Source organism: Catenulispora sp. GP43 (assembly GCF_041260665.1).
Lineage (GTDB): Bacteria > Actinomycetota > Actinomycetes > Streptomycetales > Catenulisporaceae > Catenulispora.
Map to the genome: position 1 here is coordinate 1 of NZ_JBGCCT010000045.1, position 57,043 is coordinate 57,043.

Sequence of the window (57,043 nt, forward strand, 5' to 3'; positions counted from 1 at the left end):
CGGTCCCATTCCGAACCCGGAAGCTAAGCCCGCCAGCGCCGATGGTACTGCCAGGGGGACCTGGTGGGAGAGTAGGACGCGGCCGGACTAAATTTAAGACTCAGGCCCCGAACCCATGGTTCGGGGCCTGAGTCGTTTGTGCGTTCCTATCGTCCGCGTTCCTATCGGCGGAGCAACTCGCAGACTGCGTTCTCTTCGATGGCCCGCATCGTGGCGAACACCGTGGGGTCGGTGTTCGCGGTGATCTGTGCGTTGACCGAGAACGTCATCGCCCTCGAGCCGTCCGGGGAGGCCGCAGCGAACTGCGTGTACCCCGAGGTGTTGCCGGTGTGGCCGTAGACGGTGCCGCACCGGGTCACGTAGCGGAAGAGCGCGAGGCCGGCCGAGTTCTGTCCGGGGCCGGCGGGTTCCGAGGCGCCGTCGATGAACGCCAGCTGAGCCTGGCGCACCCTTCGCGGCAGCAGGCTCGGTCCGCCGTAGGCCTTGATGAAGGCGTTCAGGTCCTTCGGGGTCGAGACGATCCCGCCCGACGCCCAGGAGGCCGAAGCACTGAATTCGGTGCTCACGTCGGTGAGTCGGCCGTCACGGATCCCGTAGCCGTGGATGTACGGCCTCGGCATCTCGTAGCCCGTGGGAAGGCTTGTCCTGCGCAGCCCGATGGGCCGGAACACCAGGCTGCCCAGCAGCTGCTCGTAGCTGCGTCCGGTCGCGGCCTGGGCCATGAGCGCGACGGCGATGTTGTCGGAGTTGGAGTACTGATACTGCGTGCCCGGCACGAACTGCAGTGGCTCCGAGGCGACGAACGACAATAGATCGTCCGGTGCGAAGACGTGGTGGGGATCGGCTTCGAGCTCCGCGCGGAATGCCGGGGACCCTGAGTAGTCCGGGAGCCCGCTGGTGTGCTGCAACAGCTGCCGGAGCGTCACGCGGTACCAGGAGGCCGGCAAGGAGGGCAGCCAGTGCCCGATGGTGTCGTCGAGGCCGAGTGTTGCCCGGGCGACCAGTGAGAGCGCCACAGCACCGCTGAAGGCCTTGGCGACACTGGCGATCCGCATGGCGTCCCGCGGCTGCGGCGGCCGTCCGGTACCGAGGTTGGCGACCCCGGCGCGGTAGACGTTCGTGGCGCCCTGGCGGTCGAAGGTCACGATGACGCCGGGAGGCCCGCCCTGCACGTGCACGAGCGCTTCCAACTGCTGCTGGAGGCCGGGAGCGTGCGGCGCCGGTCGCGCGGCGCCGGTCGCCGTCGTCGCCGAGACAGCGAGTACGCCGGCGACGGCCGCGCATGCCGCCGCGGAACGGAGGTGACGGAGGTGTCCGAACATGGAGCGGATCTAGCCGGACGGCCGGCGTGACAAACGCACTGGTCCCGGCGTGCAGTCATTTGGAGTAGCGGCCCCGAAACGTATTGGGGCCTCCAGATTTCTCTGGAGGCCCTAATACGTTGAGTGTGGACCTGAGGAGATTTGAACTCCTGACCCCCTCGATGCGAACGAGGTGCGCTACCAGACTGCGCCACAGGCCCTCAACGAGTCAGAAATCTATCACATGGGCCGACCCGTTCTGAAACCCGTTTCCCGGCCCTACCCGTTGGCTGCGCGCCTGTACTCCTGTGCGGACTGTGCGGGGCGCCACACCGTGGACTCCGGCTCGCGCACGACGGCTTCGGCCGGGGCCGCGGACCCCGCCGGCGCGGCCGTGCGCTGCTCCGCCTGGCGCTGCCGCTCGCGGCGCCGTTCGGCGGCCACCGCGGCCTGGCGGCGGCGGTAGCGCTCGCGGGTGCGCTGCTTCTCGTCCCGGCGGATGTAGACGACGTAGCCGGAGAACAACGCCGCCGGGGCGAGCATGGCCCAGATGTAGTCCAGGCCGAGGAAGGTGCTCACGACGGCGCCCAGGGTCGCCAGCGTGAACAGTCCGGCGACCACGCGGCGCCGGCGCATCAGCAGCACGCCGCGGTGCCGGGCGGCGGTCGCGGCCGGGGACAGCCTGGCGACCGGCTGGTGGTGCGGCAGGCGGGCGGTGACGCGCCTGCGCGGCTGGGCGGCCGGGGACGCGGAGGGCTTCGCCTTGAGCGCGGGCTTCTGCTTGACGCTCTCGACCGAGGCCGGTGTCGGCAGGACCGCTGTCTTACGCGACGGGGCCTGCCGGGCTTTCTGGGCCTTCTGGGCCTTCTGGGCTTGATCCGAGATGCGCGGGTCGCCGGAGCGCGGGCCGGGGGCGCCGTCCGTTCCGGTGGCGGCCAGCGACTCCTCGGCGAGTACCTTCTTCTCGAAGCGCTCGCTGCGTCCCAGGGTGCGGATGGCGGCGGCGTATCGGGCCTTCTCACGGGCCTCGTTCAGCTGCTCTTCCCTGCGCAGCCACACAGGGACGAGGTACACCGCCCAGGCGCCGACGATTCCCGCATAGATGAGGCCGCTGCTGCTCACAACACAGCACAGTAGAGGGGACGTCGATCATCAAGGCGCATTCTGTCGGCGTGTCGTTGAGGTTGTGACGAGACTGTTGTGACAGATGGGGCCAGTGGATCAGCTTAGGGTGTCCGCTGTTCCCCCATCAAGCACGCTCCATACCATTTGTCACCCGGCAGGAGTAGTGCCGGTGCTCGAAAGAGTGACGTGCCAGCGGGACAGCAGCCCGTCGGGCACCTCCTCGGCGGTGAGCGCGAAGGCCTCGTGGTCGCGCCAGTCGCCGTCGATGTGCAGGTACGCGCGGCGCAGCCCCTCGGCCCGGAACCCGAGCTTGTGGACCACGCGCAGGCTCGCCGCGTTCTCGGGCCGGATGCAGACCTCGATCCGGTGCATCCCGCCGGCCCGGAAGCAGTGGTCGACGGCCAGCGCGACCGCGGTCGGGGTGATGCCTCGGCCGGCGACGGTCTCGTCGACCCAGTAGCCGATGTTGGCCGAGCGCAGCGAGCCCCAGGTGATGCTGGAGACGGTGAGCTGCCCGACGAGCCGGTGCGCGGCCGGCTTGGCGGCGGGACGGCGTCCGCGGCGCCCGGCCTGCTCGGCGTCGGCGGGCCCGTCGTCCAGGACGTCGGACGGATCCGCGGGCTCGGCGTAGTCGATCGCGAACGGCAGCATCCGCCCGGCCAGCGCCTCGGCGCGCAGCCGCCGCACCATCTGCCGGAAGGTGATCCGCCCGCTGGTGTCGCCGGGCGGCACGGTGGCCTCCCAGCGTGTCAGCCAGCTCCGGTTCCGCTCCTTCAGCTCCCGCCAGGCCGGCGCGTCGGCCAGCGCCAGCGGCCGCAGCCGCACGGGTCCGTCGCTCAGCACGGCCGGCCAGGCCGCGCCCCACCCGGCGGGCCGGTTCAGTGGTCGCCCCCGCGCAGCTGGTCGAGCGCGTGCCCGAGGATCCGGCCGAGCACGGCCATGCCGTCGCGCACGCCGCCGGCGGAGCCGGGCAGGTTGACGATGAGCGTGTGCCCCGCGACGCCCGCGATCGCCCGCGACAGGGCGGCGGTGGGCACCTTCGGCAGCCCTTCGGCCCGGATCGCCTCCGCGATCCCCGGCACCTCGTAGTCGAGCACCCGCCGCGTCATCTCCGGGGTCTGATCCGTCGGCGAGATCCCGGTCCCGCCGGTGGTGATGATGGCGTCGTAGCCGAGCGAGAGCATCCGCCGCAGCGCGGCCTCCACCGGAGCCCCGTCGGGCACCACTTCCGGCCCAGCGGCGGCGAACCCGAGCTCGGTCAGCCGCTCCACGATGATCGGCCCCGTGGTGTCGGCGTACACCCCCTTAGCCGCACGGTTGGACACCGTCACGACCATCGCACGCCGCATCGCGCTCCCCCTGTCCGGCTCAGTGTCGCCCGCCAACGGTACTCACTTTCCTCTCCGGGTGAGCCGGAAACGAAAGAACCCCGCCGGTCACCCGACGGGGTTCTGCGGTCCTGCTTCGAAGTGGCCAGGGGCGGGGTCGAACCGCCGACCTTCCGATTTTCAGTCGGACGCTCGTACCAACTGAGCTACCTGGCCCTACTGCGAAAGCGCCCGGTCTCCCGGACACCTCGAACAGCATACCGGATCCAGGGGGATGCCTCCCACCGGTTTGCGGATCGGGCCGATCGGCTGACGCCGTCAGCGGAATCCGTACCGGGCGTCCGCCTGGCGGTTGGTGACGATCTCCTTGCCCAGCGGGGCCAGAGAGACCGGGATCAGCTTGAAGTTCGCGATGCCCAGCGGGATGCCGATGACGGTCAGGCACAGCAGCACGCCGGTGACCGCGTGGCCGATGGCCAGCCACAGGCCCGCGACCACGAACCAGATGATGTTCCCGATGAACGACATGGCGCCGGCCGTGGGCTTGGCGACGATCGTCCGGCCGAACGGCCACAGGGCGTAGTTCGCTATCCGGAACGAGGCCAGGCCCCAGGGGATGGTGATGATCAGCACGCAGCAGATGAGGCCGGCCACCACGTAACCCACGGCCATCCAGAAGCCGCAGAGCACCAGCCAGATGATGTTCAGGATGAAGCGCATGTCTCCCCGTTTCCCCGAGCGCCGATGGTTCGAACAGTGAACGCCTGAGCCGATCACCGCGTTCCACCGACTGTCAGGCCGGCGGCGCGGCACCGGCAACGCAGAAGAGCCGCCTCGCGGCGGCTCTTCGTGTGCGGTCCCGACGGGATTTGAACCCGCGACCTCCACCTTGACAGGGTGGCGAGCACTCCTAGCTGCTCCACGGGACCTTGGTATGTACTTGTACTGCCTTGCTTCACCTGTTCGGCCGGTTCCCCGACCGCCCGGTAGAGCATATCGGATTACCGCCGCAGTTCATAACCGCGTTTCTGCCTCGCTGGTGTTGCGTACCCCCAACGGGATTCGAACCCGTGTTACCGCCTTGAAAGGGCGGCGTCCTAGGCCTCTAGACGATGGGGGCTGGTCTGCCCTCAACGTCCATCCGTCCGTCGGGGACGAGTTGAAGCATAGAGCACGATCAGCCCCGGGGCCAAAATGATTAGCGGCCCCGGGCGTACGCCCGTCCGGCGGGCCCGCCCGCGGGCGAAGCCGTAACCGGTTCTGCTAACGACGACCGACCCGCTACCCTGGTACGCGACACACGCCGGGGCGTGTGTGGGGCGCTAGCTCAATTGGCAGAGTAGCGGGCTTTTAACCCGTGGGTTGTGGGTTCGAGTCCCACGCGCCCTACGAACGTGTGTTCAGCACCCCCGTCTCGGGGGTGCTTTTCTGCTGGTCAGGGCGTCGCGATGCAGCTCACGGCCGAGTTTCTGGTGAGCACCCATGCAAGACAGAGTCCCACTCTGGACCGTTGTCGATCTTCGTTTGTCCATGATCGCGAGCGATGCCCGAGCTGATCTTGGTCGGGTAGGCCGTGTGGGGCTCGCGCCCCTGCGGGCTGCATCGGCGGGTGTCAGGTTCGCGGGACGTCCCGGGGAACGGCGTACGGGCGACGTCTACGGGTCGGACGGGCGCGGCTGCGGCCATCGCCTGACGGCGTTCTGCCGCCGCCTGTGCGGGCCGATGTGGCCGGGATGAACGTGACGACTGAACTGCGACAGGGCCCTTAGCTCGACTTTGCCCGAGCCGGGACTCCAAGGATGTTCAACAGAGCCAGAGCGTCAGCGCTCGGCGATCCTGCTGGCGCGCTGTAGAGCACGAGGTTCTGGTCGCGGTCCGGCAGCGCGAGCCCGTCGCAGTCGACACAGACTTGCCCAACGGCCGGGTGGTTGAACGTCTTTGTGAGCGTCGGCGCCGGCTGTACGTCGCGGCGCTCCCACAATCGGGCGAAATCGGGGCTGCCCTCGCGCAGCTCGTTGACGAGACCGGTCACCGCCGGGTCCGTCGGGTAGCGGGCGAGGGTTGATCGGAGTTGCATGACGGCGTGCAGCCGGAACTCGGCGGCGTCGGAGATTCCGTACAGCGGCGCATCGGTGCGTGCTGTGTGGAGGAATGCCTTACGCGCGAGGTTGCGCTCTTCTGGTGCCAGCTCGGCGAAGTCCTCCATCAGCGCAGCCGCGAGGTCGTTCCACGCGAGCACCTCCAGCGTGGCGGACGTCACGAACGCCGCGGTCTGCGGCAGACGCTCGATCAGCGCGAGGATGCTCGGGCGCACTTCGCGTTGGACGAGGCCGGTCTTGGCGGCTGCGGTGCCGGCCAGGGTGTGCAGGTGGCCGGATTCGGCGTCCGTGAGCCGCAGTGCGCCGGCGATCCCGGCGAGGACTTCGCTCGATGGCCGCGAGGCCGCTCTGCCTTGTTCAAGCCGCACGTAGTACTCCGTGGAGATGTGGGCGAGGACCGCGACTTCTTCGCGACGCAGGCCCGGCGTTCGGCGGCGAGGGCCTGACGGGAGCCCGACGTCCTGTGGTTGGAGCCGCTCGCGCCGACTGCGGAGGAACGCCCCAAGTTCCTGCTTGTCCATGCTTCCAGTGTGCCCCCACCCCGGCGGTGGATCGTGGTACAGCCTGTGCCTGTATCCGGGCAGGGCGCGGGCTGACGCTCGTGGCATGACGGAAACCACGCATGACAACGACGCCGCCCTCATCGCCGGCACCCCGATCGGCCTGCTCACCGACAAAGTCGTGTTCATCACCGGCGCCAGCCGCGGCATCGGCGAGGCCGCAGCGCGCCTCTTCGCCGCCGAGGGCGCCTCGGTCGTCCTTGCCTCCCGCAGCACGGCCGCCCTCGAGCGCATCGTCGCCGAGATCCGCGCCGACGGCCATCGCGCCGACGCCGTCACCCTCGACCTGGCCGACCGCGCGAGCGTCCGCGATGCCGTCGAGAAAGTCGGGGAACTGCACGGACGGCTCGACGGCGCCTTCAACAACGCCGCTGCCGTCCAGCGGCAACCGGGCCCGGTCGACACCACCAGCGACGAGGACATCGAGGAACAGTTCGCGGTGAACTTCCACTCGCACTGGACCGCCATGAACGCCGAGGCCGCCTTGATGCGACGCAACGGCGGCGGAGCGATCGTCAACACCTCCAGCATCGGCAGCCGCCGCGCGAACCCCACCCTGCCCGCCTACGCGGCCATGAAGCGCGCACTCAACAGCCTGACCGAATCCGCCGCGGTGAACTGGGCCGCCGACCGCATCCGCGTCAACGGCATCACCCCCGGCGGCACCGCCACGGAGATGATCGACGCCTGGGAAGCCGCGACACCCGGCATCATCGAAAGGATCAAGGCGTCCATCCCGCTCGGCCGCATGGCCGAACCCCGCCAGATCGCCGAGGCGGCCGCATGGCTCCTCAGCGACCGGGCCTCGTATGTGACCGGCGCGATCCTGCCGGTCGACGGCGGCGCCGGCGCCTGAGGACATCCGCCCGCACCGGTGTCGACAAGCCCGCCCGGACGACGAGACCGAACACAAACGGCTCTTGCGGCCGTGGATGCGATGCCTGCGTCGGCGGCCCGACGGAGGCCTACTGCTCGGGCCCGCACATCGCGGCGGCCGGTAGCCCGCACGGTCGAGCTTGGCAGGCACGCTCCGACCGATCAGGCCGGATACGTGAGAGCGAAAGGTCACACCCCATTTGGGCAAACATGCGGGCCGGTCTTGTGCCGCCACCACTCCTCTGGCGCACGCTGGCGGTTCTGCCACTGGGTACCACAGCGGGAGCACTGCCAGCGGCCCGGGCCTTGCCGTTCGCCTTTCCTGCGGCCTCGGCGATCACCGGCATACAGTGAAGGGCCGGGTCGCCCAGGGGTGAAATTCCCCTGGGCGACCCGACCGCGGAGGGGATGTTCCAGGCGAGGCTGTGGGTGCCCGCGAGCCGCGCGGCATAAGGGTTCTGACCAAAGAAGGACCTGTGCCGGGAGCACGCCAAAGACATCATGTCTCCGTCTAGGCACCCGCAGTGGCGACTCCTATGCTCAGCTGATGATCTCCCCTACGCCTCGGTCTCGACGGATCCGTTCGGCGGCGCTCACCGGGCTCGTCGTAGCTGCGGCCTCGTCCGGTCTCGCCGGCATGACGGTGACCGCGCAGGCTGACACCCCGAATGGACCCGGCCCCGTTTCGAACGGACCGATCGCCTTTATCACCGACCACGGCCTGAACACCGCCCAACTGTGGGAGAACGTAAACCCCGACGGCTCGGGACTCACTGTGGTCCCGACCGGGGTGCTGCCCCCGGGGATTTCGGCGAACCAATATCCTCAACCGATCGACCGCCTGAACTTCTCCCCGGACGGCACGATGGCGATCTACCACTCCTGGGGGCTCTGCACCTACCTGTCGAATGCGGATGGATCCGGCGCGCGGGTGCTGGCGGCGGACCCCGGCGACGACTGCCAGCACGCGATTCTCGGTGCCAGCCCACTGACTGTGGTCGGCTGGACGCCGGGCAACAAGCTGCTCGTCGAGGACTCGCACGGCGCAATCAGTACCGTGAATCCCGATGGCAGCGGGAAGACTGTTATCGGCCGATCCCCGGGCACCGGCTACACCCTCGACGGTGTCTCGGCCACCGGGGCCCTCCTGTTCGACGCCGCCGGCGGGCTCGCGGTCTTGGACCCCGGCTCGACGACACCTCGCACGCTCCCCGTCATCCAGCCGGAGTACCCCGGTGCCCAGCCGGGTTACCAAGCCCAATTCTCTCCGGACGGAACGCAGGTTGCCTTCCTGGACACTCCGCCCATCCCTCCCGGCACCGGTGAGGCCGACGCCCCCTTTCCCCAGCTCTTTGTGGTGCCGACAAACGGGAGCACCGCGCCGCGGGAGATCACGGCGCCCACCAAGACCACGGTGATCGATTTCGCCTGGTCCCCGGACGGAACACAGCTCGCCTACTCAACCATTCGCACCATCTCCACCGTCGGCGTCGGCGGCGGGACGCCGATCGTCGTCGACGACAACCTCGGGAACGGCGAGTATTTCCGAGTCACCAGCTGGCACAACGGTCCGATCCGGCCACCCCGCACCACCGACCGGGTCGACGGACCAGACCGCGACTCGACCGCCGTCGCCGCGTCACAGTTCTCCTATGCGAACCACGGAGCCGGCGGACGCCAGGCGACCTCGGCGGTCATCAGCCGGGACAACCAATTCGCCGACGCCCTCGGTGGCAGCGCGCTCGCTGCTGAGAAGGACGGCCCACTGCTCCTGACTTCGACCGCAACCCTGAACCCCGCGGTCGGCAACGAACTGAGGCGCATCCTGGCTCCCGGCTCAACGGTCTACGTCCTCGGCGGCGTCAACGCCCTCAGCCCGACCGTCGCACAGCAGATCACAGCGCTCGGATTCAGGGTCGATCGGCTCGCCGGACCCGACCGTTTCTCGACGTCGGTGTCCATCGCGAAAGCGATCAGCCCAGACCCGCACACCCTGATGGTCGCCACCGGCGACAACTTCCCCGACGCACTCACCGCCGGCGCCGCCGCCGCGCAGGATCCGGCGGGGGGCGTCGTGGTGCTGAGCGACGACGACGTACTTCCCAGTGGAACCAAGGCATACCTTTCCGTCGTCAACCCAGCCGTGACGCACGTCTACGGCATCGGGGGCCAAGGCGTCGCGGCGCTCCGCGGCACTTTCCCCAGGTGGGACGGCCGCGTCACACCGCTCGCCGGCGCTGACCGCTTCGCCACGGCGGCGGCGGTCGCTTCGAGTACCTTGTTCACGGTGCACGGCCCAGTGGGGTACGTGGGCCTGGCAACCGGGTTGAGCTGGCCGGACGCGCTATCCGGCGGTGCGCTCATCGCCACCCAGCACGGCCCACTTCTCCTGACCGACGGGTGGTCCCCGACACCGGCATCCGAGCAGGCCGTCCTGCAGAGACTGGCTCCCCACTTGTCCGGCCTTGTGGCATTCGGTGGCCTCGATGCCCTCGAACAAGGCCTGCAGGACAGCGCCTCGGACTCCGCCCTCGGCGTGAACCGCTACTTCTACTACGAGAACCGGCAAGATCCGATCCTGCCCCCAGCTCGCTGAAATACCGCACGGGCACACCTCAAGACCGACAAGACGCGTCACGGCCCCGTCAGTCGACGGGGCTGTTGGACGCGCAGTCACGCGCCGTTCCCCTCGTTGGCGTCATCGAGTATGGCTGGAGAAGCCTGATCCACCGCGAAGCGATCACGATCAGCGCGGGAAATCCACCCCACGAAAACTGCGATCCTGCAGCTCATGCACATTTCGTTGGTCGCCCAGCGACCCCATACCGCTACCGCAATGGCTGGGGTAGTCGCTCGACCTGCGGCCAGCCGGATACCTTCCGGGGCCGCGGTCCTGAGGCTCGGGCCCGGGTCGCTTGTCTGTTCAGATCTTGTTGATGGCGGCATGGATGCCGTAGCGCGAGGTCTTGCCTTGCGCCGGGACGTAATGCGGGCGCTCGTCGAGTTGACGACCTTGTATTCGGCTCGGGTGACCCGGCCCACTTAGAAGGGGGACTTGCCGCGGGCGTGGAACGCCGAGTTCATCGGCACCACGTTCGCCGTGATGTCGACCGAGCTCTCGGCGGCGAAGCCGAGGTGAGAGTGAAACGGTGCTCTGGGAGACGATCCTCTCCCCTCTGGCCACGGCGTTTGCGCCATGATGACCACGATCTGAGCGCGTCACCCCGAGTGCGGGACCCGCCGCTGAGGGCGATAGTGGCTTAGTGTCCTTCCGCTCCGGTCCCGGCCGGAGAGTTTCACACTGACCACGTTGACGCTGGTTATCGTCTCGGCCCCCATGGAACACCCACCCAAGGCGGACCCCATGAGAGTCTGGAGGAAGGTCTATGACCGCTTCCGCGGGTGCCAGTGGTCGCCACCGTGGTCAACATCGGCGGCGACCACAAGGTTCTGTTACTGCTCCGAGACGTCAGGCTCGGTCGCCAGGTTCGACGCGCCCGGCTCCTCCCACTTCAACGCTTCCTCGATGCGCTTTCGATCTTGGCCTTGCTGGCCGTCGACGCACTTGGCATAGGTGGACAGCAGCATCTCGACACTGTGTCCTGCCCACTCGGCCACCTGCGGGGCGCTGACCCCGGCGTTGAGCCAGGTGGAGACGGCGGCGTGCCGGAGGTCGTAAGGCCGCTTGCCCATAGGCGAGTCCACCTGGGCGGGGGACAGTACGTCCTTGCGAGCCCTCGCCCAGATCGACGCGAAACTGCTGTAGCGGATGTCCTCGCCGTTGGCACGGACGAACAACCGCCCGTCCGGCGCGGTGCCGAACTTCTCGATATGCGTCCGTAGGTGCGCTACGAGCTCCGGATGGACGGGAACCGTGCGGCTTTCATGCTTCGCTCGGTGTTTGAGGGCCTTGCGGGGACTGTCGTCTCCGTCGTCGCTCCACGCGGTGCCGACATACGGAGTGGACTCGGCGAAGCAAAGCGTTCCCCAGCCGGTCTTAGGCAGCGTGCAGTCTTGGACCCGCAAGGCCAGGACCTCGGCCGGGCGTAGCGCGGCGAAGTACATGGTGGCGAAGAACGCCACGTACCGCTCGCCGGTCCAACCTTGGTCGGCGACGGCGGCGATCAGCTTGCGTGCTTGATCCGGGTTCACCACGACACGGCGGTCGACGGTGCTGGACTTGCGCGGCCGCGCAGTGCTGATCCGATCCAGCGGGTTGCGGTCCAGCAAATCGAGCTCGATCGCGTACTTGATCGCCCCCGAGAGCCCTTTCATCTTGTTCTGGTACGTGTTCGGCGCGTACGGCTTGCCGGACGGGCTGATGGTGGTGGCCTCGTAGGCGATGCGCGCAGTGCGCGGATTCCGCAGCGCCGTTACCGGCATCGAGTGGGTGCGGACCCAGTCGATCGACGTCGCGTACTCGGCCGGCGGATCCCCGGCCTCGCGGGCGAGCAGGTTGAAGGACCAGTTCACCAGGGCGGTGAACACCTCGTCGTAGTCCGGCATGCCGTTCCGATCACGCACCAACGCGAGGGTGGTGGTGGCCAGCGACGCCGCAAGGGCTCGACGGCTGCCGGGCTCGAGGGTCGGCCATTTCATGTCCAGGAAAGCCACCACGTGGTCGTACCAGGACACGTCGGCTGCCTTCTGCCGGGCCTCGGATTCCGGCAGCCCCGACTCGTCATCGAACGCCTCGCCTCGGCGCTGCGCGAGCAGCAGCTCCGCTCGGCGGCTGTCAGCAAGCGCTCTGGTGGCGAAGTTGGTGCAGAAGGTCCGTCCCCCGACGATCCAGCGGAGCTGGTAGGACGCCCCCTTGGTGAGTTGTCGGGTCTGAATGCTCCAGATCCGGACGTCGTAGCTGTTCACGTACGTACTCCTGGTGGTGCGGGGCGGCCCGGCGGGTGGCTGCCGGGCCGCAGTGGTGGTGCGGGTGGGTCAGCGCTTCGTCTCTTCGCAGTCGGCGAGGAACGCGTCGAGATCGGAGCGACGGATGCGGATGGAGCCGTTGGGCAGGCGCAGGCTCGCAGGGCCTTTGCGCCGGGACCGCCAGCGGTAGAAGGTCGCCCGGCTGACACCGAGCTCGGCGATGACTTGCGGGATACTTAGCAACTCGTCGTCTGCGGAGCCCCGCCGTCGGGGGATGGACTTGGGGAAGTGAGTGGGCGGCATGCGGTCTCCCCGGTGGTGGCGGTGCGGCGTGGCGGCGGATTCAGCTCATCGGCAGCGCCGGAATTCCTCCCTTCGGCGGTATACACGGACATCGACGCCAGGCAGCACGTGGACGGTAGCTCGACTTCGTCAGAAATGGTCGGGAATGGAAGAGAGTCCTGCGACGGTCGGCAGGGCTTGTCGTCCCAGGTCACGGACTCCGGGAAGTCCAGGTCTCGCCATGTTTCGACGAGGTCTAGGACATCCGGCTCCAACCGGCCGCAGATCTCGGATCCACACTCGCCGCCGCTCATGCCGCAGACTCCGCGGCCTCGTCCGACACGTATGCGTCGTCCGCAAGGCGGGTAAGAACGTGAACCTCTTCATGGCACACCAGATGGACCGGGATCCCCGCGGCGTTCTGCGCACGAGTGTGGGCGAGCTGGAAGAACGACGGGCGCGGTACGAGCTTGTCCTCGCGGACACCGGCCAACAGCGCCACGCATCGCTCGAGGGGCTCGAAACCGGCATCGATCGCGGCCCGCCAGGCCCGCCCCGGAACGTCGCAGAATTCGCCGCTGCGCCGGAACGGCCGGGTCGTCATCACCAGGTGCCCGCCGGGCTTGAGGAGCTGGTAGCAGCCTTCGAGGATCTCCCGGAACCCGGTGAACAAGTCGTCCAGACTGTGGTGGGCGAGGTTGCCGCGGTCGCGGCTGTAGCGAAAGTCGCTCTTGGCGATCCCGCTGTGGCCGGAATCGCGCGTGGAACGGACGTGTCCGTGCAGCGAGCTTCCGTAGGGCGGCGAGGTGAGTACGAGTGCCGCCTTGCCGATCGTGTCCGATCCGACAAGGCGAACGATGTCACGGGCATCGCCCTGGACCACCGCTGCGTAGCCAGGCGCGCCCCGGTCGGTGGCGTGCTCGACGTTACGCCGGGCCAGGTCGGCCCAGTGCGGTTCGTACTCCACACCGAGCGCCATCCGGTCGGCGTGGACCGCCTCGACCAGCGTCGTCCCGATGCCGGCCATCGGGTCGATGACGAGGTCGCCGGGCTGGGTGTAGTGGGTGATGGCATGCTCGGCGATCGCCGGCAGCATCTTGCCGGGGTGCGCCATGGATTCCGGCAGGTACCGGCCCTTGCGCTGGGTCTTGGAGTCGGCCTGAGCGCACGGCCAGACGGAGCCCAGCGGGATCTCGCGACGGGACTCGGGGTCGAGCTCTGGGAATGGAAGCGGGGTGGCCAATGCCTGCTCCTTCGTCAGCAGCAGCACCCTCGGTTGGGTGCCTGTCTGTAGACAAAGGCAGCCGGCTCACGCGGGGCCGGGGTCTAGTGATGATCTTTGACCCCGCCGGGCTCGTAGCAGGGTTTGCGTCTAATCCAGAGGGCTGATGAGACGCATGGTTCCTTCAGTCGTCCGATTCACCAGGCGCAGATGCTCGGGGTCTTGTGGCAGTCGTACTGCGTCGGCGGCGATGTCGACGACTGTCCCGAAGAACAGCCGACGCACCGCATCGCTCCCAGTCGGTTCGCTTGCCGCCGGGCCCGTGACGATGCCGCGCAGGCACCATCCCGGCTCCTCATGTCCGATGAACCGTAGCCGATGGAACCCGCCGGAGACTGGGATGTAGGACTGCAGTTGGACACCGAAGATGCCGAGACGCTCCCTGACTTCGCGGCCTGCTTCTTCGAACTCATGCTTGTTGACTTGGCGGAGAAGATTCCAGTCCTCGCCCTCCTCGAGCTCGAACAACTCGAGGGCCAGCGTGTCACCGCCCACTGAAACCTCGATCCGGTCCAACGCGGGCCCGGCCTGGTCCAAGGTATTGAGCGTCATGCCCGGTACCAGGGGAACAAGCAGGCGCCCCAGATCGACGCGCCCGGTCCGGGCGTCGGGCACCACATCGATCGATCGCGGTGTTACCGCGCTGGACCGGGCGACGGAACTCGCAGGGACCTGAGCCAGATCTAGCCCTTCGTCCTCCACGACCTTTGCCAGCTCGGTAAGGCGGTCAGTCAGCGCCGTATCAGAAACGGAGTCGCGTGTCAGAAATGCTGTGATCGGTGCGAGGAGCATGTCCAGCGTGAAGAGCCTGTCGTTCGGGTCGCGCTGCGTCACGATCTTTGCCAGCCGCTCCGGCTCACCTTCCAACAGCGGAGGCTGCGATGCCGGTCGGTTTTCCAGCAGGGCAGCCATGGCTGGCCCCAGTTCCCGAGTCGGCAGTTCGTCCCACGCGTTGTCGAGGACGAAATCGCCAGAGAGGTACGTAAGAAGTACCTCAGCTTCCAATAGCTCGTCATCCGTCATAGAACGCTTGACGCCTGCGCGCAACCAGCCGTCCCGGCGGGCGGCTGTGATCAGGGTAAGTGCGTTCCCCACCGATGGCCTCACTGCCGCCTCCTCTTCCTCAGACCGCCGAGAGTCAATCCCACTATCAATCCAGTGGAAGTGACCGGATCAGCTGCAGTTGCGTCGGGTATGTGGAGGTCAGATGCTACCGTGGCGGCCGCCTCAGGAGCCCCTTCCCGAGTCTCGTTCCTCTCCTTGATCTCGTTGGCCAGTTCCTCATCTGCCGACGCGGTCTCGATTCCGCTCTCGGTGCCTATTGAGGGAGGTGCAGGGAAGGCGCCAGGATCGGGTAGCCCTTCAACCTTGATCCTTTGGCCGCCCGACTCCCATCGGTGGGTGGCGGCCATGCTCCCCGGTGGTGGACCCTCTTCACCTTCCTCGCCGCCCTTGCCCTTGCCGCCCATGCGTGACGCGCCCAGGTACGCCGCATCGTGGGCGAGATCGTCCCAGTGCCCCTGAAGCCCGTCACCGGTTGCTTTGATGGCGAGGCCGGCTGTGGTCACCTCAGGGGCAGTCGCAGCGATGAGATCGTCGGCGCCGGCGAGGCCGGCGGTGACGACGTCCAGGCCGGGGACCTCGACGGTGAGGACGGCGATGCCGTTGAGGATGGGGGCGAGGACGGCGGCGATCTGGCCGATCTCGCCGGACCATTGGGCGATCTTGCCGCCGGCCTCGGACAGGACCTCGCCGACGTGCTGCCACCAGTGCTTGTTGTGGATGCCGTCGGATTGAGCGTGATGCAGAGCCTTGGCACATTCCTTGCCGGCGGCTTCGAGGTCGTCGTGGGCTTGCCGGGCCTGTGCGGCGAGGGCGGCCAGACGGCCCTTGGCGTCGGACAGCGCCTTCTGGGCATTGTCGTGGGCTGTTTGGGCGTCTGAAGCGGCCTTCGGGTCGGTGCCGGCCTGGGCTGATTTCAGATCATCGGCTGCGTTGTTGGCGTTGTCGTTGGCGCGGGTGACCTCGATGTCGGCGTCTTGGCCCTGGCGTAGGGCGGCATCCGCTTTGTCCTGTGCGGCTTGCAGCTTGGGCCAATACGCGGCTAATGCGTCGGAGGCCTCACCATAAGAGACGTACAGCTTCTCCAGCCGGCCGGGTAGGGGGCCGAAGGTGGCCTTGAAGGCGTCCGCGGTTTGCCCGACCCACGCCAGCGCGTTGGTGTCGCTGCCGAATGACTTCAAGGCAGACAACGAGTCTTCGGCATCGTGGGAGAAGTCGCCGAACTCCTTCGCGAGATCCTGGATCGATTCCACGACGCCAGGAGTTGGATCCCCGTCCAGACCCAACACGTCCCACCCGTTTGGGCGCACCACTGGAAAGCCCCCGATTCCCACGCTTCGCCACCGCCATCCCTAGCAGTGTTCTGCTTTACCTCGACGCGTGACGGTGCACGAGTGTACAAAGACCTGCATGGCTTCCATAACCCCCGAGCGCGATCCGATTACCTACCGTCTTGCCTTGGGGGAGGATTGGTACCGGATTCGGCTGGATGAGCACGCTGAAGCGGACGTAAAGGCTTTCCTGGACGTCATGTTCGACGGGATCCCCACTGAGGCGGCCGAACAAGCCAGAACCCTGATCGCTGTCCAGTTCGCGACGTACATTGCCGCGGCTCGCGCGAAGCGCGGGATCGAACTGCTGGTGCCCGTGCCCAAACCGGGCGGGATGGCGCTGCCAGGCGCTGCCGTGCTGATTGCAGAGGTCGTGATCCCTACGGCGGTCGTGCCGGATCCGGCAGAGGTCGTGGCACGTGTGGCGCGGGACGCTGTTGCCGCCAACACCGGCTTGATTGCAGGTTCCGCAGCGGTTCGGATCGATCACAGCGTCGCTGATTCGGAGGTTCAAGCCGACACCGCGCCGCCGGCTCAACAACGCATCGAATACGTGATCGCGGTGCCGAACGATCCACGATGGCTGTCGATCGACTTGAGCGTGCAGGCCGTCGACGGGTTTGACGTGGAGCAGACGATCGTCGACTTCGACCAGGCGGTAGCGGGCCTCACATGGTCTGCAACGCACGCTTGATGTTGCGAGGGGCTTCTGCCGACCGCCCGACCGGGACCTTGGACCACCTTGGGGGGTTGACGACCTGGCTGCGGTGTCGGCCTGCTCGTCGGTCGCATACAGCAGTTCGTGGACCCGGTTGCTGCATCCCTGCTTCACTCCGTCGGCGTAGCCTGAACATGACCGCACGTGCGTAGCCGACAGGAAGCCGTGAAGACCGTGATCACCTGGGCAGAGCTGAGCACCGGGGAGCGCCTGAAGTTCCTTCGGGGTGAGGTGACACAGACAGAGCTGGCGGAGATGACCGGCCTGAGTATCTGGACGATCCGCAACATCGAGCAGGACCGGCCAGGGCGGTCAGCGACCATCGCCACCCTCATGAGCCTGGCACGGGCACTCGGCACGGACGTCGCCGTGCTTACCGGGCAACGCGCCCCGAACACCCGCGAGCGTGTCGACGATCGGCGGGCGTTGAGCGCAATTGACGACTGTCTGACCTCGCCCGACAACTTCCCGGATATCCCGGGCTTCGGCCAGTTGCTGCCCTCCGGCGAACCGCCGGCCGTAGCCGACTTGCGGGCAAAGGTGGTGTTGGCCTGGACGGATTACTGGGACGGCAACTACACCGAGCTAGGAGCGGTCCTTCCTGCTCTCATCGCCGAGGCGAAGATTGCGACGAACAGCTACGACGGTGAGCGGCAGGAACAAGCATTCGCGGTACTTACCGAGCTCTACCAGATCGCTGCTGACGCCGCGGTGCAGCTCGGAAGCCAGCGCATCGCGTTCGCCGCTCTCAACCGGGCGTTTCCCGCAGCCAAGCTGTCCGGCGATACCCTGCTCCTCTCCTCTCTGGCCGGCACCCTCTCTTGGGTCTACCTGCGCAAAGGAAGGGTAGACACTGCAGAGGAAGTGGCCCAGGCAGCGGCTGAAACCATTGAGCCGAGCTTCGGACGTTCCAAGCGCCCGCAGCTGGCGGTCTGGGGCAACTTGGTGATCAGCGCGGCCGTCGCGGCGTCACGGTCCGGGAAGGCGGCCAAGGCTGAGACGGCTCGTGAGTACCTGTCGATGGCTCACGCAGCAGCCCACCGGATTGGGCAGGACACGAACTTCTACCAGACGACGTTCGGCCCGACGCAGACTCAGATTCAAGCGGTGGGTGTGGCTGTGGCGACGCGGGATATCGGACGAGCCCTCGAGATCGCCAAACGCCTCGAACTACCAGCATCCCTCCCGAAGGCAGCTCGCGCTCGCTACCTGCTCGACGTCGCTCATGCCCACCTGCTTGCCCGACAGGAGAAAGCGGCTACAAGCACCTTGGTGGCCATCGACAGCTTCGCGCCGGACTGGATGCGACACCAATCGCTGGCCGTGCACATCGTCGAAGACCTGTACGTTCGCGAACGGCGATCCAGCACTGTGCGCCAGCTGGCTTCCAAGGTTGGAATTCAACCCCAGTAGGACGCCGGGTCATACTCGACATGCCAGGATGCTGTTACCGCTAGTACCACATGTCCCTTCCTGACCTGCGCGTTTCTTCTTACGGTCGTCGATGGAATCACTACCGACCGTTAGAGGATGCGTACTCATGAGTGATAATCCGCAGTCGCGGCGCCGTACGCTGCTATCGCTCTCCTTCATGCCCGACGAGGTCCCGAAGACCGCGGACAGCTTGGAGAGTCGGCGGGCTCAAGCCGGCCAGACGCTTCTCCCGACTGATGCGGCCAAGCCGCTCATGACCGGGAGCCCGAAAGCGCGCATCTTCGCCCTGGCCGAGATGGCCGATTTCAGCGAAAGCTTCGGGGCCTTGCTCCACATGACGGCGCTCCTGGTCTCCGACCCCAAGACGCTGGTCCCCACGATCGATGAAGAGCGCATTGCGTGGGACGGGCACCTAGACGGACTGCATGCTGCGCTGTTGTGTCTCGCCCGGTGTGAGCAGCAGTGCGCTCCCGAGGTGGCCGCCGACGCTGTGGGCTCGCTTCTGAACCAGGCCCGCGTCATCTTGCAGGAGCCGACGCCAGGCAGCGCAGGCCCGAGATCATGAGCTACTGGGCTATGACGTTCGACGGCTTGCCGGAGCGGCTATCGGATGTGCGGCGTTGCGTTCTCAAGATCTTCGGCGACGTCCCAGGGATGGACGACGTCGTGTTGGTCGTTTCAGAACTCGCGGCCAACGCCATTCGGCACAGCATGAGCGGAGGCCCAGGCGGGTGCTTCACCCTGCACCTGGTGGAGTTCACGGATGCCTGGCACCTCCGAATCGAGGATATGGGCGGGCCGAACAGCCCGAAGACTGGGAACCCAGACGACGACGAGGAAGCCGGTCGGGGACTGCCCGTGGTGGCGGCGCTGGCTCGGGCCTGGGGCGTGGTCGGTGACCGGAACGGTCGAGCTGTGTGGGCCGAGGTGGCATTCCCGACGCCGCGCCGAGCAGCCAGCTGCCTGTCGCTCTGGGGTCGTCGATGACGCTGCGAGTCGATCATGCGGCGGAACAGGCCTTCGCGCGGATCGTCGGTGCTTTGCGATCGGCGCGCGTGGATGCTGGCCTCTCCCAGGTGGCGCTTTCGTCCGGCCTGCCTGTCAGAGGTAGAGCGATCTCCGACTGGGAGAGCGGGATCACGGAGCCCACCTTGGAACATCTATTGCAGTGGTCTCGTGACCCTGGCTGCCGCCTGGTGATCGTTGCTCCTGGTGGTGACCCACGGCAAGGATTTTCATGCCCGCGGATCGGTGAGACCTGGGAGTTGTTCGAGCGGCGCCGGCTGGCTGCGCCGTTACGAAACCGTCGTGTTGCTTCGGGTCTGACTCAGGAGAAACTCGGCGGGCTCGTCGGCGTCAGTCGGGATTCGATCCAGCGATGGGAGCTCGCTCGCGTGCCTCCTCGGCCGATCGCGCTCGTCGTTTGGGCGCAGAAACTGGGGTACTCCGTCGACCTGCGGTCAGCCGGATACCTTCCGATGAAACGACTGTAGGGGAGCAGTTTGCTGCTCGGTTCAGGCCTTGTTGACGGCGGTGTGGATGCCGTAGCGCCAAGCTTCCTTGTAACGGAACATCATGCGGGCACTCATCGCGTTGACGACCTTGTACTCGAGCCGAGTGATCCGTCCGACCCAGAACGGGAACTTTCCGATCACGTAGAACGCCGATGCCATTGGCATCATGTTCGCAGTGATGTCGACCGAGCTTTCGACGGCGAAGCCGGCGTCGGCGAGCATCTCGTCCAGTACGCCGTGGTAGAGCTCCAGCCACGCTGGCATCGCTGCCTCGTCGCAGACCCGGCGCATCGCGGCGTTCGCCTCGGCAGAAGCCTGTTCGTCGGGGGTTCGAGAATATTCGAACATCACCAGCTTGCCGCCGGGCTTGAGCACCCGCGCGAACTCTGCCAGGGCAACCGTGGGGTTTGCGGAGTGAACGAAGGTTTCCATCGTGTAGAGGCCGTCGAATGAGTCGTCCTCAAAAGGTAGGCGATGGTAGTCGCCGATCTGGAAGTGAGTAGTCCGAGTGAGCCCGGAAGTGGCTGATCTGCGCTTCGCTTCGGTGATGTTGAAGTCGAGGATGTCGACGCCGGTGACATCCAAGCCGTGGCGGACGGCAAGGGCGCGGGCGACGTTGCCCATGCCGCAGCCGGCATCGAGTACCTTCGCGCCGCGGGGCAGGGCGAGTTCGGCTGCCAGGCGGTCTTCCATCTGCCTCATCGAGGCGCGAAGCGCCCACCGGGTCTGTCCGGGTTCGTAGTATCCGAAGTGCTTGGTGCCGCCGAGGATGAGGCGGTAACCGATCCGGGATTCGCCCCGGTCGTAGTAGCGCCAGATCTTCTTGAGGTTGGTGTCTTCGAGAACCTGAGACAACTGCCTACTCCATTCGGGGTCGATTTCACTGTAACAAGAACCCGACGACGGACCCTACGATCGCGGCCACATACTGCACGACCAGCGCGGTTCCGTACGGGAGGCCCTCGGAGGAGGCAACTGAAGCATAGATCGACAGCGTCGAAGACAATTGATCATTGTTCTCGATCAGAGACAGCAGAGTGGCGGACTGGTTCTCCGCCAGCAGGAGGTCGCCGGTGGAAGCCAGGGAGTCCAACATGCGAATCCGATAGCGACGCACGATCGCGTAGAGCGATAGCTGAGTGGCGATCCCGACCCAGAGGCTCAAGGCCAGCAACCACATGTAGAGGTAGGGCAGAAATGACCCGAACAGCGGATGGTCTAGCGCCCCAGGCACTGTGACGGCAAACGCTGCGAGGGCGAGGAACACCGCCGGGAACGCGTAGCCCTCAGACAAGGTCCGAATTCCAGAGGTGTGCGCCGGATCGTTCCAGCGCAGACGCAGCTCCCGTGAGCTGCGCAGCCTGATTATCAGCACGGGCGGGATTGCAAGCCAGTAGGACACGTTCACCAGCAGCATCAGTGCCCAGGTGCAATTCAGGAGCACCACGAATCCTGTGAAGGTGGCCAGCCACTTGGAATCGGAGGCGGCGTATCCAATCCAGAGGATGGTGGCGGCGAGGATCGACGGCGGTGCCTGCCAACGGTGTCGGACGGCCGTTGAGACTACCGAGACCAGGCTGTCCCGATTGGAACACGGCTCCAGTAGCTCATCGAGTGTGTCGGCCTTGAGCAGCGCGAACTTCCAGGACAGCACCGCCGCAGCGAACATCCCGCCATTGATCGTTCCGATCAGAAGTAGCAGCCAGGCGTGGTCGGCATGGAACGAGTCAGTGCCGCTGGCGCCGAGCATAAGAATCGAGACGACCGCCGGACCGTAGGACGGGCCCAGCCAGCGCACCCAGGTCTGCCAGTGACGAATCGCGACCTCGGTGACCGGGTGCCGGCCGCGTGGCAGCCAGACCGTGTAGACCTCCTGGAATCCCCGCTCCCAAGCGGCGGTGAAGCCGCGCCAGGATGGTCCAGGCGGCGGTGACGGTGGTGTGCGTGTTCCTGGGATCTGGCTGGTCACGGCTTCCCCCGAGGCAGGCTGATACCAGACGCCGAACGGCTCGGCCTGCGGCCACGACGCTCGGTGTCGATCGCAATCACGCCGAGTAGAACGTATTGAAGTTATGGTAAGTAAGTCAATGCTCTGCGTTACTTCGCGCCGGCGTGGAAATTCCCGTACCCAACGGTTTTCCTCGAGGGTGCTGGTAGCACCCTGTCCCCAGCATCGGGCCTGGTGCCGAGACCCGGTGAGACGGTGAGTAGTCGCCTCATCCTCCCCGGGTTACCGATCACGCGGACGGTTTTGTAAGCTCGCTGCCTGTCGCAAGGCGGTGGCGACCGGGGCAGCCTCTCGGTCCCTTCCGACCGCATGCATGAGCGACCAGAGTTCAGACACGGGGGAGGGCTGACCAATGGTGCGTCCGTCTGGTTGGGACATCTTGGGACTGGATGGGGATCCGACGCCGGGTGTGGTGGAGTCGGTTCAGGCTTTGGCCAAGCAGTTCGGAGACTTTGCGCACGATGTGGAGTCGGCGTACCGAAGCTTGAACTCCTTTGGCGGGGACGCAGCTGCACTGCAGTGGATCGGTCAGACAGCTGATGCGTTCAAGTCGAACTTCGGTCCCTTGCCGGGGCGGTTGCAGAAGCTGTACACGTCTTATTCCGAAGCCTCCGACGCGTTGTCGGCGTACGCACCGAAATTGCAGGCCGCGCAGGCGAAGGCCGATTCGGCGTTGCGTCAAGCACAGGACGCGCAGGTTGATCTGCAACGCGCCACCACCAACGCCAACACGGCTGAGGGCGACCTGAAGAGTGCGCAGCAGAACCATGCCGCCGCCCCCAACCCGCAGGCCGTCACCGACGCCCAAGCCGCACATGACAGCGCGCAAAAGAACCTCGACGACGCCAAGAACCGTATGGCCGGGCTGACCGCGCAGGCACACCAGGCCCACGACGACCGCATCACTGCGGCAAAGGAATGCGCCAAGGCGCTCCACCACGCCCAGTCTGACGGCATTCACAACAAGCACTGGTGGCAACACATCGGTGCGGACCTGGCCAAGTGGGGCGGGAAGGTCGCCGAGGTCGCCAATGAGATAGCACCGGCCCTGGACGTCCTGGCTCTGGCCACCTCATGGATTCCCGGTGTCGACGTCGTCACCGCCGGCCTGGCCGAGGCCGACAACCTGGTCGCGCTGGCCGGCACCGGACTGCAGATCAGCGGCGATGCCATGCAGGGCCACTTCGGCGACGCGCTGATGGGCGCCGGAATGCTCGGCGCTACCTTCCTCGGCGGCAAAGCCTTGGGTGCGCTGGGCGGAAAGGTCTTGGGCAAGCTCGGCGGTGAAGCCGAAGGTGAAGAACGCAGCCTGGTCGGCGACGAGGAGAACGCCGTTGGGGAAGAGGCCCGCACCGCGGACGGCAATCAGGAAGCGCAAACCGAGCTCGACCCGGTGGACGTGGTGTCTGGATGGATGCTCACGGATGCCACTGACGTGGAGTTGCCCGGGGTGCTGCCCTTGGTACTGCGCCGGGCGTACGCCTCTGGCTACACCACAGGCCGTCTGTTCGGCCCCGGCTGGTCCTCGACGCTGGACCAACGGCTGTCGGTCAACGAAGCCGGGATCCACTTCGCGGGGGACGACGCGCAGCGTCTGGATTACCCGGTGCCCGTCGATGAATTCGAGGTGCTGCCGAAGCGCGGCCGTCGTTGGCCGCTGGTGTGGGACCGGCAGACCGATGAGATTCGGATCAGCGACTCCTGGTCGGGCAAGACCTACCATTTCTCGGCGGTGCACTACCAGGACTCGGCCGGGCAGATCCGGGACCTGACCGCGATATCGGACCGCAACGGCAACCAGATCCGCATCGTGCGCGATGCCCACGGCACTCCGCAGATGGTCGAGCACCCTGGCTACCAGATCGTAGTGGACAGCGGCCTAACGGCGACCGGGCCACGTATCACGGCCTTGCGGTTGGTGGATGGTCCGGCCAGGTCTGGTTCCCAGTCTGAGGTGACGTTGCGACGGTTCGACTACGACGAGCGCGGCCGGTTGGTAGGCGTGGTGGACTCCTCCGGTCTGCCTTTGCGGTACGAGTGGGACGAGCAGAGTCGGATCGCCGGGTGGGAGGACCGCTCCGGCTACCGCTACGCCTACCACTACGACCACCTTGGACGGGTGGTTCGCGGCGAGGGTGAATTCTTGCCCGGGACGTTCTCCTACGACCCGAGTAACCAGACCACCTTGGTCACCGACTCTCTTGGGCACCAGACCAGGTATCGGTATGACGAGAACGGCCACGTCTGCGCCGAGACCGACCCGCTCGGCAACACCCAGCTCAGCGAGACCGATCGCGATGGCAGGATCCTGTCCCGCACCGATCCCCTGGGAAACAAGACCACTTTCGAATACGACGAAGCCGGTGACGTGCACCGCGTCATCGAGGCCGACGGTGCGGTCACGAGCTTCGCGTACAACGCACTGCACCAACCGGTCGAAGCAACCGGGCCCGACGGCGCGACCTGGCGACGAAAGTACGATGAACGCGGCAACCCGATAGCTGTCATCGACCCGGCCGGGGCGGTGACCAGGTTCGAGTACACGCCAACGGGTTCGTTGCTGACCAGCATGGACGCTCTCGGCGCGACAACGTGGTTCACCACCGATACAGCTGGCTTGGTCGTGGCGCAGACCGACCCGCTCGGCAACACGACACATGCCGTCCGCGACCACGCCGGCCGCGTGATCCAAGTGACTGACCCGCTCGGGGCGATCACACGATTCGAATGGAGTCCCGAAGGCCTGCCCGTCTCCCGAACGGATCCGAGCGGAGCCACCGTGCGGTGGCGACACGACGCCAACGGACGGCTGCTCGAAGCCGTGGACCCGATCGGCGCGATCACCAGCTTCGAGCCGGGACCAATGGGCACGTTGACGGCGCGAACCGGCCCGGACGGCGTTCGGCACACATTCCGGTACGACGGCGAACTCAACCTGCTGGCCGTCACGAAACCCGACAGCGGCACCTGGACCTATTCCTACGACGCAACCGGCCGCTTGGCGGAAGAGACCGACTTTGTCGGGCGCCGCCTCGGCTACTCCTATGACGCGGCCGGCCGCATGGTCCAACGCACCACCGGTGCCGGGCAGGTGGTCGCTCTCGTCCGAGATGACGTCGGCCGCGTGGTGGCACGGCACACTCCCGAAGGCGAGTACCGCTACACCTACGATGCCGCTGGACGCATGGCCGAGGCGACCGGTCCCGGTGACAGTGTCTTGGCATACGAGCACGATCCGCTGGGACGAGTCGTGGCCGAGACTGTGAACGGACACACGACACGCCACGCCTACGACGCTGTCGGCCGCCGGATCCGCAGAGTCGCCGCCTCGGGAGCCGAGTCGGAATGGGCTTACGATGCCGCCGGGCGCGCCATCGGACTGACTGCCGGTACCGGCCACCTGGACCTCATAATCGATGCCGCGGGACGGCAGACCCATCGTGGGTTCGGTGCCGACAGTTGGCTGATCCGACAGTATGACGGCGCCGGGAGGCCTGTCGGTGAACGCCTCCAGCGTGGCGGTCCGCAGGCGAATGACGGGCTAGGCGGTGCCAGCCTCACCGAGCCAGAAGTGATTCTCAGCCGGTCCTGGGCGTGGCGGCCCGACGGTGTTCCGATCGAGATCCAAGACAGCATTCGGGGCACTCGTCTCATCACCTCCGACACATCCGGGCGTGTCACTGCAATCAGCGCGCAGGACTGGAGTGAGACATACGCGTACGACGCCTATGGAAACCTGACGACCACCGGGAGAAGCGACGACGCGAGCAGCATGGGTGAACAGCCCAGCGCGAATCACCGCACACTGGTCCGCCAGCTCGGCCGCTCGCATCATGAGTACGACGAAACAGGGCGCCTGATACGCACCGTCCGCCGAACGTTGGACGGCCGACGCAAGACCTGGGACTACACCTGGGACTCCCAGGACCAACTGGTCGAAGCGGCCACTCCCGACCACGGCACCTGGCGCTACAGCTACGACCCGCTCGGGCGTCGTACCAGCAAACACCGGCTGGGAGCCGACGGCGCCGTCGCCGAGCAGATCCACTTCACGTGGGACGGCGCACGCCTGGCCGAACAAGCCACACGCGCCGACGACGGAACTCCCGTGGTCCTGACCTGGGACTACGATCCAGGAACCTTCCGGCCTGCGGTGCAGCGGCGACGGAGTTGGGTCGACGACGCAGACCAGAGCCGCATCGACGAGACCTTCCACGCGATCGTCACCGACCTGATCGGCACACCCACCGAACTCGTCACACCAGACGGCCGGATCGCCTGGCGCACCATGACGACCCTGTGGGGTCGCACCATCTCCACCAGCGCTGACGCCGGCCTGGACTGTCCACTTCGGTTTCCAGGGCAGTACTACGACGACGAGACCGGTCTGCACTACAACCTGCACCGCTACTACAACCCTGACTCCGGTGCCTACCTCACCGCAGACCCGCTTGGCCTCGGCCCGTCACCGAACGACCATTCCTATGTCCTCAATCCGCTCGCGTTCTTCGACCCGCTCGGATTGTGTGAGACCGCGGAGCACGGCGGCGCAGAAGCACCTGTGCCAGGCCTTGCAACGCTGCACTACTATCCGGAAATAGGTGCGAAGGGGCACTTCAGCATTGAGGTGACTGATGGTGCCAGAACTACTCATATGGATCTGTGGACGTTTCCAAGCCCTGGTGTCGTTCGACTCAATCCTCAGCTGCGTACAGCCCCGGGCACCTCGATTCCATTCGAAATCCCGGATACTAAGGCGGCTTTCAAATACATGGACGACACCCTTGGGCCAACAGAGTACGACGAATACAGCAACAACTGCCTGACGTTCTGCACGAAGACGATGTCAGCCGGAGGGCTGGACGTCCCTACCGACAAAGCCGCGATGGTCTGGGCTAAGAAACTGCTGATCGGAGGAAAGCCATGACCGCCAAGCCAGAAATCCGGGGATCGCAGATGCTCGGCACGTTGGACCAGATTCTGCACTATGACAACACCTCGTTGCGCGCCGTCGAGCTTGTGGGGCGTGGCATCAGTGCGAAGGCGCGATGCACGTTCGTCTCGGCAGAGGACAAGACCAGAGATTCGTCCGGCCTATCGCATGCAGAGCGGATGGCCGCCGTCGACAAGCTGATCGAATTGGGTGACCTCGAGGACGAGCTGGAAGATCTCTGGCAGCAGAGGCGCGCAGACGAGCTGACCGCCGCCGACTTCGATGCAGCACTGCAAGACATCGTCCAACGGCTCGAAGCGTGGCCGGCGCACTTGGTGAAACCTTAGAGCGACCTTGAAACGCAGGTCGCGACACCTGTGAGAGCAAGACGGCAGGCGACTTCAAGCCATCGATACCGTGTCGTTCCGCCGCCGGACAGGTTGCATGAAAGCCCCGGCTAAGGCGCAGTCCAGGTCCGGCTAAGGACCAGCTCGGCCGGAGGCGAGGAAACGCTAAGAACCCTCGACGACCCCCGAAGCAACACATCCACGTTGCTTCCGGGAGTTCGCTATGAGCACCACCGCCCACACGACCTACACCGCGACCCGTTCTTCTTCCCCGGCCTCCTCGCCCTTCTACGCGGTCGAGTGCGCGTTCGAGCGTTTGGCGAGCGGGCCCAACTCGCTGATCCTCGACGGCGCGCAGCTTGGCGAGCCGTTCCCCGCCGAACCCCTCACGCTGGACGCCGTCCGCAAGATCGTGCTGAAGCGGAGCAACCAGATCGGTCCGCGCGATCGCGTGTGGGTAGAGCTCGTCCGCAACGCGCGTGCCCACGGCGGAGACTGGACGATCGCGGCGGTCGGGATGGCGCTGCCGGCGCTGAAGTGGCTGGGCGGTGCGTACGCCAATAAGTACGACGGCCACCCCGCTGACCTGGACGGCGAGATTCTGACCGGGTTCCTGGAGCACCTGGCCGAAATCGACATCGACCGTCCCGGCATCATGACCCGGCTCCGTTACGCCGCTCTGCGCGCGGCACGGCGCGCGGTCGACCAGGAGATCGGATACATGCGGTCGGCCGCGGTGGCCGAGGCGATGGAGCCGCACCTGCCGTGGGGCCACGAAGACCTGGTCCTCGCCAAGGCACAGTGCGAGGGAATCATCAGCGCCGCCGACGTGGACCTGATCGGCATGACTCGGCTGGAAGACATCGATCTGGCCGAGGCCGCCGAGATGCTCGGCGTCACCCGGAACGCGGTCAAGATCCGCCGCCAGCGGGCCGAAGCGCGGCTGGTCGCATGGCTGCAGGGCCGGCGGGTGCCGTCGATGACGGACATGGCGCAATCGCGCGCTCGCGCTTGAGCGGGGTCAAAAGATCTCGTCCGAGGTTCTGTAGACCCTGCTCCAGCACGGCCTGCGGCCTTTGTGAGTGAGAAGAAGTCCTCACCGCCCTCAGGAGGCCGCCTTGCACTCCGACACCACCCATCGCCGCCAGGCCGTGCTGTTGCTCGCCGCTTCGGCCGCCGCGTCGCTGTTCGTCTGCGCCAAAGCACACGCGGCGACGGTCCCGGTCCACTCGCAGGTCCTGGCCGTGGCCACGATCGAGCAGGTCATCAGCAATTTGCGGACCTGGCTCGTCGGGCTGCTGGCCAGCCTGGCGACCGTGTTCCTGACCATCGGCGGGGCCCGCTACCTGATGGCCGGCGGCGACCCAGCCGAGGTTGAGAAGGGGAAGACCGCCCTGAAGTCGGCGGCCTTCGGCTACGCCTTGGCCGTCCTGGCCCCGGTCGTTGTCACCGTCCTGCAGCACCTCGTCGGCGCAGGCAGCTGACCTGCGCCGTTCGCTCTCGTTCCATCCAGTCCACGGAGACCACACTGATGAACCGTCCGACCCGCCGTGCCCTGACTGCGATCGCCGCGATCAGCAGCCTCGCCTTCACCGGGCTCAGCACATCCGCCTGCGCGGCCAAGCACACCGTGCCCAAGGCACACGTCATCACGATCCCCGCTCCAGACCAGGTCTCCGACGTCTTCCGCGCCGGCAATTGCCCGTGGCTGCAGATGCTCCAGAACTCCGAAGCCCAGGTCTACAACATGCTGATCTCATCGCCTCTTTGTGCCGACAAGCACTCGATGGCCGGCAACTGACATGAACCAGATCGCGTGTTGCACCGGCCGGGCGGTCAGAGCGCTGACGGTCGCCACGGGCGGTGCGGCCGCAATCGTGGTGATCGTCGCGTGCACGGCGAGGGCCGATCCAGGCCCGGCCCCGACGCCACCGGTGGTCGTCACGACGCCGGGCGCGACGCCGAGCCCGCTGACACCCGGCATCTACGGCCCGCTCGTCGGCGGCGGGACCATGGCCCCGCCGCCGCAGCCGATGGGCACCGATACGCCGCAGAGCTCCGATCCCGGCTTCTTCGACATCCCCGGCCAGATCGAGAAGGCGATCAACAGCTGGTTCGGGAATCTGGTGAAGTCTGCGCTTGGACCGGTGCTGAAGCTCGTGAGCTCGGTGCTGCTGTCCTCGCCGGATGTGAGCGACGGCCGGATCGCCGAGGTGTGGACAGGAACGCTGGTCACCGCCAACACGCTCTACGCCCTGTTCGTCCTGGTCGGCGGCGTCATCGTGATGAGTCACGAGACCGTGCAGTCGCGCTACAGCCTCAAACAGATCGCACCGCGCCTGGTGGTCGGCGTCATCGCCTCGAACGCCTCGCTGTGGGCGATCGAGCAAAGTGTCTCGCTGGGGAACGCACTGTCGGCCGCGATCCTGGATCGGCCGGTGTCGGCTGAGGGGATCGGCGCTCAGCTGACGTCGATGATCGTGGACAAGATCTTCTTGTCTGGCGGCGTTGGGACGTTGTTCATGATCCTGCTCGGCGGCGCTGTGGCAGTCCTCGGGCTGGCACTGCTGATCACCTACCTGATTCGCGCGGCGATCCTTATCGTGCTGACGGCGGGTGCGCCACTGGCGTTCGCCTGCCACGCTCTGCCGCAGACCGAGGGCCTGGCGAAGCTGTGGTGGCGCGGTGTGTTCGCATGCCTGGCCACGCAGTTCGGGCAGGCACTCGTCCTGATCACCTGCCTGCAGATCTTCTTCGACCCCCACGCCGACCTCATCTTCGGTGTCCCGTCGGACGGCGGACTCATCGACTTGCTGCTCTGTCTGTGCCTGTTCTTCGTCCTCATCAAGATCCCGATCTGGGCGACGCGGATCGCGCTGGGACGGCAGCCGCTCGGAGGGACGATGGCCAGCGGGCTGCTGCGGAACTTCCTGTACTACAAGGCGTTCATGGCGATGCGGGGCCGGGTCGGGCGCCGCCCGTCGCCGCCTCGCCGACCGCCGGGCGCCGCGTGGGTGAACCGTTCCCGGCCGGGTCCTCCTGCTCCAGGAGGTGGTCTGGCTCTGTTCGTGGGCCCGCGTCCGGGAGGGGCAGGACCGGGCGGCTGGTCGCCAGAGTCGCCGACAGTGACCGTGACCCGGATCTGGCCGTCATCACCACCACCGCCACCTCAACCGACGCCGCCGGGCCGCGCGCCGATGAAGCCGCCTCCAACTCCACCTGCGCTCCCGCCTGGCAGAAGCGCCCGGTTGGATGCCCGGCACCGGGCGACCGTAGCTGCGCCACCGGTTCGCGGCCAGCAGCACGGGCTGTTCCCGCCAGTGGCCAGACCGGTAAGACAGCCTGCCGAATCGCCAGTGGCCGCCTCGGCGTCCCCGCGCTTGAGCTCTGGATTCCGGAACGACGCGTTGTTTCCGCCACCGAGATCGCAACGAGCGCAGGCACCGCGAGCAGCAGCTGCGCCCGTCCGTGCAGCGAGTAACTCCACCTCCACGTCCTCGCCGTTTGTCCCGATGTTCGTGTCCGCGGCGGACTACGTCGAGCCGATGAAGAAACGCGGACCGAAAGCGCCGAAGGCAGCACCGCCGCGGCAGCCGCGAACCGTCCGTGCCTCGGCGCGCTGGCCTGCGCCCTATCCGACAGTCCTGCCAGAACCCACTGAGCCCGGAAAGAAGGCAGATCCCTCATGACCGACGACGACCTGCACGGCTACCGGACGGTCCGCATCCCCGGAAACATCGAGAAGGAGGATCAGATCATCGGATCGCTGACGATGCGCCAAGTGGCCGTCATCGGCGGCACCGGTGCCGTCCTCTGGTGCTTGTGGATGGCAGTCCGGACCTGGGTTCCAGCTCTATTGTTCGTGGCCCCGTGGCCCCGTGGCTGCTGGTGCTGTTCGTGGTGGCGCTGTCGGTGAGCATGAATAGGGACGGCGTCAGCGTTGACCGGCTGTTGCTGGCGGCTCTGAAACAGGCCGCCTCCCCGCGTCGGCAGGTGCCTGCTCCTGAAGGTGTTCGGAAACCGCCGACCTTCATCACCGCGGCGATGCGCGGTCGCACGAAGCCACCCGTGTCTCTGAACCTCCCGGTCCGTACGGTGACCGAATCCGGGACCATCCGCCTCGGCCCAGACGGCGTGAGTTCGCTCGCCGAGTCCTCGACCGTGAACTTCGCTCTCCGCACGCATGCCGAGCAGGAGGTGCTGATCGGCGGGTTCGCGCGTTGGCTCAACACCCTGACCGGGTCGGTCCAGATCGTCTCCCGCACAACTCCGGCCGACCTGGGCGACCAAGTGGCGCTGCTGCGCGAGCGTGCCGGCGGCTTACCGCATCCGTTGCTGGAGCAGGCCGCCCTCGACCACGCGGACTTCCTGGATGATCTCGCATCCCGGCGCACGCTGATGGACCGCAAAGTCCTCATCGCCACGCACGAATCAGACCCTAAGGCCGAGCAACGACTGCTGCGCCGAACCCACGACAGCTCCGCCGTGCTCGCCGGATGCGAGTTGAACGTCACCGTCCTCGACGCGGTGGCCGCGACCGACGTTCTCGGCGCGGCTCTCGACCCCGACCGATCCGCCACGACCAGGACAGGAGCCCCCCGATGATCAGCCCGGCTCCGACTGCACTCGGCGTCCTGTCACCTCGCTCGCGCAGGTGCCGCACCCGCGAGAACAGCGTCGACATCGGCCTGAGCCCGGCCAGCCTGGAAGTCAGCGCGAAGCGGCTCCGGATCGGCGAGACCTACGCCGCCACGTTCGCCGTCACCGGCTATCCGGCCGAGGTCGCCGCCGGATGGCTGGAACCGCTGCTCGCGTTCCCCGCCAGGATCGACGTCTCCATCCACATCGATCCGGTGCCCGCTCCCGTCGCCGCTGACCGGCTCCGCAAGCAACGCGCACGCCTGGAATCCGGACGTCGGGCGTCGGCGGAGAAGGGGCGGCTCGACGACCCGGAGACCGAGGCCGCCGCCGACGACGCGCGTGAACTGGCTTACCGCGTGGCGTGCGGGGAGGGGAAGCTGTTCGCGGTCGGCGTATATCTGACGATCGCTGCCGACTCCGAACATGAACTCGCCGACACCTGCGCGGCGGTGAAGTCGGTCGCAGATGGGATGCTGCTGCGCTTGGTCCCCGCGACCTTCCGCACCGTTGCCGGCTGGTGTTCCACGCTGCCGCTAGGCCTGGACCTGTTGAGGCTGCGCCGTACCTTCGACACCGAAGCCTTGGCGACGGTGTTCCCTTTCACCTCGGCCGATCTGCCGCTGCCGTCTGGCGGTGCTTCCGGCCGTAACGCTCCGGGGCCGGTTCTCTATGGGGCGAATGGCACGGGCTCGGGGCTGGTCGTGTGGGACCGCTGGGCCTGCGACAACCACAACTCCGTCGTCCTGGCCCGCTCTGGCGCCGGCAAGTCGTACTTCACCAAGCTCGACATCCTGCGCTCGCTATATCAGGGCGTGCAGGTGCTGGTCGTCGACCCGGAGCAGGAGTACACCCGTCTGGCTGACGCCGTCGGCGGAACGATCGTGGAACTCGGAGCCCCCGGCGTCCGGGTCAACCCGCTGGACCTGCCCAAGAGAGCGTCCGGTAGCCCGGACATGGTGCGGCGTCGTGCGCTCTTCGTCCACTCCGTCGTCGCGGTTCTGCTCAGCGCCGAGCTGACTGGTGGCCAGCGCGCAGCGCTGGATGCGGCGATCCTGTCGGCCTACGCTCACGCCGGGATCATCGACGATCCTCGGACTCACGCACGCCCAGCGCCGACGTTGAAGGACGTCGTCGAGCTACTGGCGCGAGCCGACAGCGCGGAGGCCACATCGCTGGCTGAACGGCTGACCCCGCACACGACGGGATCGTTCTCCGGCCTGTTCGACGGTCCCACGACGACGGCTGCCGACGGCCACCTCGTCGTGTTCGCCCTACGACAGCTTCCGGACGAGCTGAAGGCGATCGGCACCCTGCTGACGTTGGACGCGATCTGGCGCACCGTGTCCGATCCGGAGCACAGGCAGCGGCGTCTCGTCGTGGTTGACGAGGCCTGGCTGCTGATGAAGGAGCCGGCCGGGGCGCGGTTCCTGTTCCGCATGGCTAAGGCGGCCCGCAAACAGTGGGCCGGGTTGGCGGTCGTCACCCAGGACGCCGCAGACCTGCTCGGAACGGATCTGGGTAAGGCGGTCGTGGCAAACGCCGCGACTCAGATCCTGCTGCGTCAGGCTCCGCAAGCGATCGACCACGTCGCCGCCGCCTTCCGGCTGTCCGCAGGTGAGAAGGCTTACTTGCTCTCTGCGACACGGGGAAGTGGCCTCATCGCCTCGGGGACGTCCAGGGCAGCCTTTACGGCCATCTCGTCCGATCAAGAACACATTCTGGCGACTTCGGATCCGGCAGAGATCGAAGCCATGGCTGCGCGGAACCCGAACGCCATCGATGAAGAGGAGTCGCCGTGGTAATCCACACTGCCGATCCTTCGGCAGTTCCGGCCTCGCCGACCGGAACCGACCTGCGCGCCACTCCGCTGACACGCTTCCTGGAGGACCCTGGCGGCTACTTTTCCTCGTGGCTCGACATCATTGGCGCCTTCCTCGTGCAGTGGTGGCCGCTGATCGGAACGACCTTGGTGTGGCTGGCATGCGTGGTCACCGGCCTTCGCGTCGTTCTGCGCTCACGGCACCGCCGACTGATGGCCGCCGGGGCGCGCAAGATCGAGATCCTGGTACCGCCGCACGTGGAGCCGGGATCCGGCGCAGCGTTCTGGGCACATCTGCATGCGATGCTGCGCCCCGCCTGGCGGCGTTTCATCGACGGACAGCCGCACCTTGTCTTCGAGTACACGTGGACCGCCGACGCGTTGACGCTCGGCGTCTGGGTTCCCGGTGTCGTGCCGCCTGGCATGGTCGAGCGGGCGGTCACCGCCGCGTGGCCCGGGGCACAGACCACCGTCGTCACCCCGGCTCATGTTCCGATTCCGCTCACCGCCACGGCGACCGGCGGACGGCTGCGGCTGGCCAAGCCGGAGGTCCTGCCGTTGCGGTCGGACTATGACGTCGACCCGTTACGTCCGCTGTTGGAGGCGGCCAGCGGCCTGACCGGACCAGAGTCGGCCGCGGTGCAGGTGCTGGCGAGGCCAGCGACCGGCCGACGGGTCCGGCGCTACCACCGGAAGCTGTTGAAGCTGAAGCACCAGGCGTCAGGTGCCTCGGTCCGGGTGCCAGTTCGCACTGTCGTCTTCGACGCCGTCTCACCGGGCAAGCCGATCGCGCGGGCGGTCTCGCGCCAGGACCCGGTCGCCTCGGCGGCGTTGCGCGCGGCGGTCGGGAAGTCGACGGGCTCGCTTTGGGAGACCGAGGTTCGGTATGCAGTGGCCACATCGACTCCCGAGCCTCGGACCCGCACGGAGCGCAAAGCGATCAACCGGCGGCTGCGTGGCCTCGCGCACTCGGTTGCCTCCGCGTTCGGGATCCATGCCGAACGGAACAGTGGCGCCGCAAGCCGCTGTTCAGACCCGCTCGCACCTTGGCTTTAAGGTTCTGCAACGGCGGGGATCTGCTGACGGTCGCCGAGTTGGCTGCGGTGGCACACCTACCGATGGATACCACCGCCATCGGAGTAGCGCGGGCCGGAGCACGGGTCGTGGCTCCGCCGGTGCGGATCGCCTCGTCTGGCGATGAGGACCAGCTCAAGGTTCTCGGCGACGCGGACGCCGGCCCCGCACGGCGCGTCGCGCTGAAGGTCGCGGACGGTCGCCAGCACACGCACATCATGGGCTCGACGGGCTCCGGTAAGTCGACGCTGATGGCTCGCATGATCCTGGACGACGTCACGGCCGGGCGCGGTGTCGTTGTCATCGATCCGAAGGGCGACCTCATCGGAGACCTGCTGGACCGCCTGCCGGAACAGACCGCCGAGAGGACTGTGCTGATCGACCCGACCGACGACGGCCCGAAGCCGTCGCTGAACATCCTGTCCTCGGGTGAACCCGGCCTGGTCGTCGACAACGTCGTCGGCATCTTCAGCCGGATCTTCGCCTCCAGTTGGGGACCGCGTACTGACGACGTCTTCCGCGCCGCGTGCCTGACGCTGTTGTCCGCCAAGACCGACAAGGTGCCGACGCTCGCCGACGTGCCCGCCCTGCTGACGGACCCGGTTGTGCGGGAGCGTTATGTGCGCGCCCTGCCGAGGGATACGAAGAACGGTCGAGTATTGAAGGTGTTCTGGAAGGGCTTCAACGACCCTCCGGTGACCGCGCAGGGCCTCGCTGCGGCGCCGCTTCTCAACAAGCTGCGCGCCTTCCTCCTCCGCGACTTCGTGTCGGACATCGTCGCCACACCGGAGTCGACGGTGGACCTGCGCAAAGTACTAAACGGCGGAGTCTGCCTCGCCCGGCTGCCGAAAGGCGTACTCGGCGAGGACGCCGCGCGGCTGCTCGGCTCGTTCATCGTCGCCGCGACGTGGCAGGCCGCGGCGACGCGAGCCCGGAGCGAGGAAGGCGGGCGTATTGACGCTGGCCTCTATATGGATGAAAGTCACAATTTTCTCAACTTGCCCTATCCGATGGAGGACATGCTCGCCGAGGCACGCGGTACCGGCTCTCCCTGGTGCTCGCGCACCAGAACCTCGGCCAGCTCACGGGCGAGTTGCGCGAGGGGATCTCGGCGAACACCCGCAACAAGGTGTTCTTCGCCTGCTCCCCGGAGGACGGCCGCGTACTGGAGAAACACGTCGCGCCTGTACTGACCGAGCACGACCTATCGCACCTCGGCGGCTATCAGGCAGCCGTCGGTCTCCTCGCCGACGGCGCACTTGCGCCCGCGTTCACCATGCGCACCAGAGCACTGACGCCTGCGATTCCAGGCAGAGCCGACGCGATCCGTCGCCGAGTCCATTCCGACCTCGCGGCCCGGACCCGAGAAAGCGAAGGGCTGCGTGATGTCGCATGAGTCGAGCGGCAAAGAACAGGGACACGGTGGCGAAGGTCGCGGTCGCCGATCGTCTGACATCGCGTGACGCCGAGATGCTGCGGCTACTGGCCGAGCACAGGATGCTGACCAGCAGGCAGATCGCCCGCATCCTGTTCCCCAGGGAACGCACCGCGCGCGAGCGCATCGCTGCCATGCGCTCGTTCGGCCTCATCGAGACGTTCCGGCCGCCGTGCAGTTCGGGGACTTCGCCGCTGCACTGCACGCTGACGGCGAAGGCGTTCCGGCTGGTGGTCGGCGACGACGAGGCAGCCCCGAGCCGGCATCGGTTGGCGCGAGTCGGGACACTCGGAGCGGTCGCGATGGCGCTGCGCGCCGACTTGGCTCACCTTCGTGGAACCAACGAGGTCTTCTCCCAGCTGATCGCGCACGCCCGCAAGAACCCGGGATGCGAGCTGGAGGTCTGGCGTTCGGAGTGGTCCTGCGCACGGATCTTCGGAGGTCAGGTGCGGCCGGATGGCTTCGGCCGCTGGCGCGATGGCGAGGCGTGGTGCGACTTCTTCCTGGAGTACGACACAGGCACCGAGACTCAGGAACGGCTGCTGGCCAAGCTCGTCGGTTACGCGGATCTCGCGTTCGCGGCGGACGTCACCTGCCCGGTGCTGTTCTGGCTCCCGAGCGCTACGAGAGACGAGAACCTACACCGCCGCCTCGCTGAGCAACGAAGCGAAGTGCCGGTGGCCACCGCTTACGGCGATCCGACGAGATCCGAGCCGGCTGGCGCCATCTGGCGCCTTGCCGGGGCCGACATGGCGCGGCTGCCGCTCGCGGTGCTTGGGGCGGCGTCGCTCCGTGAGAAGGGCGGGCGCCAACGCGCTCATGCCGTCTGACACACCGACCGCTCGACGTGGAGGGAACGTCCGTGAGCCTGCCGAGTCGAATCGCCGCAGCATGTGCGGCGTTCTTTCTCCTCCTCGTCGTACTGGTGACGGCTGCGGCCTCCGCAGTCACCGCCGTCGCCACCCGGCCTTTTGACGCGCTGTGGCATGCAGTGGTCGGTGACTCGCGGCACCTTGAGCACGAGTTCAGCGCGCATCAGTACGTTGCGCTGGTCGCTTCGGCTGAGGCCCACGCGCCGACGCGAGCGGCTGCGCAGGTCGTGGCGTTCGCCGCCCGACGGATCGGGATGCCATATATCTGGGGCGGTACGGGACCTGCGGGATACGACTGTTCGGGGTTGACCCAGGCAGCGTACGCTGCAGCGGGAATTGACATTCCAAGAACTGCGACGGAACAATTGAGGAGCAGCCCCACAAAATCGCTTTCACGACTCCGTCCAGGAGATTTGGTTTTCTACGGAAGTCCGACCTTCGCGCACCATGTCGCGATCTACCTGGGCGCTCTCGACGGAGCCGGCGTTGTGCTGGACGCACCGCGGCCCGGCGAAGTCATCCGTCTGGATCCGCTCGCAGCCGGTGATCTCCTGGCGGCAACGGCGCCGGCGGGGTGATGCCCGCCGACTTCCTCGCCAGTTCGGGGGCCGCTATGGGGGCCGATATCCCCGCCGCTGACCGCCCGGCACGCATCACCTGAATTGGCAGGTCAGTGACGGTATAAGGTCGCCTGCCGCTGCCCGACGGATCGTGCATCCCACGATCTATCGTCGTCCCGCGTCGCGGCGTGCGTGGCCCATTTCGTTCCTCTCGGCGGCTTCCGGCCCGCCTACCCCTACCGACCTTCCTTCTTTCACGCGCCAGCCGTGTTGGTGAGCCCTACGTCGTGCTCGGCCGTTCGCCGGCGCGACCGGTCCGTCGGCCGATGACCATTGCTGTCAGAAGTGCGAATTCCCAAATGCACTCCGATGGTCGTCTCGTGAGTGCGGTAAAAGGTTCTGTGAAATCGGTAGGCCGAATGGGTGGCAAATGGCCGCTTTGGGCTGGACTCGAGTTAATTCATCGAGCGACAATGGGTACATAAGGAAGTGAGGGGCGAAAACGCGAAAGCGTCAATGGCTTTCAAGGCCCGGCAGGCGCGGCAGCCACCGCACCCGCCGGGAAGCAGGACCACAACCCATCCGCCCGACCCATCACGATCAAGAGGAGCGTCATGGAACCTGACCTCATTCTCTCGGAACTCCGAGAGCTCGCGCGCAACGCCACGCGGACCGTGCAATCCTCGTTCGCCTGCTCTGACCCCCAGTGTGTGCACCGCGAGCACGCCGAAGCCCTGGCGGTCAGGTTCACGGCTCTTGACGCCGACCTGACCAACGGCGGCCTCATCCCCATGGCGTGGGCCGGTGGCCCTGACTTGCCCGAGCCACGCCTCTCAGACGACACCCTGTAGGCATCGCCAGCGTGCCTACAGCGGCGCGCCCCTGATCCGGCCGCCGAGCCGCAATCCCACTCGCACTTACCGGCCCGGCGGCCGCGCTTGAAACCCCTGATTCCACCGCCCTGGGGCGGAGCTATGCCGGAAGCCGGCGGCCTGCCACCTGCGTAACCCCATCGAAGAGGAGCCATCGTGTCTGAGTCCGTGATCGACCCGACCAACGCCAGTACCTTCGCCCGCGACCGCGCCGAGGGCATCACCGGGATGGACTTCGAAGCCCTGTCCGCCTTCGCCGACGGCGGTGACCCCTGCGACCCGTTCCGACTGTTGGCCGGGGAGATCGTCGACGCGGTCGGCTGGGCCGACGAGGCTGAGGCCGGTTACGACCGGTTCCTGATGTTCGCCTCGGCGGCGATCGATACCGCCCGCCGGTTCCTGGCCGAGTGCGGATCCCCGGACGACCCGGCCAACCTGTACGGCGAGATGAACAACGTCGCCACGGCGGCCGACGAGGTGAACGCTTCTCGGTCCGCGCTGGACGCCGCCCTGGTCGGTTTCCAGATCGCCGCTCACACCGTCGGCCTGGACTACGGCGACCTCGGAAGCCACGGCGACGCCGCCGCTTGAGTGAACAGCGGGTGCCGGGCCGACGCCCGCCTGGCACCCGCCCCGGCCCCGGTCACTCAACCCCTGATCAGCACTCGTTTCCCGGAGGAATTCCTATGCCAGCTACCACGCCCCGCACGCCAAAGGTCAAATACCACCCGGCGGTGGACGCGATCCTGATCCGCCAATTCGGCCCCTACATGACGGTCGCCGAGCTCACCCGTGCAGCCGACGGACACCCGGCCGCGATCGTCATCGAGCTGCTGCACGCCAACGCCTGCCGCGTCGAATGGGCCGCCGAGCGGCTGGAGGACCAGATCGCTACGGTCGTGAGCGACCTGACCAGTGCCGCGTGAGACATCCCATACGGCCTGATGGTGGAGGTCCCCACCGGCACACTGCGCGACATCCCGGCGCTGGTCGCCACCTACCACGAGGCACTGCTGAATCTGGTGGGGACCGTCGCCAAAACCGCCTCGATGTTCCGAACAACCCCGGCCGCACCCCCGACCAGTGAGGCGGAGGCGTTGTCATGACGACCGTACTCGCTTGCGCCTGTGGAACAGGCGAGCCTGGCACCGTCCTGGACCTGCTGGTCGGAGATGGATGGTCCTGCGACGCCAAGGGCAGCAACGTCACCGCCGAATCGGCCGACCACCGGCTCAAGGTCCAGTTCCGTCCTGAACGGACGCCAACCGTCCCTCGACAACCGCTGTGGCTCATCGACTACCGGCCGGCCGACGGCGATACCGGACGGGCATGGCGAGCCACGTTCACCGACGACACGCCAGCCGAGCTCATCGCAAACTTCTGCGCGCTACTCGGCGACGCAGTCGAACTAGACGACGACCGCGCCTGACGCCCGTCACAGACCGCCGGGCGGGCGCTCCGGCTCCCGCGCCCGCGCCCGCCCGGCCCTATCCGACAAGGACCCGCGAACTATGACCCCCTACGCCCCACTCCCGACTGGCAGCACCGCCGCCGACCTCCTCGCCTGGTGGCGACAACGCGCCCGTACCGACCGCGTCGCGACTGGCTACTACACCACCTGCCGGATGGCTCTCGCCGAGCTGGGTCCTGAGGCTCGGCTTCGCGAAATCAACGCGCTCACGCTGCACGCGGATGATCTCGTGCGCTTGGCGGTGGACGGTTGTTGGTTCGGGCTCTCCGAGCCATCGCGTCACCACCACACGCTCCGCCTGCGGCGCGCACTCGGTCTTTTCAGCGCCGCCCTCGGGATGCAAGGCAGCGCACCTGCCACGACATCCCGTCCCGACACCCGGTCGGCTCCGACTCCGCCACCGAACCCGATCGTGGTAGACAACGCTGAGGGCTACGACACGGCGGGCGCCTCACCGGAACTCATCGCCTACCTGGCCTCTGATGAGGCCGTGATCTCGGCTGCCATCGCAGCGCTCGACGCTGCTGCCCTCGAGGCCGCCTCGACGTCGACCGAGAACCTGGCCGTGCTGAGTGCAGCCGTCTCCGCGTTTGAAGCCGCCCTCGCTGAGGCAGGCGTTGCCTCCGCACGTATCCCCGCTGCGGCAGCGGCCCTGATCGCGTACATCTACCGCAACGCCAGTTCCCCCGACGCGCAATAGGCCGAGAGACGAGCTCGTCAAGCGATAGGGTCGGGCGCGGTGGCTCGCACCGCCTGCACGGCCTGCTCCGACACGTCAATCCGCTCCAGCAGTTCTGCTGTCATTCGCCGAGCCTCGATCGTCGTGCCGATCGAGGCGGCTATGACCGCTGAGCACAGCAAGACCTCCAGAACAGCCCAGGCCCTCAACTGGTCATCGCCGTTGGCGGCGTTGTGGAATGCGATGTTCAGAAAAATGATCAAGAGATAGCCGACGGTTTGCGCCCATTGCCAAACCTGGAAGGTCTTGCTGCTCGGCATGCCGCGGAACCAGCCCAGGCCGATCTCAGGCCGGGTGAGCGCGTTGGCGTTTCCGGCATCCATCCATTGGCGCTGGAGACGTGTGAGCAGCACTGCGCTGGCGATGGTGGCCCAGAAGTCGATCTGCGTCCACGTTCGGTAGGTGTTGATCGTGTCGATCGCGGTGAGGTCGCCGTTCCGTAGATCACCGATCGCAAAGTAGCTGAGCACATAGAGCACGGCCCGGGCGCCAAAGACCACCGTGTTCGCCACCACGGTCCCGGCGATGAATATCTTCAGCGCGCTGTCCATCGGCACCCGGCCTGCGGTTACTCGCGCCTTGGCGCGAGTGCAGTAGCGGCACGAACCGTCCGCAGCGTGCCATGGCGCGATACGGCATTCCGGGCACTTGGTCACGCTGTTCCCCCACCCTCTGACATCGAAAAGAGCAGCGAGAATCTAAGGCTTCTGAACTTCTCAGGTCAACGCGCGGTGCCGTGCCGCCAGCCGAACTCGGAACCTTCCAGTAGGAGAAAGAGAACCCACCCGATGACTCACGTCCCGGACCAGGCCGGACGCGTCACTGTCCCGGTCAGCCGTTACGCCGCTGCCGCCGTCCTCACCACGGCGGTCGCCGGAATCGTCGTCGTCGGCTTTCTCGGCTCGTACGGCCCGCTGCGCGACGCTTTCCTCGCGATCCATCAGAGCCGGTCCGCCTCCGCCCGTGACCCGCTGGCCGTCGACGGCCTGATCGCGGTCGCCGTCGCCTCGGCGATCTGGCTCCGCCACGAGGCGGCGGCCCGGCGGTATGCGCTGACGGTCGCCGGCGTGACGACCGGCGCGTCGCTGCTTCTGAACTTCCTGCACGGCGAGGGCGTCATCCAGCCCGGCGGCGTGGTCCACCAGCCGCTGCACCCGCTGCTCGTCTTCACCATCGCCTCGCTGCCCGTCGCAGCGATCGGCTTCGGCTCGCACTTGCTCGTCGCCTGCCTTCGCCAGCTCGGATCGACCCGGCCGCAGGACGTCGTCCTGGGCGGAGACGAACGCCGTGAGCAGAACGCTGAGCGGTCCGTTCCGAAGAACGATTCGTGCCAGGACGTCCTGAGCAAGCAGGACGACTCGGCCATCCAGCCCGCAACGGCCCCTCCCGTCCGGAAGACCAAGTCAAGCCATCGTCCCCGTCCGAAGCAGGACGTCCTGCCGCCACCTGTAGCGCCACGTCGCGGTCCGGACCAGGAGTTGGTCGTCCGGGGCCGAGCCGCACTGGCTACCCTCATCGCGGACGGAGTCAGCCCTTCTCGGGACGCCCTGCGTGCCCGCATGGGCGTCGGCAACGGCAAGGCGAGCGCGGTGTGGTCCGTCCTCCAGGACGAGGCCGCGGACCGTCCTGGTGACTCTGCCGTCCTGGAAGAGGATCGAGAACATCACCAGGACGGATGACTGGTTCCGGACCGGCGGTCGACCTGCGCGGCAGTATGCTGCACGGATGGCCCGCCGTAAGTCCCGCCGTACCAACCAGCCGGCTCGCGGCCCCCGGCACTTCCTGTCACGCAGCCCCGAGGAAATCCTCGAGCTCGCGAAGGCGCTGCGCCTCAGCGGTGATGAGGATCCCCGATCACGGGCCCAGGACTACACCGAAGCCGCCGACTATTACGCGATGGCTGGGGACGAGACCACCGCCGAGGAGCTGTACCGGGCAGCGATCGATGACGGCGGCTTCGTCGTCGGGAGCGCACACGCCTACTTCGCCGGATTCCTGTTCGAGCGGAACCGCGACGAGGAGGCGCTGGCGGTGATCGAGGCCGCGCGCAAGCTGCGCTTGGAGGATCCCGACATGTTCGTCATCGTCGCCGAGACCCTCCAAGAACATGGGTACCACCGCGAAGCCGCCGCATGGGCGACCCGCGGCTTGGTCGCACTGTTCGACAGCCTGGCCGGCATCACCGCCGAAGACTTGGACGAAGACCCGGACGGTGCCTTTCTCGCCACCGAGCGGAAGCGGGCGCGTCAGGCTGCAGGCTTGCCCGCCGACCACATCGACGACCTCGTCATCGCGAATACCGGATACGACGACCAAGCCGGGTGACGGGAGTCCGACCCCACAAGCGGCATGCCCGGCGCGTGTCGCCGCTGCGAGCCGTGGAGCAAGTGCGGGAGCATAAAGACCATGTCGAGCGACGCGCCGGCGGCAACGAGCAGCCGCCTGAGGATCCAGGACATCCCGCAGCACCTGCCGTTCCCACAGCCGGAGTTCGATGACCCCGGCGAATGGGCGCGCTGGATGGGCGAGATCAGCTATGAGTTGCTCGGCCCAGGCGTATGCAAGTGGCCGCCGGCCGGACACGACCCGAACGAACGCAAGTTCATCGCGACCGGCGGCGAGCTCCTCTACTGATGGCGCGAACTACGGAGCCGGAGCGGGGGTCTGGGCGACGATCGCGCTTAGCGCTGCTGCCGCGCTCATATGAGCGTGCAGTATGTAGCTTCCGGCCCGGATGCCGACGGAGCGTTGGTCGCGGTTCGCTGCATCGTCGTACGCTTTGGCGCTCTTCACCACGCCAGCGGATTGCAGGGCGCGGCCGATGTCGTAGCCGGTCATTCCGGGAGTGACGATCACCGTCACGGTCTGTGCGGTTCCGTTGCCGAAGTAGTCCGATGGGTCGCTTGCTGATGGCGGTGCCACCGGACCCTTTGCTGCTGGTGCACCGGGACGGGTAACGAGAACGACCAGGAGGATGGCGATCAACATGAGCATTGCCGTGACCATCACGACGAACCACCGAGGCACGGCTCCTCGGCCATGTCGCTCAGAATTCGTCATCGCGCCTTCCTTCTTGAAGATGGGTTCGAACCACGCCGCGGTGAGGGGCCCTTCTGGAAGGTGTCTACGGAAAGTGGTCTGCCAGGCGCTTGAACGCGGCACTGGAATCCTCGTCCGAGATCTTCGCGCCGGTCTGTTGCTTGAGCCAGTCGCGGACCGTGTCGAAGTCCTTGCGCCAGAATCGGACGTGCCAGCCGATCACGTCGTCCAGGAAGGCAATAGCGCGGTCGGAACTTCCGCCACCCGCGTTGTTCACAGGATGCCGGTCGGCCATGCTCCGCCTCCCGCCTTCGATCCGCTCGAAGCACCACAGCAGCGTGAAGTAGGCCTGCCGTACGTCATCGACGCTCTTCCCGGCTGGCGCAGCTTTGCCGAAGACGACGGCGCCCAGCAGATCGCGGGCCTCGGCGAACGGGCCGGTAGTCAGGTCGGCGTGCAGTGCGCGAGCCAGCTCGAAGTCCTCACGGCGGTGCTGGATGTGGGCCTGGCGTGCGGCGAAGCCGGCGGCTGCGAGCGCAACGAGCGCGCCCAGCGCGCTGCCGTAATCCCCGACGTTAGGCATGTAGAGCAGTCAAGCATCGCAGGGGCCTGCTTCGCTAGATGAGAAGCGAGGGTTTCGAGCCCGAGCAGGGCGAGGACCGCGATTGCCGTCCTCGCCCTGCGGTGGCCAGACGGATCTGTCCGGTTCGGGTGTCAGCCGGAGACGCGGACAAAAGACGCCCAGACTGTTTTTCCGCCCTTGCCGCCCAGAGCCGTTCCGTGGTCGGTCGCCGGTGCTCCGACGATGCGAAGCCCGCGTCCCTGCTCGTCGTCGCCCGACGGGACCTGGGGAACGGGCAGTTCCGGGGCCGTGTCGAATACCTCCACGAGCACGCGGCGCGCGAGCAGCCGGATCGTGAGCCGGACGGCTGCCGGGGATACCGGATCGGGGTCCGGGGGCGTGGCTGTCGCTGTGACCGCGTTGGTAACCAATTCCGAGACCACCTGGCAGACAGCCCACTCGAGCTCGGACTGTCCCCAACGGCTGAGAATGTCGGCGGCGTGTCGCCGCGCCCAGGCGACGGCGGTCGGTTGAGCCGCTACGACCAGGACACTGATCTCCTGGTGGCTGATGACCGGGTTGGGCGGATGGGTCGGCCTCGCGAGCGCGACGCCGATCGGAGGTATCGAAGTACTCTGGTCCTGCATGGAAGCTCTTTCCTTCCGTGCTGGCCCCGGGCCGTTCGCAGCGGCGTCGGGGCCGCCTGTCGTGATCTCTTACTCAAGTCGTCAGACCGGGTCCGGCCTATTTGCCACGTAGCGATACCGCCGCGGCTTGTCAGATGTGCGCTCGACCACCCCCTGCTCGGTCAAGGTGCTCAGGCAGTTGGCGACGGCTCCCGACGAACGCCCCCCAAGCAAGTGACCGATCGAGGTCGGGGTGAACTCAACCTGAGGCCGTGACGCGAGCAGCTCGACCACCAGCGCCCTCAGACCGCCGGATGCGAGCCGCCCGGTCATCAACACGGCTGCCGGCACTACCGCGAGCTCTGTCTCTTTCTCGCGCCGGTAGTCCTCAGTCTGAGCAGAGCCACCACCCACCTTTTCGACTTCTGCCTGCGGGTTCTCGGCTGGGCTGTGCAAGGCGGTGTCCCCAATCGCAGGTCCCTGACGGGCAATGGCCGTCGGCCGCCAGGTCGCCGCACCACGCTTACCGTCGCTCGGCTGATGCAAGGTACGGCGCGCCAAGCCCATCCCTTCCAACAACACGAGCGCCTTGGCAGTCGTCGACCCGCCGGTGCCGGCCATGTCGGCGAGTTCCTTGGCTGTGCTGTCCGGCCTACTCAACAGCGCACCGAGAACCGCGGCCTGCGCGTCGGTGAGGACAGGATGATCGAGCGTTTCGGGCATCGGTGGGAACCCCTTCCTGTCAAACAATTCGGCGTTGCGCGCGGCCTGGCCTGTGGTGCGGGTCGGCGGACCAGGCCGCGCAGGACCATGGACGCTCGACTTCACGACGAAGTCCAGCAAAATCCCGCTCTTGGGGCGATATCGACCGGTACGGGTGACTGTGACGAAGCACGCTAGTTGGCGGTGAGGCTGGATAGCTGGCGTCTTCGACGCACGGTAGTCGTCCTCCTTCGGGTGGTGTTTGTCCCGTCTCGTCGGAGTTGGCCGATTCTCACGTCATCGTCACGGAGCCCTGCGCGGTCTCATCGATCTGTGTCGATGCCTCGTGATGTGTCCCTTCTCGCGTGACGTTGTCGTTGTCTCAAGTCACGTTGTTGGATTCGCGGCTGGTCTCAGGATTCGTTGCCGGTCGGGGCCCGGACCGTTTTCGGTGTCTCATGTGACGTTGTCGCCGGGCGGGCTGGGCGCTGTCGTGGCTGTCGGTGATCAGGGCTCGTCTCGGGTTCCGCTCCCTCTCACGAGTGGTTTGATCCGGCCGGCCCGGCGGACGCCGAGCCCGATGACGAGGCGTTGGCCGCGCGTTGGTGGGCTCAGCATCGGATTGAGTAGCTCCGCCGGGTAAGTTGAGTAGTCGAGCCCTGGGCCAGGACGGCGTCCTCCGAGAGGGTGAAGCCATGGAAGCCAAGCCTTTCGCATGGATCGCCCGCCACCGCCTTCCGGTGATCCTGACCGTCACCGCAATCGCGGTCGGTGCCATCGGAATCCGGATCTACCTGCCGATCGCGGCACGGGATCGGATGCTGCAACACGGCGACGCCCTGCTGCAGGCGATGCCGACCCCGGCTGGCGGACACCTTCAGGACCGTTCGTCCACCCGCCGCTCCGGGTGGTTCGACCAGGCGATGGCCGACTCCCCGGTGACCCAGGACAGCTGGGACGCCACGTTCGACGTCGACACGGTGGACTCCCCATCGCAGGTCGCCACCGCATACGCGGCGCAGCTTTCGCAGGCCGGATGGAACCGGGACGCCGCCTGCGTCGCGAAAGGCGCCCCGGACGGCGTCTCGACGGACGTCATCGGTGTGGTCCACGCCTACTCCGGCTGTTGGACCAAAGACGGGTTCAGCCTCGATGCGACGGTCGATACCGAGCTGCAGGCCAGTGGCTACCAGGTCTTCGTGACCATGACCGATCCGCCGTACGGTGGTTCGTCAGCAACCTGACGGGGGGCGGCAGGCGCAGCCTGGTCGTCGTTCGAGAGAGTGAAGGTATGGGGGACAGGCCTTACTCCTGGATCGCGGGTCATCGCCGTCCGGTGATTCTGACCGTCGTCGCCGTAATCGCCGTCGGTGCGCTCGGGGTATGGATCTACTCCCCGATCGCCGCGCGGGATCGGATGTTGCGGCGTGGCGATGCGCTGGTACAAGCCATCCCGGCTCCGGCCGGCGGACACGTGCTGTACCGCGTGTCCACTCGGCGGGACGGGGTAACGGGTCTGCCGTTCACGCATTACCCGGCGTCCCACGACACCTGGGCCGCCGGCTTCGACCTCGATACGGGCGACTCCTCGGCGCACATTGAGTCCGCATACGCAGCTTTACTCGCTCAAGCGGGATGGCGTCGGGATCCCGTCGGCGCTCAGTCCGACTGCTGGACCAGGGACGGGTTCGGCATCTCGGTGTCGGTCAACGATGGACTGCACCCCGGTGAGGTCTGGCTGGACGTGAAGATGAGCGGGTTGCTGTGTGGTGCGGACTCGTAGTCCGGATGCCACGTATCAGTGCAGCGCCTCATCCGCCGGGCTGATCCGACCGCGAACCGCGTGAACAGCACCTCCAGCCCGCCCCGACCCAAAGGCGCCCAGGTCGAAGACCTCCGACAGCAACATGATGCAGGCGCCTCCGTCCCCCAACTCGCCCGCAAGTTCGGAATCGCCAACGCGGCCGCCTACCGCGCCCTGCCTGACTGACCCCGAAACCCGCGGCACCGACAACACGAACTGAGACGATCCCGCCAATCCACACCCGAACGGCAATCGGAGGTGAGACAGGCAACTCAGCCCGTCTCACCTCCGATTGCATCCGCCCAGGTCACATCACTACTCACCGGCAATGATCGATTGAGACGGGACATGATGCAATACGCATATGGAGCGCGTCGAGGTCGAGCTGTTCACCGACGGCAGCAACAACGCTGTCATCCGCATGCCCGGCAGGCAGTTTCCGGGTGTGCTCATCCAAGGCGACAGCCTGGCGAGCCTACGGTCCGACGTCGCCGAGATTCGAGATGCATGCCTGGCCACCGACGCAACCGAGGCGCTAGAGGCGACGGAGTCCCTTCTCGAAGATTTTGATGCGGTCATGCTTCGCTATACCGACGCTCTCGAACGTCACGGCCTCCGCAAGCCGTTCTGAAGATCAAAGGAAGTTGCCACCTTCCGTGAGAGACGTAGGCCGAGACCGTCTCAACGAAACTGGCATCAGCGCAGCTAAGCTTCCACGTCAAGCCGACCTTCGCTGAGACGGAACAGTGTTGTTGCGTGACTTGCTCGGAGCGCGGCGCTCGTGGGAATGGTCGGTTGATCCGTTCTTGTTCCCTTCGCTGCGGGGGTCGGGTGTCCGGGGTAGTCCCCCGCGAACCAGCCACCACCCCAGCCCGCATTTCCCGGATCGCTGTCGCTGGCCGCCTCCAGAAACCGCAATGCGTGAACGCAGGGACGCCCGATAGCCTCGTCCAATGCCACAGGTCGAAGGCCCTGCTCCTGTCGAGTCCGCGATACCGGACGGCATGGGCCCAGTCGCCGACATGGCCGGCATCATGGTGGGTGACGTCCCCGCCTGGCTGGTACTCGGCGAGGACGGCGTGTTGAGCAGGTGGGCCCCGGGCCGGTCCGTCTTTCAAAGGCTGACGGCGATTCCACCGGCCGAAAGCGGGTCGGACAAGATCCGGCGGCGGCTCCACGCGTCACTATGCGGACGATTCGCAGCCGTCGTCGACGACTACGGGACCACCGGAACCGTCATCGACCTGTCGACCGGCCGCACGACCATGACCCTGGACGGCGGCGACTACTGCGAACACGTCGTACCGTTCGCGCTGGCCTTCGCCGAGCACGACGGCTCGCCCGTACTGATCCACCGCACGCGATGGAACCGGCTGGATGTCAGCGACCCGGCAACTGGCCGACTGCTCACCGAACGCGAAACACCCGAGCGCCGCAACCACGAGGACGAACCACCCCACTACCTGGACTACTTCCACGGGGCGCTCTACCTCAGCCCAGATGGCAACCAGATCTGCGACGACGGCTGGATATGGCAGCCCTTCGGCATGCCGACAGTCTGGAGTCTGACCGCGTGGCTGGACGACAACGTCTGGGAGTCAGAGGACGGCCCCTCGCGCGCCGAGTATCCGTTCCTGGAGGAATGGGACCGCGGAATCGCATGGGTCACCTCAAACCGGATCGCCGTCCAGGACGTCGGCGACCGAGAGCACCCGCCCTGCATCCGCGTCCTCGACCCGACCGCCGCGGGACCGAGCCCCTACGTCACATCCATGGCCATGCTGACGGTCACAACCTTCCCCGGCCCTGGTGGACGCTACTTCTCCGACGGGAACCTGCTGCTGGTCTCCGGCGAGACCGAACTGGAAGCGTGGAACATCGAGCAAGGTATCAAGACATATACAGTCCCGAGGTTCACCCCGATTCGGCAGCATCCGCACAGCCTGGAACTGGTAGAGATCAACACTGATGCGATGCGGCGCTGGGTCCCGCCCGGCCGAACTCGCTAAAAGCCGCCGCGAAATCGGCTACAACGACTGTCGTCAACCCCTGACGGCTCGTCGGGCCCGAGTCACTTGCTCGATGAACCCGACAAGCCGCCAACAAGCGAGCTTTACGACCGCCAACCACCGTGCTTCGTCACAGTGACAGCAACCTGGTTACTGGGCCAGGAGCGTGTGCTCTTAAGCGCCGGTTACGCGAGTGGGAGCTTTGTGGAATTACGGAAGTTCCGCGCTCAATCAGAGCTTTGACTAGTCAGGTCGGCAAAGTCGATAATCGACACGCGATGGGCCGTGATCTACGGCCTGAGCTCGCCGTATCCGACGAGGGGGCAGAGTCGGTGAGCCACGTTCAATCGTGCGACGGCGCGGCGCCAGGGTTCCATGAGGCGCTCATCCAATGCGGCCTACACCTATTGGGCCACGATGTAGCGAGCGACCGGCTTGGAGACGTCGTATGCGCATGACCTTGACGGTCGTCGACCCACTCCAGGCGGCGAAGGCAGACATCGTGCTGTCTGCCGACGGACAGACTCCAGTGGCGCAGATCGCTGAGCTCCTGGGAAGGCTGGTCGGCAATTCCGAGCCGACAGCGCCGTCCCTTTTCGTCGACGGGGAACCGGTCGGCCTGCACCATACGCTTGCTTCTTCGTCTCTGGTGGAAGGGGCGGTGGTTTCGCTACGCGATCCGTCCGGCTGCTTGCCCTCCGAGCCGAGCGGGGTTTTCGAGGTGCGCATAGTGGGCGGGCCGGCTGCCGGTCCGGTTCACCGCTTGGTTCCAGGCAGCGTCGACGCGGGGCGGGCGTCAGGCATGCAGATTCGCCTGCGCGACCCGGCGGTCCCGGACTGCGCGCTTCGAATCAGCCTCGACATGAACGGTGTGGTGCGGATCGCTCCGTTCGAGGGGGCCGTCGCCACCTTGGACCAGGTGCCGTTGGAGACACAGGTTGAATGGCCTGTGGAGTCGCAGGTAGCTGTCGGGTCGACGCTGATGGAACTGGCCGTTTACATGCGGCCGGATGCGGCGTTGACCTTAGCCGAGGACGGCAGCACGTTCGAGTTCAACCGGCCGCCGCGGTTGCTGCCTCCCGCACGGCAAACACGCTTCAAGCTGCCAGCTCCGGTTAGGGACGACCACAAGCGGCCGTTCCCGATCGTGATGCTCTTCCTGCCGATCATGGGGGCGGTCCTGATGGCCGTGATGATGAAGCGGCCGCAGTATCTGATGATGGCGGCGATGTCGCCGCTGATGATGCTGGGCAACTTCTGGCAGGAGAAGAAGACCGGTAAGAAGACCTTCACGCAGCAGGTCGCCGACTACGAGGCGAAGAAGGCGCGCATCGAGCAGGACGCTCGCGATGCCTTGGCCGCCGAGCGACGGGCCCGGCGCCGTGCTTGCCCAGACCCGGCGATGATTCTGGATATCGCCACCGGTCCGCGGATGCGCCTGTGGGAGCGACGCCGTGAGAACGACGACCATCTACTGCTGCGAGTCGGCACGCTGGATCAGCCCAGCGAGGTCGTCCTCGACGACCCCGAGCAGGACGAACACCGGCGCCAGGTGGCTTGGACAGTGCCTGACGCGCCCGTGACGATCCCGCTGCGCGAGCGGGGCGTGATCGGTATCGCGGGGGCTGCGGATACCCCCCGGGCAATCGCCCGATGGCTGCTTGCCCAGACCGCGACCTTGACCGGCCCCACGGACGTCCAGTTCTATCTGCTGACCGATCGTGATTCGCAGCCGGCCTGGGACTGGCTGCGGTGGCTGCCGCACGTACGAGCAGGAGCCGACGCCCAAGCAAGCGCTCTGATAGGAGTGGATGCGACGACCGTCGCGCAGCGCATCGCGGAGCTGAATCTCATTGTTGCCTCCAGGTCGAAGGCTGCGGCTGCCGATCAAGGTAGGCATGTCCGGTTCGAGGAACCGGACATCGTCGTCGTCCTTGACGGCTCTCGGCGGTTGCGCGCCCTGCCCGGAATGATTCAGATCCTCTCGCAAGGGCCCACAGTCGGTGTCTATGCCATCTGTCTTGATGCTGAGCAGCGGTTCTTGCCCGGTGAGTGCCAAGCAGTTGCCGTCGTAGACTCGAACGGTCTGCGGATCCAGCAGGTCGGGCAGGAAGTTCTACGGGGCGTCCGGCCGGACGCGGTATCGCCGGTGTGGTGCCACAGTCTGGCGCGCGGTTTGTCCGCCCTTCGCATAGTCGCCGAATTCACGGACGAGACCGGGATTCCGACATCGAGCCGCCTGCTGGACGTGCTGGGTCTGGAGCCGCCGACCAGCCAGGCTATTGCTGCGCGCTGGACCATGGGCGGCGAGACCACGATGGTGATGCTGGGTGAGTCCTTCGACGGCCCGTTCGGGATCGACATCCGCCGGGACGGTCCGCACGGCCTGATCGCCGGTACGACCGGTGCCGGTAAGTCCGAGCTGCTGCAGACGATCGTGGCGTCGTTGGCGGTGGCGAACAAGCCGACCGCGATGACGTTCGTGCTGGTGGACTACAAGGGCGGTTCGGCGTTCAAGGACTGTGTCCAGCTGCCGCACACCGTGGGTATGGTCACCGACCTGGACAACCACCTGGTGGAGCGGGCCCTGGAGTCGCTGGGCGCGGAGCTGAAGCGCCGGGAGCACATCCTGGCCGAGGCCGGTGCCAAGGACATCGAGGACTACGGCGATATCCGGAAGAAGAACACGCACCTGTCGCCGATGCCGCGGCTGCTGATCGTGATCGACGAGTTCGCCTCGATGGTGCGGGAGCTGCCGGACTTCGTCACCGGTCTGGTGAACATCGCCCAGCGTGGCCGTTCGCTCGGTATCCACCTGCTGCTGGCCACGCAGCGTCCCTCCGGTGTGGTCTCGCCGGAGATCCGGGCCAACACCAACCTGCGGATCGCGCTGCGCGTCACCGACGGGAACGAGTCGACGGACGTCATCGATGACCCGTCGGCCGGTTTCATCTCCAAGTCGACGCCCGGCCGCGCCTACGTGCGGCTCGGCGCCAACTCGCTGGTGCCGTTCCAGGCCGGCCGCGTCGGCGGCCGCCGCCCCGGGGCGACCGTCACCAAGGTGTCCGCTCCGTGGGGAACCCATCTGTCGTGGCCCGAACTCGCCATCCAGCCTCCGCGCGAGCCGGACCCGCCCAAGGCCGAGGACGACGCGGAGATCACCGACCTGAAGGTCCTGGTCGACGCGATCCGCGAGGCCAACGCCGCGATGCAGATCTCGCCGCAGCACTCGCCGTGGCTGCCGGCGCTGCAGGACACGGTGCTGCTCTCCGACGTGCCCCCGGTGCGCCGGCATGGCGGCCACGACCTGGCGCCGGTGCCGTGGGGCATCGACGACCTGCCCGCTTTGCAGGCGCGGCGCGCGGCGGTGCTGGACTTCGCCTCCCTGGGTCACATGCTCATCGCCGGCGCGCCCCGCTCGGGCCGCTCGCAGCTGCTGCGCACGATGGCCGGCGCGATCGCGCTCACCCAGTCCACGGCCGACGTCCACATCTACGGCATCGACTGCGGCTCCGGCGCCCTGCTCCCGCTGACCGCGCTGCCGCACTGCGGCGCGGTGGTGCAGCGGCAGCAGGCCGAGCGGGCCACCCGGCTGATCAACCGGCTGATGCAGGAGATCACCGACCGCCAGGAGGAGCTGGCCTCGCAGGGCTACGCGGGCATCGTCGAGCAGCGCATGTCGGTGCCGGCGGACCAGAGGCTGCCGCACATCATCGTGTTCCTGGACCGCTGGGACGGCTTCCTGGGCTCGCTCGGCGAGCTCGACGGCGGCGTGCTGACCGACCAGATCATGAAGATCATGCGCGAGGGCCAGGGCGCCGGCGTGCACCTCATCATGACCGGCGATCGTCTGGTCCTGTCCGGCCGCATCTCCTCCCTCACAGAGGACAAGATGTCGTTCCGGCTCCCGGACAAGTCTGACTTCGGACTCATCGGCCTACGCTCACGCAACGTCCCCGATGAGGTAGTGTCCGGTCGCGCGTTCCGGGCGGAGTCCGGCCTTGAGACGCAGGTCGCCTTGCTCGCACAGGATCCGTCAGGCCAGGCGCAGGCCGCTGAGCTGGCCACGATCGCCGAGCAAGCCAACACCCGCGACGCGGCGATCCCGCACTCGCGCCGCCCGTTCCGGGTGGACGTGCTGCCAGCACGCATCAGCCTGGCGGAGGCCTGGGCGCTGCGGAATGAGCGCATGGCGACGCGCCCGGGCTTTGCTCTAGTCGGCGTCGGCGGTGACGAACTGGTGGGCGTGGGCCCCGACCTGTTCGACGGCGTCCCGGCCTTCACCATCGCCGGCCCGCCCAAGTCCGGCCGCAGCACCGCATTGGTCTCTATGACGCGTTCTCTCATCACCCAACGTGCGTCAGCGGTGCTCGTCGCGCCCCGGAAGTCGCCACTGCGGGATATGCGTGGTCAGCCAGGGGTCCTGGCGGTGCTCGAGGAACCGGATCTGGGCGTCGAGGAACTGGAAAAGGTGGTGGCAGCGGCGCCTGGCCCCCTCGTAGTGCTCGTCGACGACGGTGATGTGCTGAAAGACGCCCCCGCTGGACGTGTGTTCAGCGACATCATCGCCAACGTCGCGGATGTCACTCGCGCGTTGGTGGTCGCCGGGGAGGCCGAGGAACTTGGTGTCGGATTCAGCGGTTGGCACACCGAACTGCGCAAGGCTCGGCGTGGCTTACTGCTATCGCCGCAAGGGACCACCGACGGAAACCTGATCGGAATCCGAGTGCCACGAGGTGCCGTCGGCGGACAGGTTCAGCCTGGCCGGGCACTGTTGCACCTGGGCGACGGGGCTTTGTCTACGGTTCAGGTTCCCACGCCCTGACGACGAGACCTCTTCGATTCGCTGGAGTCCTACTCGGCATCATCGCAAGCCGTTGTTGCTCTGGCCCGCTCGGTTCGTAAGGTGGGATGTCGGTTCTCTCACCCTGCTTGCCGGCCCCGACCAGAGCGAATCATTTGATGTTGACCATGAATCAGAGCACCGCGAAACTTGAAACCGTGAGATCACCAGGTCTTGGCGACCGTGTCATTTTCATGACCGGCCCATTCGAGGGCCGCGATGGCGTCGTCGCGGCCCTCGAGCCCACGTCCGAGCTTGCCATGATCAAGGTGAACGTCTTCGGGCACGACAGGGAGGTACCTGTCCGCCTAGGGGCCATCCGATTGGCGGACCCTACCGACTCGACAGTCGGTAGCGAAGTCGACCACGCAGGCACCCCAACAGCTCCGGCCAGCTGGCAGTTAACCCTGGAAATAGGCAGGCCACACCTTTTTGCACTGTCTATTCGTGATTCGTATCGACTGGCCGTCGAGCCGGATCCCACGATTCCCCCTGAGCTCAACGAAGTTGTGCCTGATTTGAGCGGCAGGATGAACACTTCGGATCGCGCGGCAGCCTCCACCGAGTGGGCGCGGTGGTGGTTGACGGTAGCGGGACTAGAGGGTGGCAACCTGGAATCGCGGCGGCTCATCAACAAGATCTCCAGCGGTACTCCTGTAGCCGACCCGCCCAAGCCAGAGCCAACGGATGTTAACTCGGTGCTCCAGCAAGCGATTGCCGAATGCCAGGACGATGCCCAGGACTTCGTGCGGAGGACACGCCGCCGCCTCATCGAGAGCGGCCCGCACGCGCACTTTGTTCATCAGGATATTGATGAGGTCCTCGACGGATTGAGCAGGCGCACCGGGCGCTCGAAGAATTCGTTTCAAGCGGAGGTCACCCTGATAGACGTTCGTGGTTCCTGGTGGACAGCTACGAGCTCTGGTGATGTCCAAGCTTCGCTTGCGGCCCTTCGCAGCCGACAGACGGTACTCAAACTGCTGAGCACCGCCTTCCGCTAGGCCCGAAGTTCGTCAAGCACCTTGACTCTTCAAACGCGTCCGAAGTTGTCGCGCGCCAACAACCCGACGAGGCGGCCGCCGGGTACCTTGAACTCGCCGATAGCGCGCTATGAGGCGCAGCAAGACAGACGTTCTGATACCGGGGGATTCAGGTGGCTACGTCTCGTTCGCAGAACTCTGCTGATCCTGCGGGCACGCCGACTTCGATATTTGCGAGTCCTCCCGGTGCCGCCGACCCGTCCGAAACGTCGACGGTGCCGTGGCAAGAGTTGGTTAAGGGCGTCCTTGCGCGGCGCTGGACGATCCTGATCCCTCTCGCTGCCGTGCTCCCGATTCCGCTACTGCTGCGGCATCGTCAGCTTGTGGCATGGCCGGCACTGGTCTTCCTCACAGCCGTGTGCGTGCTGCTGGCTGCAGTGGACCTGCGATACCGGCGCCTGCCCGCCGGTGTCGTCTTATGGTCCTATCCGATATTGGCCGGACTGCTGCTGATCGCTGCGCTGGCGCACCACGAGGTTTCGGCGTGGGGTCGGGCCGTGGCGGCTGCAGTCGCCGTCGGTGTGGTCATGCACCTGGTCCCGGACCGTGTCATCGGCCACGGCGACGCCAAGCTGCTCGGCCTCCTGATCATGATGCCCGCTTGGTTCGGATGGTCGATCGTGCCGCCGGCGCTGCTGGTGTTCTTCGTGCCTGTAGCTGCGGAGTCCGCGGCGTTGCTGGTGACTGGCCGAGCCAAGCGCGGTGACCAGATCGCCTTTGGGCCACCATTGATCGTGGGTGCCTACCTCTACCTTCTGATTACGGGCAAGAGCTGGTGAGGTCTGGGATGAGCCCGGCTACGGCCGTCGGTTTCGCATGGGTGCGGTCTGAAATGCTTAGGCGCGTAGAGGTGCCGATCGATTACTGTCGGGTAGGGTGTTCGCGCACGTCAGGTTACTGAGTTGGCTTGAGTTCGTTCGATTTGGGGGAAGAACGTGACAAACCACCGTCATGCCATCGCGGTCCTTGGTGTTGTCTTGAGCTGCGCAGTCGTGGCCGGATGCGGTGGCTCGAGCTCGAAGTCGAACCCGGGCCTGAATCAGACCCTGCCGGCGACGACGGGGGCGACGACCGGATCCTCGCCGACGGTGACGGCTGACGTGGCAGGGCAGGCGAAGGCTGACGCGTTGAATGCGTACAAGGGCATGGTCGCGGCGACCACCCGAGAGTTTGCCGTTGACTCGGCAGATCCTGACTTGACGACTTACGTGTATGGCACGGCGTTCGGGTTCTTCAATACGCTGCTCCAGTTCCGGATCACCAACAACATCGTTTATCAGGGAACACCGCAGTCAAACCCGGTGGTCACCGATGTCAAGCCGGACGCGACACCGCCGACGGCAACGATCACTGATTGTTACGGCGGTCCGAACTACAAGCCAGTGTTCGCCAGCGACAAGGCCGGTCACAAGAAGGGTGACTCAGCACTTGCGCCTGGTACTGCTATTGCCGCGCATCCAGTCACGGCTGTTCTGGAAGAGAAGGATGGCCACTGGCTGGTCATCAACTACACCCAGAGCGCTCCGGGCCAGACATGCTAGGTCAGCGATCACGAGCGGCAGCTTCTGCCGTCATGGCAGTCGCTGTGACTGCAGGACTGGTCTTGGCCGCCTCCCTGTACCTACCCCATACGGCTGCTGCGGCGCCGACCCCGTCGCCGCCTCCAAGCGTGAGTGGTGAATGCAATCCGCCGAATATCTGGGATCCCGGCACAGCTACATGCATCATCTCGATCACGGGACCAGGCTCTCCATCATCCGCCCCATCTTCGGCTCCCACGGGTGGCCAGGGCGGCGGTGGCACGCCGAAGTGTTACTACAACTCTTCGATCAACGGGTCTGTCGAGGTGCCGTGCTATGACAAGGGGTT

55 protein-coding genes, 5 tRNA genes and 1 rRNA gene are annotated in these 57,043 nt (G+C 66.5%); 39 read left to right on the forward strand and 22 right to left on the reverse strand.

The window, feature by feature from the left end:
* Window positions 1-88, forward strand: a 5S ribosomal RNA gene (gene rrf / locus ABH926_RS49320); the annotation flags it as partial.
* Window positions 89-161: 73 nt separating this feature from the next.
* Here the strand turns inward: rrf and ABH926_RS49325 are convergent.
* The 9 genes from ABH926_RS49325 to ABH926_RS49365 form a co-directional block, all read right to left on the reverse strand.
* The gene (locus ABH926_RS49325) at window positions 162-1,322 is read right to left on the reverse strand and encodes a serine hydrolase domain-containing protein (protein ID WP_370374347.1); all 1,161 of its coding nucleotides are present in this window, start codon (window positions 1,320-1,322) and stop codon (window positions 162-164) included.
* Window positions 1,323-1,448: 126 nt separating this feature from the next.
* A tRNA-Ala gene (locus ABH926_RS49330) sits at window positions 1,449-1,522 on the reverse strand.
* A 58-nt stretch (window positions 1,523-1,580) separates the two neighbouring features.
* The gene (locus tag ABH926_RS49335) at window positions 1,581-2,423 is read right to left on the reverse strand and encodes a hypothetical protein (protein WP_370374348.1); all 843 of its coding nucleotides are present in this window, start codon (window positions 2,421-2,423) and stop codon (window positions 1,581-1,583) included.
* Window positions 2,424-2,573: 150 nt separating this feature from the next.
* Entirely contained in the window at window positions 2,574-3,269 is a 696-nt protein-coding gene (locus ABH926_RS49340; RefSeq protein ID WP_370374349.1) for a GNAT family N-acetyltransferase, read from the reverse strand.
* 35 nt (window positions 3,270-3,304) lie between these two features.
* A complete protein-coding gene (locus tag ABH926_RS49345; RefSeq protein WP_370374350.1) occupies window positions 3,305-3,775 on the reverse strand; it encodes a molybdenum cofactor biosynthesis protein B in 471 nt (156 codons plus the stop codon).
* Between the two features lie 121 nt (window positions 3,776-3,896).
* A tRNA-Phe gene (locus ABH926_RS49350) sits at window positions 3,897-3,970 on the reverse strand.
* A gap of 102 nt (window positions 3,971-4,072) precedes the next feature.
* Window positions 4,073-4,474: a YccF domain-containing protein gene (locus tag ABH926_RS49355; RefSeq protein ID WP_370374351.1), complete on the reverse strand. Its 402-nt coding sequence runs from the start codon at window positions 4,472-4,474 to the stop codon at window positions 4,073-4,075.
* A gap of 134 nt (window positions 4,475-4,608) precedes the next feature.
* A tRNA-Asp gene (locus ABH926_RS49360) sits at window positions 4,609-4,683 on the reverse strand.
* 118 nt (window positions 4,684-4,801) lie between these two features.
* A tRNA-Glu gene (locus ABH926_RS49365) sits at window positions 4,802-4,874 on the reverse strand.
* Between the two features lie 196 nt (window positions 4,875-5,070).
* Between ABH926_RS49365 and ABH926_RS49370 the strand changes: the two genes are divergently transcribed.
* Window positions 5,071-5,143: transfer RNA gene (locus ABH926_RS49370), tRNA-Lys, on the forward strand.
* A gap of 376 nt (window positions 5,144-5,519) precedes the next feature.
* Here ABH926_RS49370 and ABH926_RS49375 read toward each other — a convergent pair.
* Window positions 5,520-6,374, reverse strand: coding sequence for a helix-turn-helix domain-containing protein (locus ABH926_RS49375; RefSeq protein ID WP_370374352.1), 855 nt, complete (start codon window positions 6,372-6,374; stop codon window positions 5,520-5,522).
* A gap of 85 nt (window positions 6,375-6,459) precedes the next feature.
* On the opposite strand from ABH926_RS49375, the gene ABH926_RS49380 reads away from it, so the two are divergent.
* Window positions 6,460-7,269, forward strand: a complete 810-nt coding sequence (locus ABH926_RS49380; RefSeq protein WP_370374353.1) for an SDR family NAD(P)-dependent oxidoreductase — start codon at window positions 6,460-6,462, stop codon at window positions 7,267-7,269.
* Window positions 7,270-7,836: 567 nt separating this feature from the next.
* Window positions 7,837-9,885: a cell wall-binding repeat-containing protein gene (locus ABH926_RS49385; protein WP_370374354.1), complete on the forward strand. Its 2,049-nt coding sequence runs from the start codon at window positions 7,837-7,839 to the stop codon at window positions 9,883-9,885.
* 857 nt (window positions 9,886-10,742) lie between these two features.
* Here ABH926_RS49385 and ABH926_RS49390 read toward each other — a convergent pair.
* From ABH926_RS49390 to ABH926_RS49410, 5 genes are all read right to left on the reverse strand, one after another.
* Window positions 10,743-12,155 (reverse strand): tyrosine-type recombinase/integrase, encoded by a 1,413-nt coding sequence (locus tag ABH926_RS49390; protein WP_370374355.1) that lies wholly within the window; start codon window positions 12,153-12,155, stop codon window positions 10,743-10,745.
* A gap of 69 nt (window positions 12,156-12,224) precedes the next feature.
* Window positions 12,225-12,458: a helix-turn-helix transcriptional regulator gene (locus tag ABH926_RS49395; protein WP_370374356.1), complete on the reverse strand. Its 234-nt coding sequence runs from the start codon at window positions 12,456-12,458 to the stop codon at window positions 12,225-12,227.
* 289 nt (window positions 12,459-12,747) lie between these two features.
* The gene (locus ABH926_RS49400) at window positions 12,748-13,707 is read right to left on the reverse strand and encodes a TRM11 family methyltransferase (RefSeq protein ID WP_370374357.1); all 960 of its coding nucleotides are present in this window, start codon (window positions 13,705-13,707) and stop codon (window positions 12,748-12,750) included.
* A 102-nt stretch (window positions 13,708-13,809) separates the two neighbouring features.
* A complete protein-coding gene (locus tag ABH926_RS49405) occupies window positions 13,810-14,742 on the reverse strand; it encodes a DUF3710 domain-containing protein (protein WP_370374358.1) in 933 nt (310 codons plus the stop codon).
* 80 nt (window positions 14,743-14,822) lie between these two features.
* The gene (locus ABH926_RS49410) at window positions 14,823-16,034 is read right to left on the reverse strand and encodes a putative T7SS-secreted protein (RefSeq protein WP_370374359.1); all 1,212 of its coding nucleotides are present in this window, start codon (window positions 16,032-16,034) and stop codon (window positions 14,823-14,825) included.
* 157 nt (window positions 16,035-16,191) lie between these two features.
* Between ABH926_RS49410 and ABH926_RS49415 the strand changes: the two genes are divergently transcribed.
* The 5 genes from ABH926_RS49415 to ABH926_RS49435 all read left to right on the forward strand — a co-directional run bounded on the left by ABH926_RS49415 (window position 16,192) and on the right by ABH926_RS49435 (window position 19,757).
* On the forward strand, window positions 16,192-16,806 hold the full coding sequence (locus ABH926_RS49415; RefSeq protein ID WP_370374360.1) for a hypothetical protein: 615 nt from the start codon (window positions 16,192-16,194) through the stop codon (window positions 16,804-16,806).
* A 189-nt stretch (window positions 16,807-16,995) separates the two neighbouring features.
* Window positions 16,996-18,243 (forward strand): helix-turn-helix domain-containing protein, encoded by a 1,248-nt coding sequence (locus ABH926_RS49420; RefSeq protein ID WP_370374361.1) that lies wholly within the window; start codon window positions 16,996-16,998, stop codon window positions 18,241-18,243.
* A gap of 127 nt (window positions 18,244-18,370) precedes the next feature.
* Entirely contained in the window at window positions 18,371-18,829 is a 459-nt protein-coding gene (locus ABH926_RS49425; protein ID WP_370374362.1) for a hypothetical protein, read from the forward strand.
* Between the two features lie 11 nt (window positions 18,830-18,840).
* Window positions 18,841-19,251, forward strand: coding sequence for an ATP-binding protein (locus tag ABH926_RS49430; RefSeq protein WP_370374363.1), 411 nt, complete (start codon window positions 18,841-18,843; stop codon window positions 19,249-19,251).
* Entirely contained in the window at window positions 19,248-19,757 is a 510-nt protein-coding gene (locus tag ABH926_RS49435; RefSeq protein ID WP_370374364.1) for a helix-turn-helix domain-containing protein, read from the forward strand. The genes ABH926_RS49430 and ABH926_RS49435 overlap by 4 nt, the downstream gene beginning before the upstream one ends.
* 21 nt (window positions 19,758-19,778) lie before the next feature.
* Here ABH926_RS49435 and ABH926_RS49440 read toward each other — a convergent pair whose 3' ends face one another.
* On the reverse strand, window positions 19,779-20,633 hold the full coding sequence (locus tag ABH926_RS49440) for a methyltransferase domain-containing protein (RefSeq protein ID WP_370374365.1): 855 nt from the start codon (window positions 20,631-20,633) through the stop codon (window positions 19,779-19,781).
* A gap of 25 nt (window positions 20,634-20,658) precedes the next feature.
* Entirely contained in the window at window positions 20,659-21,747 is a 1,089-nt protein-coding gene (locus ABH926_RS49445; protein ID WP_370374366.1) for a hypothetical protein, read from the reverse strand.
* A gap of 391 nt (window positions 21,748-22,138) precedes the next feature.
* Between ABH926_RS49445 and ABH926_RS49450 the strand changes: the two genes are divergently transcribed.
* The 19 genes from ABH926_RS49450 to ABH926_RS49540 all read left to right on the forward strand — a co-directional run bounded on the left by ABH926_RS49450 (window position 22,139) and on the right by ABH926_RS49540 (window position 40,510).
* Complete coding sequence (locus ABH926_RS49450; RefSeq protein ID WP_370374367.1) at window positions 22,139-26,713, forward strand: RHS repeat-associated core domain-containing protein; 4,575 nt, start codon at window positions 22,139-22,141, stop codon at window positions 26,711-26,713.
* Entirely contained in the window at window positions 26,710-27,066 is a 357-nt protein-coding gene (locus ABH926_RS49455) for a hypothetical protein (protein ID WP_370374368.1), read from the forward strand. The genes ABH926_RS49450 and ABH926_RS49455 overlap by 4 nt, the downstream gene beginning before the upstream one ends.
* A 223-nt stretch (window positions 27,067-27,289) precedes the next feature.
* The gene (locus tag ABH926_RS49460) at window positions 27,290-28,081 is read left to right on the forward strand and encodes a hypothetical protein (RefSeq protein WP_370374369.1); all 792 of its coding nucleotides are present in this window, start codon (window positions 27,290-27,292) and stop codon (window positions 28,079-28,081) included.
* A gap of 169 nt (window positions 28,082-28,250) precedes the next feature.
* Window positions 28,251-28,550, forward strand: a complete 300-nt coding sequence (locus ABH926_RS49465) for a pilin (protein WP_370374427.1) — start codon at window positions 28,251-28,253, stop codon at window positions 28,548-28,550.
* A gap of 47 nt (window positions 28,551-28,597) precedes the next feature.
* Entirely contained in the window at window positions 28,598-28,867 is a 270-nt protein-coding gene (locus ABH926_RS49470; RefSeq protein ID WP_370374370.1) for a hypothetical protein, read from the forward strand.
* A 133-nt stretch (window positions 28,868-29,000) separates the two neighbouring features.
* Complete coding sequence (locus tag ABH926_RS49475) at window positions 29,001-30,755, forward strand: hypothetical protein (RefSeq protein WP_370374371.1); 1,755 nt, start codon at window positions 29,001-29,003, stop codon at window positions 30,753-30,755.
* The gene (locus ABH926_RS49480) at window positions 30,752-30,982 is read left to right on the forward strand and encodes a PrgI family mobile element protein (protein ID WP_370374372.1); all 231 of its coding nucleotides are present in this window, start codon (window positions 30,752-30,754) and stop codon (window positions 30,980-30,982) included. The genes ABH926_RS49475 and ABH926_RS49480 overlap by 4 nt, the downstream gene beginning before the upstream one ends.
* A complete protein-coding gene (locus ABH926_RS49485) occupies window positions 30,937-31,671 on the forward strand; it encodes a PrgI family protein (RefSeq protein ID WP_370374373.1) in 735 nt (244 codons plus the stop codon). The genes ABH926_RS49480 and ABH926_RS49485 overlap by 46 nt, the downstream gene beginning before the upstream one ends.
* A complete protein-coding gene (locus ABH926_RS49490; protein ID WP_370374374.1) occupies window positions 31,668-33,509 on the forward strand; it encodes a VirB4 family type IV secretion system protein in 1,842 nt (613 codons plus the stop codon). The genes ABH926_RS49485 and ABH926_RS49490 overlap by 4 nt, the downstream gene beginning before the upstream one ends.
* A 134-nt stretch (window positions 33,510-33,643) precedes the next feature.
* On the forward strand, window positions 33,644-34,582 hold the full coding sequence (locus tag ABH926_RS49495; protein ID WP_370374375.1) for a hypothetical protein: 939 nt from the start codon (window positions 33,644-33,646) through the stop codon (window positions 34,580-34,582).
* A gap of 107 nt (window positions 34,583-34,689) precedes the next feature.
* Window positions 34,690-35,793: a type IV secretory system conjugative DNA transfer family protein gene (locus tag ABH926_RS49500; RefSeq protein WP_370374376.1), complete on the forward strand. Its 1,104-nt coding sequence runs from the start codon at window positions 34,690-34,692 to the stop codon at window positions 35,791-35,793.
* Between the two features lie 229 nt (window positions 35,794-36,022).
* The gene (locus tag ABH926_RS49505) at window positions 36,023-36,865 is read left to right on the forward strand and encodes a replication-relaxation family protein (RefSeq protein WP_370374377.1); all 843 of its coding nucleotides are present in this window, start codon (window positions 36,023-36,025) and stop codon (window positions 36,863-36,865) included.
* 32 nt (window positions 36,866-36,897) lie between these two features.
* A complete protein-coding gene (locus tag ABH926_RS49510) occupies window positions 36,898-37,485 on the forward strand; it encodes a C40 family peptidase (RefSeq protein WP_370374378.1) in 588 nt (195 codons plus the stop codon).
* A 596-nt stretch (window positions 37,486-38,081) separates the two neighbouring features.
* Window positions 38,082-38,318, forward strand: a complete 237-nt coding sequence (locus ABH926_RS49515; protein WP_370374379.1) for a hypothetical protein — start codon at window positions 38,082-38,084, stop codon at window positions 38,316-38,318.
* Between the two features lie 177 nt (window positions 38,319-38,495).
* Window positions 38,496-38,930 (forward strand): hypothetical protein, encoded by a 435-nt coding sequence (locus ABH926_RS49520; protein ID WP_370374380.1) that lies wholly within the window; start codon window positions 38,496-38,498, stop codon window positions 38,928-38,930.
* A 95-nt stretch (window positions 38,931-39,025) separates the two neighbouring features.
* Entirely contained in the window at window positions 39,026-39,265 is a 240-nt protein-coding gene (locus tag ABH926_RS49525) for a hypothetical protein (protein WP_370374381.1), read from the forward strand.
* 18 nt (window positions 39,266-39,283) lie between these two features.
* On the forward strand, window positions 39,284-39,445 hold the full coding sequence (locus ABH926_RS49530; protein WP_370374382.1) for a hypothetical protein: 162 nt from the start codon (window positions 39,284-39,286) through the stop codon (window positions 39,443-39,445).
* Complete coding sequence (locus ABH926_RS49535) at window positions 39,442-39,768, forward strand: DUF317 domain-containing protein (RefSeq protein ID WP_370374383.1); 327 nt, start codon at window positions 39,442-39,444, stop codon at window positions 39,766-39,768. The genes ABH926_RS49530 and ABH926_RS49535 overlap by 4 nt, the downstream gene beginning before the upstream one ends.
* Before the next feature lie 82 nt (window positions 39,769-39,850).
* On the forward strand, window positions 39,851-40,510 hold the full coding sequence (locus tag ABH926_RS49540; RefSeq protein ID WP_370374384.1) for a hypothetical protein: 660 nt from the start codon (window positions 39,851-39,853) through the stop codon (window positions 40,508-40,510).
* A gap of 17 nt (window positions 40,511-40,527) precedes the next feature.
* On the opposite strand, the gene ABH926_RS49545 is transcribed toward ABH926_RS49540, so the two are convergent.
* Complete coding sequence (locus ABH926_RS49545) at window positions 40,528-41,100, reverse strand: hypothetical protein (RefSeq protein ID WP_370374385.1); 573 nt, start codon at window positions 41,098-41,100, stop codon at window positions 40,528-40,530.
* A gap of 237 nt (window positions 41,101-41,337) precedes the next feature.
* On the opposite strand from ABH926_RS49545, the gene ABH926_RS49550 reads away from it, so the two are divergent.
* From ABH926_RS49550 to ABH926_RS49560, 3 genes are all read left to right on the forward strand, one after another.
* Window positions 41,338-42,228 carry a hypothetical protein gene (locus ABH926_RS49550; RefSeq protein ID WP_370374386.1) on the forward strand — a complete coding sequence of 297 codons (891 nt, stop codon included), beginning with the start codon at window positions 41,338-41,340 and terminating at the stop codon, window positions 42,226-42,228.
* A gap of 46 nt (window positions 42,229-42,274) precedes the next feature.
* Entirely contained in the window at window positions 42,275-42,874 is a 600-nt protein-coding gene (locus tag ABH926_RS49555; protein WP_370374387.1) for a hypothetical protein, read from the forward strand.
* 81 nt (window positions 42,875-42,955) lie between these two features.
* The gene (locus ABH926_RS49560; protein ID WP_370374388.1) at window positions 42,956-43,183 is read left to right on the forward strand and encodes a hypothetical protein; all 228 of its coding nucleotides are present in this window, start codon (window positions 42,956-42,958) and stop codon (window positions 43,181-43,183) included.
* Window positions 43,184-43,192: 9 nt separating this feature from the next.
* Here the strand turns inward: ABH926_RS49560 and ABH926_RS49565 are convergent, their stop codons facing one another.
* The 4 genes from ABH926_RS49565 to ABH926_RS49580 form a co-directional block, all read right to left on the reverse strand.
* Entirely contained in the window at window positions 43,193-43,609 is a 417-nt protein-coding gene (locus tag ABH926_RS49565) for a hypothetical protein (RefSeq protein ID WP_370374389.1), read from the reverse strand.
* 64 nt (window positions 43,610-43,673) lie between these two features.
* Window positions 43,674-44,171, reverse strand: a complete 498-nt coding sequence (locus tag ABH926_RS49570) for a hypothetical protein (RefSeq protein ID WP_370374390.1) — start codon at window positions 44,169-44,171, stop codon at window positions 43,674-43,676.
* Between the two features lie 131 nt (window positions 44,172-44,302).
* Window positions 44,303-44,797, reverse strand: a complete 495-nt coding sequence (locus ABH926_RS49575; protein WP_370374391.1) for an ATP-binding protein — start codon at window positions 44,795-44,797, stop codon at window positions 44,303-44,305.
* An 81-nt stretch (window positions 44,798-44,878) separates the two neighbouring features.
* On the reverse strand, window positions 44,879-45,499 hold the full coding sequence (locus tag ABH926_RS49580) for a MarR family transcriptional regulator (RefSeq protein WP_370374392.1): 621 nt from the start codon (window positions 45,497-45,499) through the stop codon (window positions 44,879-44,881).
* A gap of 674 nt (window positions 45,500-46,173) precedes the next feature.
* On the opposite strand from ABH926_RS49580, the gene ABH926_RS49585 reads away from it, so the two are divergent.
* The 8 genes from ABH926_RS49585 to ABH926_RS49620 all read left to right on the forward strand — a co-directional run bounded on the left by ABH926_RS49585 (window position 46,174) and on the right by ABH926_RS49620 (window position 56,715).
* Window positions 46,174-46,722 (forward strand): hypothetical protein, encoded by a 549-nt coding sequence (locus ABH926_RS49585; RefSeq protein WP_370374393.1) that lies wholly within the window; start codon window positions 46,174-46,176, stop codon window positions 46,720-46,722.
* A gap of 92 nt (window positions 46,723-46,814) precedes the next feature.
* Window positions 46,815-47,261: a hypothetical protein gene (locus ABH926_RS49590; protein WP_370374394.1), complete on the forward strand. Its 447-nt coding sequence runs from the start codon at window positions 46,815-46,817 to the stop codon at window positions 47,259-47,261.
* Between the two features lie 385 nt (window positions 47,262-47,646).
* Entirely contained in the window at window positions 47,647-47,913 is a 267-nt protein-coding gene (locus tag ABH926_RS49595; RefSeq protein ID WP_370374395.1) for a hypothetical protein, read from the forward strand.
* A gap of 322 nt (window positions 47,914-48,235) precedes the next feature.
* Entirely contained in the window at window positions 48,236-49,291 is a 1,056-nt protein-coding gene (locus ABH926_RS49600) for a hypothetical protein (RefSeq protein WP_370374396.1), read from the forward strand.
* A gap of 448 nt (window positions 49,292-49,739) precedes the next feature.
* On the forward strand, window positions 49,740-54,116 hold the full coding sequence (locus ABH926_RS49605) for an FtsK/SpoIIIE domain-containing protein (protein ID WP_370374397.1): 4,377 nt from the start codon (window positions 49,740-49,742) through the stop codon (window positions 54,114-54,116).
* Window positions 54,117-54,262: 146 nt separating this feature from the next.
* On the forward strand, window positions 54,263-55,135 hold the full coding sequence (locus ABH926_RS49610) for a hypothetical protein (RefSeq protein ID WP_370374398.1): 873 nt from the start codon (window positions 54,263-54,265) through the stop codon (window positions 55,133-55,135).
* A 254-nt stretch (window positions 55,136-55,389) separates the two neighbouring features.
* Entirely contained in the window at window positions 55,390-55,953 is a 564-nt protein-coding gene (locus tag ABH926_RS49615; protein ID WP_370374399.1) for a prepilin peptidase, read from the forward strand.
* A 309-nt stretch (window positions 55,954-56,262) separates the two neighbouring features.
* Window positions 56,263-56,715: a hypothetical protein gene (locus ABH926_RS49620; protein WP_370374400.1), complete on the forward strand. Its 453-nt coding sequence runs from the start codon at window positions 56,263-56,265 to the stop codon at window positions 56,713-56,715.
* Window positions 56,716-57,043: the final 328 nt, after the last annotated feature.

Bases quoted from the DNA above. Each gene is read 5' to 3' on its own strand.
- ABH926_RS49535 (WP_370374383.1), top strand. From the start codon at position 39,442: ATGACGACCGTACTCGCTTGCGCCTGTGGAACAGGCGAGCCTGGCACC.
- ABH926_RS49610 (WP_370374398.1), top strand. From the start codon at position 54,263: ATGAATCAGAGCACCGCGAAACTTGAAACCGTGAGATCACCAGGTCTT.
- ABH926_RS49550 (WP_370374386.1), top strand. From the start codon at position 41,338: ATGACTCACGTCCCGGACCAGGCCGGACGCGTCACTGTCCCGGTCAGC.
- ABH926_RS49450 (WP_370374367.1), top strand. From the start codon at position 22,139: ATGGTGCGTCCGTCTGGTTGGGACATCTTGGGACTGGATGGGGATCCG.
- ABH926_RS49570 (WP_370374390.1), bottom strand. From the start codon at position 44,171: ATGCCTAACGTCGGGGATTACGGCAGCGCGCTGGGCGCGCTCGTTGCG.
- ABH926_RS49595 (WP_370374395.1), top strand. From the start codon at position 47,647: ATGGAGCGCGTCGAGGTCGAGCTGTTCACCGACGGCAGCAACAACGCT.
- ABH926_RS49540 (WP_370374384.1), top strand. From the start codon at position 39,851: ATGACCCCCTACGCCCCACTCCCGACTGGCAGCACCGCCGCCGACCTC.
- ABH926_RS49530 (WP_370374382.1), top strand. From the start codon at position 39,284: ATGGTGGAGGTCCCCACCGGCACACTGCGCGACATCCCGGCGCTGGTC.
- ABH926_RS49385 (WP_370374354.1), top strand. From the start codon at position 7,837: ATGATCTCCCCTACGCCTCGGTCTCGACGGATCCGTTCGGCGGCGCTC.
- ABH926_RS49455 (WP_370374368.1), top strand. From the start codon at position 26,710: ATGACCGCCAAGCCAGAAATCCGGGGATCGCAGATGCTCGGCACGTTG.
- ABH926_RS49600 (WP_370374396.1), top strand. From the start codon at position 48,236: ATGCCACAGGTCGAAGGCCCTGCTCCTGTCGAGTCCGCGATACCGGAC.
- ABH926_RS49415 (WP_370374360.1), top strand. From the start codon at position 16,192: ATGGCTTCCATAACCCCCGAGCGCGATCCGATTACCTACCGTCTTGCC.
- ABH926_RS49460 (WP_370374369.1), top strand. From the start codon at position 27,290: ATGAGCACCACCGCCCACACGACCTACACCGCGACCCGTTCTTCTTCC.
- ABH926_RS49425 (WP_370374362.1), top strand. From the start codon at position 18,371: ATGAGTGATAATCCGCAGTCGCGGCGCCGTACGCTGCTATCGCTCTCC.
- ABH926_RS49325 (WP_370374347.1), bottom strand. From the start codon at position 1,322: ATGTTCGGACACCTCCGTCACCTCCGTTCCGCGGCGGCATGCGCGGCC.
- ABH926_RS49355 (WP_370374351.1), bottom strand. From the start codon at position 4,474: ATGCGCTTCATCCTGAACATCATCTGGCTGGTGCTCTGCGGCTTCTGG.
- ABH926_RS49585 (WP_370374393.1), top strand. From the start codon at position 46,174: ATGGAAGCCAAGCCTTTCGCATGGATCGCCCGCCACCGCCTTCCGGTG.
- ABH926_RS49375 (WP_370374352.1), bottom strand. From the start codon at position 6,374: ATGGACAAGCAGGAACTTGGGGCGTTCCTCCGCAGTCGGCGCGAGCGG.
- ABH926_RS49395 (WP_370374356.1), bottom strand. From the start codon at position 12,458: ATGCCGCCCACTCACTTCCCCAAGTCCATCCCCCGACGGCGGGGCTCC.
- ABH926_RS49470 (WP_370374370.1), top strand. From the start codon at position 28,598: ATGAACCGTCCGACCCGCCGTGCCCTGACTGCGATCGCCGCGATCAGC.
- ABH926_RS49430 (WP_370374363.1), top strand. From the start codon at position 18,841: ATGACGTTCGACGGCTTGCCGGAGCGGCTATCGGATGTGCGGCGTTGC.
- ABH926_RS49380 (WP_370374353.1), top strand. From the start codon at position 6,460: ATGACGGAAACCACGCATGACAACGACGCCGCCCTCATCGCCGGCACC.
- ABH926_RS49545 (WP_370374385.1), bottom strand. From the start codon at position 41,100: ATGGACAGCGCGCTGAAGATATTCATCGCCGGGACCGTGGTGGCGAAC.
- ABH926_RS49605 (WP_370374397.1), top strand. From the start codon at position 49,740: ATGCGCATGACCTTGACGGTCGTCGACCCACTCCAGGCGGCGAAGGCA.
- ABH926_RS49490 (WP_370374374.1), top strand. From the start codon at position 31,668: ATGATCAGCCCGGCTCCGACTGCACTCGGCGTCCTGTCACCTCGCTCG.
- ABH926_RS49515 (WP_370374379.1), top strand. From the start codon at position 38,082: ATGGAACCTGACCTCATTCTCTCGGAACTCCGAGAGCTCGCGCGCAAC.
- ABH926_RS49565 (WP_370374389.1), bottom strand. From the start codon at position 43,609: ATGACGAATTCTGAGCGACATGGCCGAGGAGCCGTGCCTCGGTGGTTC.
- ABH926_RS49525 (WP_370374381.1), top strand. From the start codon at position 39,026: ATGCCAGCTACCACGCCCCGCACGCCAAAGGTCAAATACCACCCGGCG.
- ABH926_RS49405 (WP_370374358.1), bottom strand. From the start codon at position 14,742: ATGACGGATGACGAGCTATTGGAAGCTGAGGTACTTCTTACGTACCTC.
- ABH926_RS49555 (WP_370374387.1), top strand. From the start codon at position 42,275: ATGGCCCGCCGTAAGTCCCGCCGTACCAACCAGCCGGCTCGCGGCCCC.
- ABH926_RS49580 (WP_370374392.1), bottom strand. From the start codon at position 45,499: ATGCCCGAAACGCTCGATCATCCTGTCCTCACCGACGCGCAGGCCGCG.
- ABH926_RS49480 (WP_370374372.1), top strand. From the start codon at position 30,752: ATGACCGACGACGACCTGCACGGCTACCGGACGGTCCGCATCCCCGGA.
- ABH926_RS49345 (WP_370374350.1), bottom strand. From the start codon at position 3,775: ATGCGGCGTGCGATGGTCGTGACGGTGTCCAACCGTGCGGCTAAGGGG.
- ABH926_RS49575 (WP_370374391.1), bottom strand. From the start codon at position 44,797: ATGCAGGACCAGAGTACTTCGATACCTCCGATCGGCGTCGCGCTCGCG.
- ABH926_RS49435 (WP_370374364.1), top strand. From the start codon at position 19,248: ATGACGCTGCGAGTCGATCATGCGGCGGAACAGGCCTTCGCGCGGATC.
- ABH926_RS49560 (WP_370374388.1), top strand. From the start codon at position 42,956: ATGTCGAGCGACGCGCCGGCGGCAACGAGCAGCCGCCTGAGGATCCAG.